This window comes from Stenotrophomonas sp. NPDC077461 (assembly GCF_049545475.1).
GTDB lineage: Bacteria > Pseudomonadota > Gammaproteobacteria > Xanthomonadales > Xanthomonadaceae > Stenotrophomonas > Stenotrophomonas nematodicola.
This window is the reverse complement of the sequence record NZ_JBMWDO010000004.1, coordinates 218082-275546: the sequence shown is the minus strand read 5'-3', so window position 1 is coordinate 275546 and position 57465 is coordinate 218082. Positions and strand designations below refer to the sequence as shown.

At 67.9% G+C, this 57465-nt stretch carries 45 protein-coding genes and 1 pseudogene (2 of these 46 running past the window's edge); 22 read left to right on the top strand and 24 right to left on the bottom strand.

Annotated elements, in window-relative coordinates:
- Positions 1-211, bottom strand: the start of a protein-coding gene (locus ACPEH8_RS09965) for a sensor histidine kinase (RefSeq protein WP_017356779.1). The gene continues 986 nt to the left of window position 1, outside the view; only the first 211 of its 1197 coding nucleotides appear in the window; its start codon is at positions 209-211; the stop codon falls past the left edge of the window.
- Positions 212-349: 138 nt separating this feature from the next.
- Between ACPEH8_RS09965 and ACPEH8_RS09960 the strand changes: the two genes are divergently transcribed.
- From ACPEH8_RS09960 to ACPEH8_RS09940, 5 genes are read left to right on the top strand one after another with little or no spacing between them, the layout of a single operon-like run.
- Positions 350-946, top strand: a complete 597-nt coding sequence (locus tag ACPEH8_RS09960) for a GNAT family N-acetyltransferase (protein WP_017356780.1) — start codon at positions 350-352, stop codon at positions 944-946.
- Positions 947-961: 15 nt separating this feature from the next.
- Positions 962-1732, top strand: coding sequence for a septum site-determining protein MinC (minC, locus tag ACPEH8_RS09955; protein ID WP_423666619.1), 771 nt, complete (start codon positions 962-964; stop codon positions 1730-1732).
- 36 nt (positions 1733-1768) lie between these two features.
- Complete coding sequence (minD, locus tag ACPEH8_RS09950; RefSeq protein ID WP_136006162.1) at positions 1769-2578, top strand: septum site-determining protein MinD; 810 nt, start codon at positions 1769-1771, stop codon at positions 2576-2578.
- Positions 2579-2580: 2 nt separating this feature from the next.
- Positions 2581-2841 carry a cell division topological specificity factor MinE gene (gene minE / locus ACPEH8_RS09945; RefSeq protein WP_017355894.1) on the top strand — a complete coding sequence of 87 codons (261 nt, stop codon included), beginning with the start codon at positions 2581-2583 and terminating at the stop codon, positions 2839-2841.
- A gap of 46 nt (positions 2842-2887) precedes the next feature.
- The gene (locus tag ACPEH8_RS09940) at positions 2888-3373 is read left to right on the top strand and encodes a hypothetical protein (RefSeq protein ID WP_423666617.1); all 486 of its coding nucleotides are present in this window, start codon (positions 2888-2890) and stop codon (positions 3371-3373) included.
- Between the two features lie 114 nt (positions 3374-3487).
- Here ACPEH8_RS09940 and ACPEH8_RS09935 read toward each other — a convergent pair whose 3' ends face one another.
- From ACPEH8_RS09935 to ACPEH8_RS09925, 3 genes are all read right to left on the bottom strand, one after another.
- Positions 3488-4720: a DUF819 domain-containing protein gene (locus tag ACPEH8_RS09935; protein ID WP_017355896.1), complete on the bottom strand. Its 1233-nt coding sequence runs from the start codon at positions 4718-4720 to the stop codon at positions 3488-3490.
- A gap of 117 nt (positions 4721-4837) precedes the next feature.
- On the bottom strand, positions 4838-6901 hold the full coding sequence (locus tag ACPEH8_RS09930; RefSeq protein ID WP_136006161.1) for an alpha/beta hydrolase family protein: 2064 nt from the start codon (positions 6899-6901) through the stop codon (positions 4838-4840).
- Between the two features lie 165 nt (positions 6902-7066).
- A complete protein-coding gene (locus ACPEH8_RS09925; RefSeq protein ID WP_017355898.1) occupies positions 7067-9037 on the bottom strand; it encodes an OPT family oligopeptide transporter in 1971 nt (656 codons plus the stop codon).
- Between the two features lie 183 nt (positions 9038-9220).
- On the opposite strand from ACPEH8_RS09925, the gene ACPEH8_RS09920 reads away from it, so the two are divergent.
- The 3 genes from ACPEH8_RS09920 to ACPEH8_RS09910 all read left to right on the top strand — a co-directional run bounded on the left by ACPEH8_RS09920 (position 9221) and on the right by ACPEH8_RS09910 (position 15210).
- Positions 9221-10408, top strand: a complete 1188-nt coding sequence (locus ACPEH8_RS09920; RefSeq protein WP_051008594.1) for a heparan-alpha-glucosaminide N-acetyltransferase domain-containing protein — start codon at positions 9221-9223, stop codon at positions 10406-10408.
- Positions 10409-10524: 116 nt separating this feature from the next.
- Complete coding sequence (locus tag ACPEH8_RS09915; RefSeq protein ID WP_017355900.1) at positions 10525-12282, top strand: oligopeptide:H+ symporter; 1758 nt, start codon at positions 10525-10527, stop codon at positions 12280-12282.
- 264 nt (positions 12283-12546) lie between these two features.
- A complete protein-coding gene (locus ACPEH8_RS09910; RefSeq protein ID WP_423666615.1) occupies positions 12547-15210 on the top strand; it encodes a hypothetical protein in 2664 nt (887 codons plus the stop codon).
- 46 nt (positions 15211-15256) lie between these two features.
- Here the strand turns inward: ACPEH8_RS09910 and ACPEH8_RS09905 are convergent, their stop codons facing one another.
- The 3 genes from ACPEH8_RS09905 to ACPEH8_RS09895 form a co-directional block, all read right to left on the bottom strand.
- Positions 15257-17230, bottom strand: coding sequence for an alpha/beta hydrolase family protein (locus ACPEH8_RS09905; protein ID WP_017355776.1), 1974 nt, complete (start codon positions 17228-17230; stop codon positions 15257-15259).
- Positions 17231-17340: 110 nt separating this feature from the next.
- Complete coding sequence (locus ACPEH8_RS09900; protein ID WP_026070734.1) at positions 17341-19320, bottom strand: alpha/beta hydrolase family protein; 1980 nt, start codon at positions 19318-19320, stop codon at positions 17341-17343.
- Between the two features lie 140 nt (positions 19321-19460).
- Positions 19461-20099, bottom strand: coding sequence for a LysE/ArgO family amino acid transporter (locus ACPEH8_RS09895; protein WP_423666613.1), 639 nt, complete (start codon positions 20097-20099; stop codon positions 19461-19463).
- Positions 20100-20230: 131 nt separating this feature from the next.
- Here ACPEH8_RS09895 and ACPEH8_RS09890 point away from each other — a divergent pair, with 131 nt between their 5' ends.
- Both ACPEH8_RS09890 and ACPEH8_RS09885 read left to right on the top strand, forming a co-directional pair.
- Positions 20231-21136: a LysR family transcriptional regulator ArgP gene (locus tag ACPEH8_RS09890; RefSeq protein ID WP_136006147.1), complete on the top strand. Its 906-nt coding sequence runs from the start codon at positions 20231-20233 to the stop codon at positions 21134-21136.
- Positions 21137-21220: 84 nt separating this feature from the next.
- Complete coding sequence (locus ACPEH8_RS09885; RefSeq protein ID WP_017355772.1) at positions 21221-21805, top strand: hypothetical protein; 585 nt, start codon at positions 21221-21223, stop codon at positions 21803-21805.
- A 21-nt stretch (positions 21806-21826) separates the two neighbouring features.
- Here the strand turns inward: ACPEH8_RS09885 and ACPEH8_RS09880 are convergent, their stop codons facing one another.
- Complete coding sequence (locus tag ACPEH8_RS09880) at positions 21827-22252, bottom strand: hypothetical protein (RefSeq protein ID WP_017355771.1); 426 nt, start codon at positions 22250-22252, stop codon at positions 21827-21829.
- A gap of 71 nt (positions 22253-22323) precedes the next feature.
- Positions 22324-23445 (bottom strand): PAAR domain-containing protein, encoded by a 1122-nt coding sequence (locus ACPEH8_RS09875; RefSeq protein ID WP_423666611.1) that lies wholly within the window; start codon positions 23443-23445, stop codon positions 22324-22326.
- Between the two features lie 207 nt (positions 23446-23652).
- Between ACPEH8_RS09875 and mqo the strand changes: the two genes are divergently transcribed.
- Entirely contained in the window at positions 23653-25341 is a 1689-nt protein-coding gene (gene mqo / locus ACPEH8_RS09870; RefSeq protein WP_423666609.1) for a malate dehydrogenase (quinone), read from the top strand.
- 373 nt (positions 25342-25714) lie between these two features.
- The gene (locus ACPEH8_RS09865) at positions 25715-27889 is read left to right on the top strand and encodes a TonB-dependent siderophore receptor (protein WP_166472726.1); all 2175 of its coding nucleotides are present in this window, start codon (positions 25715-25717) and stop codon (positions 27887-27889) included.
- On the opposite strand, the gene ACPEH8_RS09860 is transcribed toward ACPEH8_RS09865, so the two are convergent.
- The 4 genes from ACPEH8_RS09860 to ACPEH8_RS09845 form a co-directional block, all read right to left on the bottom strand.
- Positions 27841-29172: an MFS transporter gene (locus ACPEH8_RS09860; protein WP_243746322.1), complete on the bottom strand. Its 1332-nt coding sequence runs from the start codon at positions 29170-29172 to the stop codon at positions 27841-27843. The genes ACPEH8_RS09865 and ACPEH8_RS09860 overlap by 49 nt on opposite strands.
- 73 nt (positions 29173-29245) lie before the next feature.
- The gene (locus ACPEH8_RS09855) at positions 29246-29923 is read right to left on the bottom strand and encodes a class I SAM-dependent methyltransferase (RefSeq protein ID WP_166472725.1); all 678 of its coding nucleotides are present in this window, start codon (positions 29921-29923) and stop codon (positions 29246-29248) included.
- 151 nt (positions 29924-30074) lie between these two features.
- Positions 30075-30836, bottom strand: a complete 762-nt coding sequence (locus ACPEH8_RS09850; RefSeq protein ID WP_166472724.1) for a DUF72 domain-containing protein — start codon at positions 30834-30836, stop codon at positions 30075-30077.
- A gap of 12 nt (positions 30837-30848) precedes the next feature.
- Complete coding sequence (locus ACPEH8_RS09845; RefSeq protein ID WP_136006136.1) at positions 30849-31283, bottom strand: pyridoxamine 5'-phosphate oxidase family protein; 435 nt, start codon at positions 31281-31283, stop codon at positions 30849-30851.
- A gap of 251 nt (positions 31284-31534) precedes the next feature.
- On the opposite strand from ACPEH8_RS09845, the gene ACPEH8_RS09840 reads away from it, so the two are divergent.
- Together ACPEH8_RS09840 and ACPEH8_RS09835 are read left to right on the top strand one after the other, a co-directional pair.
- Entirely contained in the window at positions 31535-31852 is a 318-nt protein-coding gene (locus tag ACPEH8_RS09840) for an ArsR/SmtB family transcription factor (protein WP_082316379.1), read from the top strand.
- A 10-nt stretch (positions 31853-31862) separates the two neighbouring features.
- Positions 31863-33191, top strand: a complete 1329-nt coding sequence (locus ACPEH8_RS09835; protein ID WP_423666607.1) for a DUF2867 domain-containing protein — start codon at positions 31863-31865, stop codon at positions 33189-33191.
- 4 nt (positions 33192-33195) lie between these two features.
- On the opposite strand, the gene ACPEH8_RS09830 is transcribed toward ACPEH8_RS09835, so the two are convergent.
- From ACPEH8_RS09830 to ACPEH8_RS09810, 5 genes are all read right to left on the bottom strand, one after another.
- Positions 33196-33552 carry a hypothetical protein gene (locus tag ACPEH8_RS09830; RefSeq protein ID WP_017355761.1) on the bottom strand — a complete coding sequence of 119 codons (357 nt, stop codon included), beginning with the start codon at positions 33550-33552 and terminating at the stop codon, positions 33196-33198.
- A gap of 70 nt (positions 33553-33622) precedes the next feature.
- Positions 33623-34813 carry a metallophosphoesterase gene (locus tag ACPEH8_RS09825; protein ID WP_208020034.1) on the bottom strand — a complete coding sequence of 397 codons (1191 nt, stop codon included), beginning with the start codon at positions 34811-34813 and terminating at the stop codon, positions 33623-33625.
- Between the two features lie 72 nt (positions 34814-34885).
- Positions 34886-35353, bottom strand: a complete 468-nt coding sequence (locus ACPEH8_RS09820) for a DUF1801 domain-containing protein (protein ID WP_017355759.1) — start codon at positions 35351-35353, stop codon at positions 34886-34888.
- 48 nt (positions 35354-35401) lie between these two features.
- Positions 35402-35839, bottom strand: a complete 438-nt coding sequence (locus ACPEH8_RS09815) for a DUF1801 domain-containing protein (RefSeq protein ID WP_017355758.1) — start codon at positions 35837-35839, stop codon at positions 35402-35404.
- Positions 35840-35906: 67 nt separating this feature from the next.
- The gene (locus tag ACPEH8_RS09810) at positions 35907-36413 is read right to left on the bottom strand and encodes a GNAT family N-acetyltransferase (RefSeq protein WP_017355757.1); all 507 of its coding nucleotides are present in this window, start codon (positions 36411-36413) and stop codon (positions 35907-35909) included.
- 120 nt (positions 36414-36533) lie between these two features.
- Between ACPEH8_RS09810 and ACPEH8_RS09805 the strand changes: the two genes are divergently transcribed.
- From ACPEH8_RS09805 to ACPEH8_RS09795, 3 genes are all read left to right on the top strand, one after another.
- Positions 36534-37103 carry a TetR/AcrR family transcriptional regulator gene (locus ACPEH8_RS09805; protein ID WP_423666605.1) on the top strand — a complete coding sequence of 190 codons (570 nt, stop codon included), beginning with the start codon at positions 36534-36536 and terminating at the stop codon, positions 37101-37103.
- 54 nt (positions 37104-37157) lie between these two features.
- Positions 37158-38273 (top strand): MBL fold metallo-hydrolase, encoded by a 1116-nt coding sequence (locus ACPEH8_RS09800; RefSeq protein WP_017355755.1) that lies wholly within the window; start codon positions 37158-37160, stop codon positions 38271-38273.
- 83 nt (positions 38274-38356) lie between these two features.
- Positions 38357-39070, top strand: a complete 714-nt coding sequence (locus tag ACPEH8_RS09795) for a hypothetical protein (protein ID WP_423666603.1) — start codon at positions 38357-38359, stop codon at positions 39068-39070.
- A gap of 226 nt (positions 39071-39296) precedes the next feature.
- On the opposite strand, the gene ACPEH8_RS09790 is transcribed toward ACPEH8_RS09795, so the two are convergent.
- Complete coding sequence (locus ACPEH8_RS09790; protein ID WP_136006121.1) at positions 39297-39848, bottom strand: single-stranded DNA-binding protein; 552 nt, start codon at positions 39846-39848, stop codon at positions 39297-39299.
- A 329-nt stretch (positions 39849-40177) separates the two neighbouring features.
- Between ACPEH8_RS09790 and ACPEH8_RS09785 the strand changes: the two genes are divergently transcribed.
- From ACPEH8_RS09785 to ACPEH8_RS09775, 3 genes and pseudogenes are all read left to right on the top strand, one after another.
- On the top strand, positions 40178-41209 hold the full coding sequence (locus ACPEH8_RS09785; RefSeq protein WP_136006119.1) for a LacI family DNA-binding transcriptional regulator: 1032 nt from the start codon (positions 40178-40180) through the stop codon (positions 41207-41209).
- Between the two features lie 96 nt (positions 41210-41305).
- Positions 41306-42199 (top strand): ABC transporter ATP-binding protein, encoded by an 894-nt coding sequence (locus ACPEH8_RS09780; protein ID WP_136006117.1) that lies wholly within the window; start codon positions 41306-41308, stop codon positions 42197-42199.
- A gap of 13 nt (positions 42200-42212) precedes the next feature.
- Positions 42213-45731: pseudogene (locus ACPEH8_RS09775) on the top strand (ABC transporter permease/M1 family aminopeptidase); the annotation flags it as partial.
- A 151-nt stretch (positions 45732-45882) separates the two neighbouring features.
- Here the strand turns inward: ACPEH8_RS09775 and ACPEH8_RS09770 are convergent.
- Genes ACPEH8_RS09770 through ACPEH8_RS09755 form a run of 4 tightly spaced genes read right to left on the bottom strand, consistent with a single transcriptional unit; the run spans position 45883 to position 51746 of the window.
- Positions 45883-46263, bottom strand: a complete 381-nt coding sequence (locus tag ACPEH8_RS09770; RefSeq protein ID WP_017357541.1) for an SseB family protein — start codon at positions 46261-46263, stop codon at positions 45883-45885.
- A gap of 52 nt (positions 46264-46315) precedes the next feature.
- Entirely contained in the window at positions 46316-48037 is a 1722-nt protein-coding gene (locus tag ACPEH8_RS09765) for an alpha-amylase family glycosyl hydrolase (protein ID WP_423666601.1), read from the bottom strand.
- Positions 48037-49524 carry an MFS transporter gene (locus ACPEH8_RS09760; protein ID WP_423666599.1) on the bottom strand — a complete coding sequence of 496 codons (1488 nt, stop codon included), beginning with the start codon at positions 49522-49524 and terminating at the stop codon, positions 48037-48039. Before ACPEH8_RS09760 ends, ACPEH8_RS09765 begins: the two co-directional genes overlap by 1 nt.
- Complete coding sequence (locus tag ACPEH8_RS09755; RefSeq protein ID WP_423666598.1) at positions 49521-51746, bottom strand: Six-hairpin glycosidase-like protein; 2226 nt, start codon at positions 51744-51746, stop codon at positions 49521-49523. Before ACPEH8_RS09755 ends, ACPEH8_RS09760 begins: the two co-directional genes overlap by 4 nt.
- Before the next feature lie 249 nt (positions 51747-51995).
- Here ACPEH8_RS09755 and ACPEH8_RS09750 point away from each other — a divergent pair, with 249 nt between their 5' ends.
- Positions 51996-54062 carry a glycoside hydrolase family 97 protein gene (locus ACPEH8_RS09750; protein ID WP_166472713.1) on the top strand — a complete coding sequence of 689 codons (2067 nt, stop codon included), beginning with the start codon at positions 51996-51998 and terminating at the stop codon, positions 54060-54062.
- A 246-nt stretch (positions 54063-54308) separates the two neighbouring features.
- Positions 54309-57068, top strand: coding sequence for a TonB-dependent receptor (locus ACPEH8_RS09745; protein ID WP_423666596.1), 2760 nt, complete (start codon positions 54309-54311; stop codon positions 57066-57068).
- A 290-nt stretch (positions 57069-57358) separates the two neighbouring features.
- On the opposite strand, the gene ACPEH8_RS09740 is transcribed toward ACPEH8_RS09745, so the two are convergent.
- A protein-coding gene (locus tag ACPEH8_RS09740) for an alpha-glucosidase (RefSeq protein WP_136006106.1) crosses the window boundary here: on the bottom strand, positions 57359-57465 show its final stretch. The gene runs 1507 nt beyond the window's last position; 107 of the gene's 1614 nt are visible here — the last part of the coding sequence; its start codon lies off the right edge, out of view; its stop codon occupies positions 57359-57361.

Below are 57465 nucleotides of genomic sequence, written 5' to 3'. Positions count from 1 at the left end.
GGCCGCCGTGGCGCAGACCACGGGTCAGCCACAGGTAGCCCCCGCCGAACGCCAGGTAGGCCACGAACAGCAGCACGGCGAACAGGTCCACCCCACCGCTGTGGCGGATCAGGGCTTCGTACTGGGAGTACACCAGCGGCAGGCCGAGCATGACCCAGGTGAACAGGCCGGCCAGTCGCAGTACTCGGGTTTGGCTGAGGTATCCCAACATGGATGCATCTTAGGCTGAACCTGCGCCCCTGCACCCGGACATAAGTCATGGCCGCCGGGTCGCGGGGGGGCGCCACCCATGCAATAATCCGGCGCAGGGCCCCTTGATGGGCCAACCGCGTTACCCCACGGAGTCACAATGTCGATTGTCATCCGCGACGTGCGCGAGCACGAGCTCGATTCCGTCCTGGCCCTGAACAACAACGCCGGCCTGGCCATCCTGCCGCTGGATGCCGCGCGACTGCGTCTGTTCTACGAAACCGCTGAATATTTCCGCGTCGCCGAGCGCGACGGCAACCTGGCCGGTTTCCTGATCGGCTTCGGCAGCGAGAGCCAGCACGACAGCACCAACTTCGCCTGGTTCAAGCAGCACCTGGGCACCGGCTTCTTCTACATCGACCGCATCGTGGTCGCCAGCCGCCGTCGCGGCGGTGGCGTCGGCCGTGCGTTCTATGCCGATGCACAGAGCTACGCCGAGCTGCGCTACCCGCAGATGACCTGCGAGGTGTTCCTGGACCACGGCGCCGACGCCGCCCTGCTCTTCCACGGCAGCTTCGGCTTCCGCGAGGTCGGGCAGAATACGATGTCGCACGTGGACGTGCGCGCCAGCATGCTGCTCAAGGACCTGTGCAGTTACCAGTGGGTGCACGACACCTACGGCGACCAGCTGCCCGACGTGCCCTGGGTGGGCCACCGTCGCGAGCCGCTGCGCGTACAACGGCCGACGGGGACCTGATTGGTGGCAGCGAACATGGATTTTGAACAGGCCGGGGAACTGAAGATCGGCCAGGTCGGTATCGCCAACCTGCGCATCCGCACCCTCGACGTAGAACGCCTCACCCGTGAAATGCACGACCGCGTGGCACGCGCGCCCAAACTGTTCGGGCGCGCGGCGGTGATTCTGGATTTCGGCGGCCTGAGCCAGATGCCCGACGTGGCCACGGCCCGGGCACTGCTCGATGGCCTGCGTGGTGCCGGCGTGCTGCCGGTGGCGCTGGCCTATGGCACCACCGAGACCGAGCTGCTGTCCCAGCAGCTCGGCCTGCCCCTGCTGGCCAAGTTCCGCGCGCAGTACGAGCGCGCCGAGGCCGAACCCGTCGCCCCGCCACCGGCACCGGAACCGCCGCGCCGCACCCGCGCGGCGGCGGCCACGCCCGCACCGGTTGCAGCGCCCCCGGCCGCTGCGGCGTCGCAGCCCGGCCGCATGCAGACCAGCAACGTGCGGTCGGGCCAGCAGCTGTATGCCGAAAACTGCGACCTGACCGTGATGGCCACGGTGGGCGCCGGCGCGGAAGTGATCGCCGACGGCAGCATCCATATCTACGGTACGCTGCGGGGCCGCGCCCTGGCAGGTGCACAAGGCAATACCACGGCGCGTATTTTCTGCCGTGATTTCCATGCTGAACTGGTCGCCATTGCCGGCCATTACAAGGTACTGGACGATGTCCCGGACACGCTGCGCGGCAAGGCCGTGCAGGTGTGGCTGGAACAGGACCAGATCAAGATCGCTGCGCTGGACTGATGCAGCCCCCAAAATACAAGAATCAGGAGAAGTCCTTTGGCTGAAATCATCGTAGTCACCTCCGGCAAAGGCGGCGTCGGCAAGACCACCAGCAGCGCCAGCCTGGCCTGCGGGCTGGCACGTCGTGGCAAAAAGGTGGCGGTGATCGACTTCGACGTCGGCCTGCGCAACCTGGACCTGATCATGGGCTGCGAGCGCCGCGTGGTGTACGACTTCGTCAACGTGGTGCACGGCGAAGCCACGCTCAAGCAGGCGCTGATCAAGGACAAGCGGTTCGACAACCTGTACGTGCTGGCTGCCTCGCAGACCCGCGACAAGGATGCGCTGACCCAGGAAGGCGTGGGCAAGGTGCTCAAGGACCTGGCCGCCGACGGCTTCGACTACATCATCTGCGACTCGCCGGCCGGTATCGAGAAGGGTGCCTTCCTGGCGATGTACTACGCCGACCGCGCCGTGGTGGTGGTGAACCCGGAAGTTTCGTCGGTGCGCGACTCCGACCGCATCATCGGCCTGCTCGATTCGAAGACGCACAAGGCCGAGTCCGGGCAGAGTGTGCCGGCGTTCCTGCTTCTCACGCGCTACAGCCCGGCACGGGTGGAAAGTGGCGAGATGCTGAGCATCACCGACGTCGAGGAAGTGCTGGGCCTGAAGGCGATCGGCGTGGTGCCCGAATCGGGCGACGTGCTGAACGCGTCCAACAAGGGCGAGCCGGTGATCCTGGACCCCGAATCGGCGGCAGGCCAGGCCTACGAAGATGCGGTGGGCCGCATCCTCGGCGAAGAGCGTCCGATGCGCTTCACCACCGTGGAGAAGAAAGGCTTCTTCAGCAAGCTGTTCGGAGGGTAAGCATGGGACTGTTCGATTTCCTGAACCGGAAGAAGACCACTGCCGAAACGGCCAAGAACCGCCTGCAGATCATCATCGCGCAGGAACGCAGCCACCGTGGCGGCCCGGATTATCTGCCGCTGCTGCAGCGCGAGCTGCTGGAAGTGATCAAGAAGTACGTCAATATCGACGCCGACGCGGTCAAGGTGGACCTGGTCAAGGACGGCGAGCACGACGTGCTGGATATCTCCGTGGCGCTGCCGGAAGGTCCGCAGCAGCCCTGACCGACACCGCCCCTTCCCTCCGGAAGGGGCGCACTTTTCGTATTGCATGACCACCGTCGCCACCGACGCCCAGCCGCAGGTCACCTGCGTAGGCGATATTGATTTCGAGGATGCCGCCACACTGCTGGCGGCGCATGCGCTGCGCCTGCATCGGATCGAGGCGGGTGCGCCGATCCCGGGCAGCTACTGGGGCGAGCCGGAGGCGGGCATCATCGGCAGCGATGTGTACGTCCGCGACGACACGCCGGTGCATTCGATGCTGCACGAGGCCTGCCACCTGATCGTGCTGCCGCCGGAGCGGCGCGCACGGGTCCACACGGACGCGACCGATTCGGTCCCCGAGGAAGACGCCACCTGTTACCTGCAGATCGTGCTGGCCGCGCAGCTGCCGGGCGTGGGCAGCGATCGGCTGATGGCCGACATGGACGCGTGGGGGTATACGTATCGCCTGGGGTCGACCAGAGCGTGGTTCGAGCAGGATGCGGAAGACGCGAAAGCGTGGCTGATCGAACGCGGTCTTCTTCCTGCGTAAAGCATCGGTAGTGCCGGCCGTTGGCCGGCACGCGCTCTGTGTGCGTGCAAGTCCCCGGCGCTGCGCGCCGTCGCCCGACCGGCGGTCGGGCGCTACCCGGGTGTGGGCCGGGGGCTAGTGCCCTGCCAGCGAGCGCAGGGTGACGCCGACGATGTAGGCCAGATAGGTGCCGGTGGCGTAGCCCATCGTGCCGAGCAGCACGCCGACCGGGGCCAGCGACGGATGGAACGCGCTCGCCACGACCGGTGCCGAGGCCGGGCCACCGATGTTGGATTGCGAACCGATCGCAAAGTAGAAGAACGGCACCTTCAGCACCATCGCCAGCGTCGACAGCAGGACGATGTGCACGGCGATCCAGATCAAGCCGAGCAGGAACAGCCACGGGCGTTCCAGCAGCGCGAGCAGGTCCATCTGCATGCCGATGCACGCGATCAGGAAGTAGAGCAGCAACGAGCCGAGCTTGGAGGCACCGGCGCCTTCGAGATTGCGAGCCCGGGTGAAGCTCAGGGCCAGGCCGCAGGTGGTGGAGATGACCACGACCCAGACGAACGGCGCGTCGAGACTGAACTGCGGGGCCCAGCTGACGTGGCCCTTGAACCAGGCCGATACCGGCCCGGCGATGGCATGCGACAGGCCGACGGTGCCGAAGGCGACCGCGATGATCAGCATCAGGTCGGTCAGGCTGGCCACGCGTTCGTGTTCGGCCTGGAACTTCTCGATGCGCACCTTCAGCGCATCGATCGCCGAGGTATCGGCACCGGTGGCCGCGTCGATCTTCGATGCATGGCCGGCCATGAAGATCAGCACCGCCATCCACACGTAGCCCACGCCGACGTCGACCACGGCGAACTGGCCGAAGGTGGTGGCGTTGACGTCGAACACTTCGCGCATCGCCAGCATGTTGGCGCCGCCACCGATCCAGCTGCCGGCCAGCGCGGCCATGCCGGCCCAGGTATCGCCGGCAACGGTGGACGGATGCATCCACTTCATCACCAGAAAGGCCACCACTGCACCGAGCATGATGCTGAAGGACGCGCCCAGGTACATCGCGATGAGTTTCGGGCCGAGCCGCAGAATGCCCTTGATGTCCACCGCCAGGGTCAGCAGCACCAGCGCGGCGGGCAGCAGGACATCACGGGCGATCGGGTTGTACAGGCGCGTGTTCTGGCCGTCGATCAGCCCGACGGTGTTGTAGATGCCGGGGATCAGATAGCACAGCAGCAGAGCCGGCACGACGGCGTAGAAGTGTTTCCACAGCCCGCGCGGTCGCGAGGCGGTCCAGAACACGGCACCGAGGGTGGCGGCGATCAGGCCGAAGACGACGATGTCGTTCTGGATCAGGGGCATGAGAGCATCCTGGTAGTGCCGGCCGGGGCCGGCAACCTTGCAGAGTCGATGGGGGTGCCGGTCAGCCGCCGGCGCCAATGAAAAGCGCCGCCCCGGAGGGCGGCGCTGCAATCCGGCTTACTGGCCGATGTGCTGCTTCAACCAGCCGTTGACGGTGTCGTGCCACTGCACGCTGTTCTGCGGCTTGAGCACCCAGTGGTTTTCGTCCGGGAAGTACAGGAACTTGGACTCGATGCCCTGGCGCTGTGCAGCGGTGAACGCGGCCAGGCCCTGTTCAACCGGAATGCGGAAGTCGAGCTGGCCGTGGATCACCAGGATCGGCTTCTTCCACTCGGCAACATGGTTGACCGGGTTGAACTTCTCGTAGTTCGCGGCCTTCTGGTACGGCGTACCGCCCTGCTCCCACTCGGTGAACCACAGTTCCTCGGTGGCGTAGCCCATCATGCGCTGGTCGAACACGCCGTCATGGTTGACCAGGCACTTCCACGGCTCGTTCCAGTTGCCGGCGATCCAGTTGACCATGAAGCCGCCGTAGCTGGCGCCCAGCGCGCACGCCTTGTCGCCGTTGAGGAACGGGTACTGCTTCTGCGCGGCCGCCCAGCCCTTCTGCAGGTCTTCCAGCGGGCGGTCGCCCCAGTGCTGGCTGATCGCGTCGGTGAAGGCCTGGCCGTAGCCGGTGGACCCGTGGAAGTCGATCATCACCACGGCGTAGCCCTGGCCCGCGTAGGTCTGCGGGTTCCAGCGGTAGCTCCAGCCGTTGCCGAAGCTGCCCTGCGGGCCGCCGTGGATCAGGAACGCCACCGGGTAGGTCTTGCCTTCCTGGTAGTTGTACGGCTTGACCACGTAACCGTGCACGGTCTCGTTGTTCCAGCCCTTGAACTGGAACTGCTCGTAGTCGCCAAAAGCCACGTCGGGCAGCATCTGGCCGGCGCTCGGGGTGATCTCGCGCTCGTTGGCACCATCGAAGGCGGCCACCACGATCTGGTCGCCGCTCTTGAGGCTGTTGCGGGTGTAGGCCAGGGTCGTACCGCCACGGGTCGGCGACCCGATGCTGCCACCTTCGGCGATCACCGCCGCCTCGCCGCTGTCGATATCGACCAGGAACAGGCGGTGTTCGCCCATGTCGTCGGCCGAGGTGTAGATGCCCTTGCCGTCGCCGGACAGGACGATCTCGCCGGCCGAGCGGTCCCACTTCGGCGCGATCTCGCGGGTCTTGCCGGTGGCCACGTCCATCGCCATCAGGCCGAAGCGGTCGGCTTCGAAGCCCGGGCGCTTCATCGCGCGGTAGTACAGGGTCTTGCCGTCGTCGCTGAACACCGGACCGGCATCCCAGGCCGGGTTGGCGGCGGTGAGGTTCACCGGTGCCTGCTTGCCGTCTGCATCGAGACGGTACAGGTCGAAGTTGGTCGACCACGGCTCCTGCTTGCCGGCCACGCGGATCGCAGCGACCACGGACGTACCGTCCGGGGACCAGGTGAAGTCGTCATTGCCACCGAACGGCTTGGACGGCGCATCGCCATCGAGCGTGGCGCTGATCGCCGAGGCGCCCTTGACTGCGGCGCCCTTGGCTGCCGGCAGCGGCGCCACGAACAGCGTATTGCGGCGGCCATCGTTCCAGGTGTCCCAATGGCGCACGAACAGGCTGTCGAAGACTTCGCCGGTGTTCTTGCGCGCCTTGTGCGCGTCCAGCTTCCTGCTGGTGCAGGCCAGGTCCGAGCCGCAGGCCTGGAATACGCCGCTGCTGAAGGCCACGCGGTCGCCCTGCGGGGACACGTGGTAGCTGTCCACATCGACCGGGAAATCGGTGAGCTGGCGCGGCGTGCCGCCGGCGGTCGGCATGGCATACAGCTGCTGGCTGCCGCCCTTGGCGCTCAGGAAGTACACGGTCTGGCCGTCACCGGACAGCGCGGCGGAGTTGACGTTCCAGCCGGCCGGGGTCAGCGGCTTCGGCGGTGCGGCGTCACGGGTGCGCAGATCGCGGATGTACAGGCCGGTGCTGGCCTTGCTGTCCGTCCCGACCACGCGCTTGGCGAACACCACCTTGCCGCCGTCGGCGGTCAGCAGCGGGGCCGAAACCCGATCCAGCGCGATCATGTCGCGCACATCCAGGCCGCGCGTGGCCGCCAGCGACGGCATCGCGGTCAGCAGGCACAACGGCAGCAGGGCGTAACGAAGTTTCATCGGGGTCTCCGCGGGACGGCAAAACGCCGATGGTAGGGCGGCACCCGGTCCGAAGCAAAGGCCACAGGTCATGGGCTTGGCCAGATCCGGCAAACCCCGTGGGGGCACGCGTTGCGCGCGCCCCCTGGCGGTGGAGCCGGGCCCTGCCCGGCTCCCTGCGGCGGCTTACACGTTGCCGACGGCGCGCTTGCCGGTGCGGTAGATCAACCAGCCGACCAGGAACAGCACGACCAGGCCGATCCATTGGGCGCCCGGCAGGTGGAACGGCAGGGCCAGCACGTCGGCACGGCTGCTCAGCACGATCGGGACCGCGATGGCGATGCCCATCAGGGCCTCACCGGTGATCAGGCCGGCGGCGAACAGCACGCCCGGCTTGTGCACGCGGTCGCGGCCTTCTTCGTCGTCGGCGCGCACCTTGTGGAAGCGTTCCACCAGATAGGCGATCAAGCCGCCCAGGAAGATCGGCACCATCAGCTCCAGCGGCAGGTAGATACCGATCGCCGCCGCCAGCACCGGCACGCGGAAGCGGGCGTTGCGCGCCTTCAGCCAGCTGTCGAAGGCGATGATCGCCGCGCCGACCACGGCGCCGATGCCGATGAAGGTCCACGGCAGCTCGCCACCGAACAGGCCCTTGGCCACCGAGGCCATCAGGTTCGCCTGCGGCGCCGCCAGTGCATTGGGGTGCAGCTCGGACTTGACGCCGATGCCGTATGCGGTGGCCAGCAGGTTCAGCACCGGGGCCATGATCAGGGCGCAGGAGAACGCACCGATGCCCAGCATCAGCTGCTGCTTCCACGGCGTGGCGCCGACGATGTAACCGGCCTTGAGATCCTGCAGGTTGTCACCGCCGACCGCCGCCGCACAGCACACCACCGCGCCGATCATGATCGCGGCCACGGCACCCAGCGGGGCCCCGCCAACGCCGACCGGCTTGAGGCCGTCGGCCCCCAGCAGCACCACCAGCACCGCCGAGGCGAACAGGATGGTGGAAATGGTGATGCCCGAGACCGGGTTGTTGGACGAACCGATCAGGCCGGCCAGGTAGGCCGAGACCGACACGAACAGGAAGCCCGCAGCGATCATGATCAGGGTCATCGGGATCGACACGTGCCACTGGCCCACGATGGCCTGGTACAGCGCCAGCAGCGGCAGGGTGAACACCACCAGGGCCACCAGCATCCACTTCATCGGCAGGTCGCGCTCGGTGTGTGCCAGCGCCGGTCCGCCGCTCTTGCGCGCGGCGGCAAAGCCGCTCTTGACGCCGTTGAGCAGCGACTTGCGCAGCGAGATCAGGGTCCAGACGCCGCCGATCAGCATTGCGCCCACGCCCAGGTAACGCATTTTCGCGCCCCAGATGGCGAATGCCGCCTCGGTCGAGCTGGCCGTGGCGATCGATGCCGCCAGTGCCGGATCGGTGTTCATGAAGAACGCCTGGTACAGCGGAATGGCGATGTGCCAGGTCAGGATCGAGCCGGACACCACCACGATGCCGACATTCAGGCCGACGATGTACCCCACGCCGAGCAGCGCCGGGGACAGGTTGGTGCCGATGAAGGCGGTGATCTTCGAGCTGCCCACGTAGGCCGAGGTGGCCCAGGCATCCGGGATCAGGCGCAGGCCACTTTCGGCCGCCAGCTTCACGAAGGCGCCGATCACGGCCGACACCGCCAGGATCTTCAGGCCCGGGCCCGGGTTCTCACCGGCCTTGAGCACTTCGGCGGCCGCCTTGCCTTCCGGGAAGGGCAGTGGATCTTCGACGATCATCGACCGGCGCAGCGGCACCGAGAACAGCACGCCCAGCAGGCCGCCCAGACCGGCGATGCCCAGCACCCACCAGTACTTGAAGTCCGGCCAGTAGCCCATGATCACCAGCGCGGGGATGGTGAAGATCACACCGGCGGCGATCGACGAGCCGGCGGAGGCGCCGGTCTGGACGATGTTGTTCTCAAGGATGGTGCCGCCGCCGAGCAGGCGCAGCACGCCCATCGAGATGACGGCCGCGGGAATCGCGGTGGCGATGGTCAGGCCTGCGAACAGACCCAGGTAGGCGTTGGCCGCCGACAGGATCACCGCCAGCACGATGGCAAGCACCACCGCGCGGAAAGTGAGCTGTTTGGGCGCAGCGTCGTTGTTCATGTAAGCCCCTGCTGGCAAAAAATCTGGTCCACGCTAGCGTTCATGTCCGGGCAAGTCCAGTGTGAAACGTGCTGCAGCGCGCGTGACTCACGGTGGTCACGACGATAGGGCGGCAACGCCGCCGCCATGCCGCCCGGATCGGCAAGGCCTGGTCGCCCGGTCACCTGGTCGCGCCAATTAGTTATGTTATATCCTATCGCGCCACATCCTGGCGTTGCCGTGACCACTCCCCTCGCCTCCCGCCTGACCTCCATCGACCAGCTGCGTGGCACGGTGATCGTGCTGATGCTGCTGGACCATGTCCGCGAAACGTTCTACCTGCACCATCAGGTCCCGGACCCGATGGTGGTGGACCAGACCGAGCCGGCGCTGTTCGTCAGCCGCCTGCTCGCCCACCTGTGCGCCCCCGTGTTCGTGCTGCTCACCGGGCTGTCGGCCTGGCTGTATGGCAGCACGAAGGCCGATGGCCGGCGCGCCACCAGCGCGTTCCTGCTCAAGCGGGGCCTGTTCCTGGTGGCGCTGGAGCTGCTGGTGGTCAACTTCGCCTGGACCCTGCAGTTCCCGCCCAGCGTGATCTACCTGCAGGTGATCTGGGCGATCGGCCTGAGCATGATCGTCCTGGCCGGGCTGCTGTGGCTGCCGCGTGGCGCGCTGGCGGCACTGGCACTGGTGCTGATCGCCGGGCACAACCTGCTGGACGGTGTGCGGGTGACGGGCGACGGGCCGCTGGCGATCCTGTGGAAGGTGCTGCACCAGCGCGACTGGATCGCGCTGGGTGACCATCTGCGCCTGCGCACCTCCTACCCGGTGCTGCCGTGGATCGGCGTGATCGCCCTGGGCTACGCGATCGGGCCGTGGTTCGCGCGCGGCGGCGATGCCGCACAACGCCAGCAGCGGCTGGTGCTGGCCGGCGGGGGCGCCCTGCTCGGCTTCGTGCTGCTGCGCGCGGTCAACGTCTACGGCGACAGTCCGTGGCAGACGCTGGGCACCGCCGGTGCGACGCTGATGAGCATGTTCAACGTCACCAAGTACCCGCCTTCGCTGCTGTTCCTGCTGCTGACCCTGGGTGTGGGGTTGTTGCTGCTGCGCCTGTACGAGCGGCCGGCCGTCGCGCGTGTGCTGGCACCGCTGGCCGATATCGGTGCCGCGCCGATGTTCTTCTACCTGCTGCACCTGTACGTGCTGAAGCTGCTGTACGTGCTTGCCGAGGCGTACCGGGGGCCGACCCACGGGGCATACGTCGGGGTGGACCATGTGGCCACCCTGTGGGTCCTGACCGCCGTGCTGGTCCTCGCCCTGTACTGGCCGACCCGGGCGTTCGCGCGGTTGAAGGCACGGCGGCGGGATCTGGCGTGGTTGCGGTATCTGTGAGCAGGGCGTGCCGACCAACGGTCGGCCCCCACCCACCGTAGCAATGGCCCGAACGGGTGCCGGCACCTGCGCAGCACAGGGGGCATAATCGCCGCCTGTCTGTTGCCTGCCCGCCCATGACCGCCATTGCCCTGCCCGCCTCCGACGACTTCCTCGGCCATCCCAAAGGGGTCTACGTCTGCTTCTTCACCGAGATGTGGGAACGCTTTTCGTTCTACGGCATGAAGGCGCTGCTGCTGCTGTACCTCACCAAGTACCACCTGTTCGGCGACAAGGCCGGGCTCGACCTGCTCGGTGCGTACGGAGGCCTGGTGTATTGCATCCCGGTGTTCGGCGGCCTGCTCGCCGACCGCTGGCTGGGCATGCGCAAGGCGGTGGTGTTCGGCGGCGTGCTGCTCGTGCTCGGCCACCTGGGCATGGCCTTCGAAGGTCACGCGGCCACCCGCATCGACGGCCAGATCGTGCGCGACGAGGCGGCGCTGGGCATCACTTACCTGTCGCTGGCGCTGATCATCATGGGCGTGGGCTTCCTCAAGCCAAACATCTCCACCATCGTCGGCAAGCTCTATCCCGAGAACGACCCGCGCCGCGACTCGGGCTTCTCGCTGTTCTATGCCGGCATCAACCTCGGTGCATTGTTCGCCTCGCTGGTGTGTGGATTTCTCGGCGAAGCCTACGGCTGGAAGTACGGCTTCGGCGCCGCCGGCATCGGCATGGTGATCGGTCTGGTCATGTTCCTGTGGGGCCAGAAGTACCTGCAGGGCCATGCCGAACCGTCCGACGCACCGGCCCTGCGCCACCGCGTGCTCGGCATCCGCCGCGAATGGCTGATCTACGCGGTCGCGGTGCTCGGGGTGATCCCGGTGGCCGCGCTGATGTGGGCCGCCGCCAATGGCGCCTTCGCGCTGGGCGGCGAAATCAGCCTCGCGTTGATGCTGATGATCGTCGTGCTGGGCGGCGTGCTGGTGTGGTTCGCCTGGTTCACCGGCACCCGCTGCACGCCGGTGCAGCGCCAGCAGATGATCGCGTTGATGGCGCTGATCTTCATGGCCCTGGTGTTCTTCACCCTGTACGAGCAGACCTACGGCTCGTGGGTGACCTTTACCGACCGCCTGCTGACCAAGGACCTGGTGCCCGCGCTGGTGATCCAGGGCGGCACCCCGCTGCCGTGGTCGATCGCCTCGCTGCTGCTGGCGCCGCTGGGCTTCGTGGTGGCCGCGCGTCTGTCCGAACGCAACCCGGCCTCGGCCGCGCCGCGCACCCTGTTCATCGCCATCGTCGCGCTGATGCTGGTGATGCTGGTCCGCGACTGCCTGGTGATTCCGCAGACCGCCGGTTCACTGACCTACCTCGGCGGCCTGTTCCTGGTGGTGCTGGCGCCGTTGTTCGCGATGCTCTGGGCGTGGCTGGACCGTCGCCGCATGGACCCGTCCAAGCCGGTCAAATCCTCGTTCGGCCTGGTCTTCGCCGCGCTCTCGTTCGTGCCGCTGGCACTGGCCGCGCAGCACGTTGGTGCCACCGGCCAGATGGCCAGCGTGTGGTGGCTGGTACTGGCCTATCTGATCCTGGAGATCGGCGAAATGTGCCTGTCGCCGGTTGGCCTGTCGGCGGTCACCCAGCTGGCCGCGCCGCGCGTGGTCAGCCTGATGATGGGCACCTGGTTCCTGGCCACCGCGTTCTCCGAAACCCTGGCCGCGCTGTTCGGCAAGCTCGCCGCGATCGACGTGCCCGAAGGCGAAACGATGAACATCGCCGCTGCCGCAGCCAGCTACGAGCATCTGTTCTGGCTGCTGATGTGGATCGGCCTGGGCTGTGCGGCGGTGGCGCTGCTGTGCTCACCGCTGCTGAAAAGGATGATGCACGGGGTGAAGTAGCGCGGCATCGCAACGCACCTGCACAACGGCACCCATGTGGTGCCGTTGTGCGTTTCAGGCGCTGTGATTTAGCAGCAACACATAAACGTTTCCTAACACCATACGACCCGGTCACATTCTGGGATTTTCGTATTTGTTTCAAATACAGCCTCCGGCGTTGTCACGACCATGACGCTCCTTCACCGCCCTCGCGCGGTCGGAGCGGTGTCGCGACCCGCACACGCTCCGTCTTTCCTCGTCCTGTACCCATGACTGGAGCTGCCCATGCGCCGTACCGTTCTCTTCCACCACCCGCTCGCCGCGATGATTGCCCTGACCCTGTGCGGCGTGCCCGCACTGCCTGCCCACGCGGACACCGCGGCGCAGTGCGATCCGGTCGGCGACACCGACTGCGAAACGGCGCAGGGCAGCGGCCGAGGCGGCCTGTCGGCGTGGTGGATCGGCGGCATTGTCGCGGTGGCAGCAGGTGCGGCGGGCGCTGCCGGCGGCGGCGGTAGCAACGGCGGCGGCAATGGCGGTGGGAACGGCGGCGGCGGTCCCGTCCCCGGCCAGGAAGGCGGCCAGTTCGGCGATCGCCAGATCCTGGTCGCGGCTGGCGGCGAGTCCGCTTGGAATCAGCCGGTGGACACCCGCATCATCGGCAGCGCACGCAACGACGGCCACCTGGCGCTGAATGCCGGCAGCCTCACGGTGCGCGGCAACGGTCATCTGCACAACCACGGCACGCTGCGCGTCGGCGAGGCCGCGCGCCTGGTGATCGAGCGTGATGGCGACCTCGACAACCGTGGCCAGCTCGACCTGCGCGGCAGCCTGCATCTGCAGGCCGATGCCAGCCTGGAGAATTTCGGCCGCCTGTCGGCACAGGGGGCACGCATCACCCTGGACGGCGATGCGGAGATCGACAACCACGGCGACATGCAGCTGCGCGACACACTGGTGGTGCTGCAGGGCGACAGCGATTTCGACAACGGCGAGCGCCAGCGCCCCGCAAGGCTGGTCGTGGACGGCGGCGGGTTCGTGCTGGGCGGTGCCGCCGGGTTCGAGAATCACGGCACCCTCCACGCCAGTGGCGCGCTGAACCAGGGCAGCCTTATCCACGCCACCACCGCGCGCGTCGGCAATGACCGCGACACCATCGAAGCGTTCAACAACCACGGCAGCATCGTGCTCGATGCCGATGCCCGGGTGCTCACCCTGCTCGCCGATACCCACGCCAGCACGGGCATCAACCGGGTGGGCGGACAGATCACCAGCCATGCCCGCAACCACGCGGCCCTGCATGCCGAAGGCGCATCGGCGACGCTGCTCAACCAGGGTACCCTCACCGTGACCGGTGATCACGCCGTGGCCATGTCCGGCGCGCGCGGCGCCACCCTGATCAACGACGGCACGATCAACCTCGGTATCGCCGGTGCGGACAACGGCCAGCACCTGGTGGCGATGCGTTCGGATGGCTCGGCCACGCTCAACAACCGCCGTGGCGGCGTGATCAACATCCACGCCGACCACTCGCATGCCTTCCAGAGTGCGGGGGGCGGGAGCGGCCGGCTGATCAACAACGGCCAGGTCAATGTGTATGGCAGCGGCAGCGGCATCAACGCCGATGCCGCCACCGCTGCGGTCAATCGGCCCGGTGCCGACCTGGGTTGGCAGGCACCGCGCGGCATCAGCGGCTACACCGTGGGCACGAACGCCGATGGCAGCGCCGGGCGCATGGCGCTGCATCAGGGCGGTCACTTGGCCGATGTCGCGGTGGACACCGGCTTCACCCGCGGTACCGCCGCGTCGCAGGTCCACCTGCCGGGTGTGTTTACCGGGGCCGACAGCGGTGAAGACAACATCCGCAGCGCGACGGTGGTGTGGCGCGCGCAGGCCGAGCGCGATGCCAGCGGCAACGTCGATGTGGTGATGACACGCAATGACTACCGCGCGCTGGCCGATGCATCGGTCCAGGGCGTGGCGGCCGCGCTGGAAGCTGGTTATGGCAACTCGGCGCTGTTCCACAGCCTGGAAGTGGCCGACACCGCCGAGTTCAACCGTGCCCTGCACCAGCTGTCCGGTGGGCAGGTGATGGCGGCGAGCCAGCGCCTGGCCGCCAACGGCGAGGCGTTCTGGTCGAGCCTGGCACGCAGCGCGCCGACCGACGGCCACCACCTGCTGGCGTTCGGGCCGGGCGCTGACACCCGCTACGGCGTGCAGGGCGTGGGCAGCGGCCTGCAGTTGGCGGTACCGATGCAGGGCGGCCGCCATCTGCAGATGATGTCCGGCCTGCTCAGCACGGATGTCGCGCACGACGGCGGGCAGACGCGCAGCCAGTCGCGCTTCGCCGGCGTGGGCATCGGCCAGTCGTTGGGTGCGTTCCGCGTGCAGCACACCCTCGGCAACGAGTGGCACCGGATGGACGGTCAACGACAGCTCCAGTGGGGCGCTACGCACACGACGGCGCACAGCCGGCGCGCGCTCTCGCGCACCCGCATCGGCAGCATGCTGAGCCGCGATGTGGTGGCCGCCGCCGTGCACTGGCAACCGCGGCTGGGCGTCACCGCGTTCCACACCCGCGAGGCCGCCTTCCACGAACATGGCGCCGACGCATTCGGGCTCTCGGTGGGCGCGGGCACGCGCCGTGGCGTACAGTGGGAAGCCGGCACGGGCGCGCAGGCGCGGCTCGGGTCGGCGTGGACAGTGCGTGGCGACGCGGCATTGATCGGCTCCGTCAAGGAGCATGCCCGCGGTCGCCTGGCGTATCTGCACGGGGCGGCGGGCCACGCATTCGAGCTGCCGGGCCGCACGTCGGGCGTGGACTACCGGGTGATGATCGGCGCGGATTACCGTCGCCAGCGCCTGGCGCTGGGCGGGGCGGTGCTGGCGCAACGCCTGCTGGGCACTCCGGACACCCAGGCGCAGATGCACCTCAACTACGTGTTCTGATCCCGCCGGACGATGGCGCGCAGGCGCCATCGTCCGCCGTGCCGGCTCAGGGCTGGGCCGGTGCCGCCGGTGCCGTGGCGGTCGCGCCGCCCAGGCTGCGCGACAGGAAGGCGAGCAGCCTGGTGTAGTACTCGCGCCGGTGGTCGTCGGTGTAGAAGCCGTGGCCTTCGGTGGGGTAGTACAACGACTCCACCGGAACACCGGCCTTCTGCAACGCCGCTTCCATGCGCCTGGTGTGCTGGATGGGGGCGCGTTCGTCCTGGCCCCCGGCCGCCAGGAACACCGGCACCTTGATGCGGTCGGCCAGATTGACCGGCGACACCGCCGCGAGCTCGCTCCGCTCGCCGATCCATTCCTTCAGATAGGTTTCGCCCGAGCGCCGCCCCTGGATGTCGCCGGTGGTATGCATCATCGGCAGGTCGTAGACGCCCACATAGCCCGCCGCGCAACGGTACAGCGCCGGTTCCCTGGCCACGCCCATCAGCGCGGCGTAGCCGCCGTAGCTGGCACCGTAGATGCAGATCTTCGAGCCGTCGGCGATGCCCTGTTCCACCGCCCAGCGGGTGGCGTCAGTCACGTCGTCCTGCATCGTGCCGCCCCACTGGCGCGCGCCGGCCTGCTCGTGGGCACGGCCGTAGTTGCCCGAGCCACGGAAATTGACCTGCAGCACCGCATAACCGGCGGCGGCCAGCAGCTGGTTCTCGCTGTCGTAGCGGCCATCGTCATAGACATCGAACGGACCGCCGTGCGGCACCACCACCATCGGCAGGCGCTTGCCTTCGCTGCCCTTGGGCACGGTCACGTAGCCGTGCAGCGGCAGACCGTCGCGTGCCTTCAGCGCGATCGGGCGCACCACCGCCGCCGCCTCCGGATCGATCCAGTCGCTGCGGCTCAGCAGGTGTTCGGCATGTTTGGCCACAGTGTCGAACAGGAAGAAGTCGCCGGGGTTGCGGCCGGACCAGACTTCCAGCAGCAGGCGCTTGCCGTCGCGGGTGGACGAGGTGACATACACCGCCTCGCCGCCGAAGGCCGCTTCCAGGCTGCGATGCATGCGTGCGTCGGCGGATTTCTCGTCGAAGAAGCGCGTCCGCGGGGTATCGCCCATGAACAGCGCACCGACCGGGATCGAGGTGCCCTGCCGGTAGATCACCCGTGCCGGGTCCACGACGGGATCGGAGAGCACGGGCAGGCGTTCGCCGGTGGCCGGGTTCCACGAGACGAATGCCGCCGGCCCGCGCGGCTGCTCCACGATCAGGTAGGCCAGCGTGCCATCGGAGGAGAAGCCGACCGGCCGTTCGATGTGCCCACTGACGTTCTCATCGTTGACCAGCGTCCAGTCGTTGCCGGCCGCCGCGCGGTAGTACAGCTTGTTGATGTTGTCGCCGCCGGCCCCATAGGCAAAACGCACCTCGCCCTGCGGGTCGGTCGCAAAGCGCGCGCGCTGGACCGGTGCGCGCGCGGCCACCTGGCGATGACCGGTGACCACGTCCAGGCGCTCGGCGCGGGTGAAGGGATCGGCGGAGAACGGCCACGTGGTGACCAGCACGCCGCGCGGATCATTGGGCAGGTCGTCGGCCAGGAACGCAGCCACCGCGTCGCCCTTCTTCGGCTGGATGCGCGATCCCTGCCGCGCGGTCGCGCGGTAGCCGATCAGCAGCTCGCCCCGGCCGCCGTTGGCGTTCATGGCGAACAGCTCGCCGGTGGGGCGCGGCGCATCATGCGAGCCGAACTTCTCGGCCAGGCCGATCACCACACGGTCATCGCTGGCCCAGTGGAAGTCGGACGCATGGTTGTCGCGCGGCGGCACGAACGAGCCGGTCAGGCGACCTTCCACGCGGTGCATGATCGCCAGCGCGGTACGGTCCTCCATAGGCACGGTGGCGGCGAAGTAGTCGCCCGATGGCGAAATCTTGATGCTGGTGAATTTGTCCCGGCGGAGGTAGTGATCCAGATCCACCGCGGCGGCCTGCCCGGCCAGGGTCATGCAGACGGCCAGTGCCGCCAGAGTCAACGTGCGCATCCTTCCCCCTTGGCTGCCGGACGGCGTGTCCGGCAGATAACGATGGTCCGGGCCAGGCAGGCCCCGGTGTGGCGCGGCGGCGGGCGATGCCGCCACCGCACGCGGCGCGGTCAGGGCGCCTTGCCCTTGCCGGCAGGTGTGGTGGTGGCCGTGGCACCGCCGAGGCTGCGCGACAGGAACGCCAGCAACCGGGTGTAGTACACGGTGCGATGTTCCTCGGTGTAGAACCCGTGCCCTTCGGTGGGGTAGTACAGCGATTCCACCGGTACGCCGGCCTTCTTGAGGGCGGCTTCCATGCGCTTGGTATGCTCGATCGGCGCGCGCTCGTCCTTGCCGCCGGCAGCCAGGAACACCGGCACCTTGATGCTCTCGGCCAGGTTGACCGGCGAGCGGTCGGCCAGGTCCTTCGGACGGCCCATCCACTCGCGCAGGTAAGTCAGGCCGAATGCGGTCTTCTGCACATCGCCGCGCGCGTACATCAGCGGCAGGTCATACACGCCTACATACCCGGCCGCGCACTGGTACAGGCCGGGCTCGCGCACCGCCCCCATCATCGCCGCGTAGCCGCCATAGCTGGCGCCGTAGATGCAGATGCGCGCCTTGTCGGCCACGCCCTGCGCGATCGCCCAGCGCGTGGCATCGGTGACATCGTCCTGCATCGCCATGCCCCACTGCAGGCGGCCGGCCTCGGTATGTGCGCGCCCATAGTTGGACGAGCCGCGGAAGTTGATCTGCATGACGGCATAACCGGCGGCAGCCAGCAGTTGCGACTCGATGTCGTAATCACCGCGGTCGAACACGCCGATCGGCCCGCCGTGCGGCACCACCACCATCGGCAGGTTGCGCCCGTCGCTGCCGTACGGCAGCGTGAGGAACCCATGCAGCGGCAGACCGTCGCGGGCCTTGAAGGCAACCGGCCGTACCTCGGCACTCTTGGTCGCGTCGATCCAGTGGCTGCGGCTGGCCAGGTGCGCGGCGTTCTTGCGGGCGGTATCGAACAGGAAGAAGTCGCCGGGATTGCGCCCGGACCAGGTTTCCAGCAGCAGCTTGCTGCCATCGCGGGTGCTGGAGGTGATGTAGACCGGCCCACCCAGCGCGGCTTCCAGGCTGCGGTACTGCCGCGCCGTGGCCGAGGCGTCATCGAAGAACGCGGTACGGGGCGTATCGCCCAGGTACAGCGCACCAACCGGGATGCGGGTGCCGGGCTGGCGGATGATCCGATGCGGGTCCACGACCGCATCGCGCAACAGCGTCCGGCGCTCGTTGGTCTCCGGGTCCCAGCTGACGATCGCATCCGGCCCGCTGGCCTGTTCGACCTGCAGGTAGGCCAGACGGCCATCGGCCGAGAAGCCCAGCGGTACCTCGGTGCGCCCGCTCACGCTCTGGCTGTTGACCAGCGACCACTCGCCGCCAGGCGCGCGGTAGTACAGCTTGTTGACGCGGTCGTTCGCCGCGCCCAGTGCAAAGCGCACCTCGCCCTGGTTGTCGGTGGTGAAGCTGCCGCGCTGCACCGGCGACCGCACCACCATCGTGCGCCGGCCGCTGAGCACGTCCATGCGTTCGACCTGCGGATAGGGATCGTCGCTGAAGGGCCACACCTCGATCAGCGCATACCGGTCGTCGTCGGGCAGGTCGTCGGCCATGTAGGCGGCCACATCGCCCGCTTTCTTGACCTTGATATAGGTACCCTGACCTTCCTGCACCCGGTAGCCGACGAGCAGCTCGGCGCGCTTGCCATCGGCATTGATGCCGAACAGCTCGCCGGTGGGCTGCGGCGCATCGCGCGCGCCGAGCTTCTGGGCCAGGCCGACCACGATGCGCTCGTTGCTGACCCAGTTGACCGTATGGGCGTGGTTGTTCCTGGGCGGTTTGAAATTGCCCACCATCTGCATGTCCGGCAGACGCAGGATCGCTACCGCGGTTGCATCTTCCAGCGGTATCGTCGCGGCGATGTACTCGCCTCCCGGCGATATCTGGATGTCCTCGAAACTCTGCTGCCGCAGATAGCGGTCCAGATCCACCGTCCCGGCCTGCGCCGGAAGTGCCGCACACACCACCGCCAGCATGGCGGCCCATCTGATCCTGCTCATCCATTCCCCCGGCTATCGGACTTCATGTCCAAGCGCCCGATTCTAGGCGGAAGGCAGGGTCGGGAACCAGTGCGGAAAGCACACAGAAAAATGGCACCGCGAACGGTGCCATTCAAGGCATGCATCGATGGAGAGAGGTATCAATGCATACCGCGGAACGCGAGGGTCAGCGCCAGGATCGACAGGATCACCGCGATGGTGCCATCGAGGATGCGCCAGGTCTTCGGCTTGGTGAACAACGGTGCCAGCAGGCGCGCGCCGAGCCCCTGCGCGGTCAGCCACAGGCAGCTGGCGGTGACCACGCCGGCGGCGAAGGCCATGCGCGACGTACCGAAGTTCTCGGCAATCGAACCGATCACCATCATGTCCAGCCAGAAGTGCGGGTTGATCAGCGAAAAGCCGACGGCCGACATCAGCACCGCGCGGCGCGAGGTGTCGCCGCCGTCGTCCATGTCCATGCCGCCGCCACCGCCGGCCAGCGCGCGGCGCGCCGACTGCCATGCATACCAGGCCAGGAACGCCACGCCGCCCCACAGCACCGCCGTGGTCAGCCACGGCAGCGCATGCGTCAGGGTGCGCAGGCCGGCGACGCTGGCGAAAATGAAGGCGGCGTCGATCGCCGCGCAGGTCGCCACGACCGGCACGATGTGCTTGCGCAGGATGCCCTGGCGCAGGATGAAGGCGCTCTGCGCGCCGACGACGGCGAACAGACCAATGCCGGTGGCGGCGCCGCTGAACCATGCGGCGAGCCCGGCGCTGCCGGAAATGATGGAGAACATGGGAGACCACCTGTGTTGCGGGGGGCGGTGCCTCGCCAAGGCGTACAGCACCGGATGGCGCGTATTGTCGCGCCGCAGCATGGAAAAGTAGAGCTAAACTTACTTAACCTCCTTTAGCCATACTTAAGATCATGCGGATCGACCACGCCCAGCTCCGCGCCCTTGCCGCCGTCGTCCGCGAAGGCAGTTTCGAGCGCGCCGCCCAGTCGCTCAATGTCACCGCCTCGGCGGTGTCCCAACGGATCAAGGCGCTGGAGGACCGGGTCGGCCGGCTGCTGGTCAAGCGCTCGTCCCCGGCGGTGGCGACCCCGGAAGGCCAGGTGCTGGTGCAGCTGGCCGAGCAGACCGCGCTGCTCGAGCACGACGCCCTGCATCGCATGGGCATCGCCGACGAGGACCTCCCGCACGCCAGCATCCCGGTGGCGGTCAACCACGACAGTCTGGAAACCTGGTTTCCCGAGGCTGCGCGCAGCTTCGCCGCACAGACCGGCACCACCCTGGACCTGCGCCTGGAAGACCAGGACCACACAGTCGCGCTGCTCCGCCAGGGCGCGGTGCTGGGTGCCGTGACCACGCTGGACGAGCCGGTGCAGGGCTGCCAGATCCACGCGCTGGGCAGCATCCGCTACGCCGCCACGTGCACCCCGGCCTTCCATGCCCAGCACTTCGCCAAGGGCGTCAACGCGCAGTCGCTGGCGCAGGCCCCGGTGCTGGTGTTCAACCGCAAGGACGACCTGCAGGCACGCTTCGCCCGGCGCCTGGCCGGTGAGGACCTGCCGCTGACCGCCCCGACCTGGTGGATTCCGTCGACCCGCGCATTCGTGCAGGCCAACCTCGGCGGGCTGGGCTGGACCATGAATCCCCTGCCCCTGGTCAAGCGCCACCTGGAGGCCGGGCGGCTGGTGCTGATGAAGCAGCGCGCCTGGGAAGACGTGCCGCTGTACTGGCAGCACTGGAAGGGCGATGTGCAGACGATGTCGCTGCTGACCCGCGCGGTGCTGGGGGCCTCGGCGGCGCTGGTGCGGAAGAAGCGATAGCCCGCGAGCGCGGCGGTGACGGCGGTCACGCGCCGCTGACCTGCGCGCGGGCAGCATCAGCCCATTCCCGCCACGGGGTCGTCGATGGAAAGCGATCCGCTGTTCCTGCATATCCGGGTGGTGCTCGGCATCATCCTCGGCCTGAGCATCACCACACTGCTGCGCGGGCTGGCGTCGATCATCGAGCACCCCCAGCGCCGGGGACTGTCGTGGGTCCACCTGTGCTGGGTGGCGTGGGCGCTGGTCTCGGTGGTGACGTTCTGGTGGTGGGAGTTCCGGCTCACCGAGGTGCGGCACTGGACCTTCGGCACCTACGTGTTCGTGATCGGCTACTGCGCCGCCTGGTACATGCTGTGCGTGCTGCTGTTCCCCGACGACGTGCGCGAGTTCGGCAGCCTGGAGAACTACCTGCTGCAGCGTCGCAGCGGCTTTTTCGGGGTGCTGGCGCTGATCACCCTGCTGGACCTGGGGGATACGGCGATCAAGGGCCACAGCCGCTGGCAGGCACTGGGCGAGGCCTATCTGCTGCACACCGCGGCAATGCTGCTGATTGCCGGGCTGGGCGTCGCGCTGCGATCGCGGCGCGCCCATCTGCTGCTGGCCGCGACCGCGCTGGCGTACCAGGCGACCTACTTCCTGCTGGAGTACTTCACGCTGGGCGGGACCTGAGCCCCCCGGCCGCCAGCCGGCTCAGCGCGCGTCGAGCCCGGCGCGGCCGTCCACGATGTGCACCTTCGCGCGCACGATGGTGGCGTCGGCACCCTTGCGTTCGGGGGTGATGTTGAAGCTGAAGACCGCATCCAGATCGACCGGGCGCAGCGCGAAATCGTTGATTTCCTTCGGCACGATCGGCCAGCTGAAACGCACCGACTGGCCCGGTGCCAGGGTCTCCAGGTCCTTCAGCATCAGGCCGTCCACCGGGTTGCGGCGCAACTGCTTTTCCTTGCCCGAATGGCGGTCCACCAGCCGTACCGCCGGGCCGCGCTTGCGCAGGAAGGCGACCGGCAGCGCCACCGCGCTGCGGCCGCCGTTGCGCAGTTCCAGTTCCACCCGGACGTCGTCGCCGGTGAAGCGGCAGTGGGCGTCGTCGATGCAGCGGGCGTGGAGTTCGATCATGGGGGCAGGCTCTGGGTTCTGTGCAGACGAAGGTGAAACGGCAAACAGGGCAATCAGGGGAATCAGGGGAATCAGGAAACGGTGCATGTCAGCTCCCGGCCGAGCTCGCGACGGAGCAGTTCCTGCACCTCGCGACCAATGTTCCAGGCATGCCTGGGGTGGGTACCGGCGCTATGGTACGTGGACATGATGGTGGCCTGCGGGTCGGTGCTGTCGCGGTAGGCCATCGCCTCCACCCCCACGGGGTCGACGGTGCCGTCGGGGCGGATGTAGCGCACCGTGTCCGAGGCGTCGTCCTCGTTCTCGGAATACTCGTCGGGCAGGCCCAGGGTGTGGGCAAACTCGTGCGCGTAGGTCCAGGGGTCGGTGGTGGTGGCGACAAACACCAGCGGCGGATCGACCATTTCGCGGTCGTACTCCTTGTGCAGCTGCAGCGTGTAGTCCTGGCCACCGTCCACCCACTGGATCGCATAGCGGATCGGGAACGTGCGCGTGCCGCACTGCGGGTCGTTGACCGCCAGGGTGAACTTGCCGTTCCAGTAGGTATCCACGCCTTCCATCATGCGCAGCTTGGCCGTGGTGACGTCGCCGGCGGTGACGCCGGCCAGCGGCTGTACGCGGACCTTGATCGACACCACGACATCCCCGCCGGACCTGAGCGGCACGGCGATGCTGTAGGTCACCGGGAACGTCCAGTCGTAGCGGGTGCCCGCCGGGTCGAACGTTTCGGAATAACGCCCGTCGGCGTTCACCGCGATCTTCGCCTCATGGTCACTCACCCAGCATTGCGGGGCCTCCTCGGGCGCGGCCGGTGGCGCATCGGCAGGCTTGCTCGCCTTCAGCACTGCCGCCGCGATGGAGACTGCGGCGGCGAGCACCGCGGCGGCGTTGCCGGACCCACCGCTACCACCACCGCCACCGCCGCCGCCGGCCTCCACGCTCACCGTCGCCTGCTGGCCGGCCAGCAGCGTGCAGCCACAGCTGGCCTTGTCGCCATGCCGGGCGACCGGGTTGCCGTCGATGATCAGGGTGGCGTCGCCGCTGGCGATCACGCCGGGGCCGTGCTTGCTGCACAGCACCGCGTCGTTGACCCGGGCCACTGCGCGTCCGTCGATATCCGTGAAGGGCGAGCCGGCCAGTACCGTGCCGCCCAGATGGAGGTGGTCACCGACCACAACCAGCGTCCTTGCCATTGCGTACCTGTCTCTTTCGTAGCGATCCGTTGCGCATTCAGTTTACCTGCGGGAACCGGTGGGGTCACCCCATCGGATGCTGCGTTGCACCAAATCCGTACCGGAAAGGGCTAGAATCCGCGCCAAGGAACCGCTGTGACCCCTGTTTTCACGGGCGTCCCCGGCAGCGGCGGCATCCTGTTCACGTCTCCTTCCTCTGGGATCCCCATGAAAAAAATAGCGAAGGTCGCCCTCGGCCTGCTCGTGCTGTTGCTGCTGGCATCGGCCCTCTTCCTGTACTGGCCGCTGACGCAGCGCTCGGTCCCCGCCGCCGGCAACGACAAGCCGGTGGACGTGGTCCTGATCGGCGGCGGCATCATGAGCATCACCCTGGCCACGTTCCTGCAGGAACTGCAGCCGGACTGGAACATCCAGCTCTATGAGCGCCTCGACGGCGTCGCGCTGGAAAGCTCGGACGGCTGGAACAACGCCGGCACCGGGCATTCGGCGTTCGCCGAACTCAACTACACCCCGGAACTGCCCGATGGCAGCATCGAGACCAAGCGTGCGGTGGGCATCGCCGAGCAGTTCGAGATCTCGCGCCAGTTCTGGTCGCACCAGGTCAAGGCCGGCCGCCTGAGCCAGCCGTCGGACTTCATCAACCCCACCCCGCACATGAGCTTTGTGTGGGGCGACGACAACATCGCCTATCTGCACAAGCGCCAGCAGGCGCTGGTGAAGAACCCGCTGTTCTACGGCATGCAGTACTCCGAAGATCCCGCGCAGATCCGGCAGTGGGCACCGCTGTTGATGGAAGGCCGCGATCCGAAGCAGAAGGTGGCGGCCACCTGGATGCCGCTGGGCACCGACGTGAACTTCGGCGTGATCACCCGCCAGCTCACCGCCGGCCTGCAGCGCAGCCCGAACTTCCAGCTGCATCTGAAGCATGAAGTCGGCGCGCTGCGCCAGAACGATGACAAGAGCTGGAACGTCACCGTGAAGGACCTCACCTCGGGCACCGAGTCGACGATCAAGTCACGCTTTGTGTTCATTGGTGCCGGTGGTGCCGCGTTGAAGCTGCTGCAGCTGTCGGGCGTCCCGGAGTCGAAGAACTACGCCGGCTTCCCGGTGGGCGGCCAGTTCCTGGCGTTCCAGTCGCCGGCCATCGCCGGGCGTCACGGGGTGAAGGCATACGGCATGGCCGAGACCGGCTCGCCGCCGATGTCGGTGCCGCACCTGGATGCGCGCAGGCTGGATGGCAAGCCGGTGGTGCTGTTCGGGCCCTTCGCGCTGTACAGCACCAAGTTCCTCAAGCACGGGTCATGGTTCGATCTGTATTCGTCGGTGAACCACAACAACGTGGCCGGCATGCTCGACGTGGGCGCCGAGAACCTGGACCTGGTGAAGTATCTGATGGGCCAGGCGCGCCTGAACGACGACGACCGCCAGGCCGAACTGGTCAAGTACTTTCCCAGCGCCAAGCGCGAGGACTGGACACTGGTCACCGCCGGGCAGCGGGTGCAGATCATCAAGCGTGATCCGGACAAGGGCGCGATCCTGCAGTTCGGCACCGAGATCGTGACCGACAAGGACCACACCCTCGCGGCCCTGCTGGGTGCGTCTCCGGGCGCCTCGACCTCGCCGCCGATCATGCTGGAGCTGCTCAGGAAAGCCTTCCCCGAGCAGATGGCGGCCGGGTGGGAAACGCGGCTGAAGCAGATCGTGCCGTCGTACGGGCGAAAGCTCAACGACAGCGCGGCGCTGACCAACGAAGTGCGCCGCCAGACCAGCGAAACCCTGAAGCTGCCCTACCTGGACGTGCCGGTGGACACGTCGCCGGCGGTGATGCTGACCCCGCCGGCCAACGCACCGGCCGAGAAGAAGCGCAACGCCAACGAAGAACTCCAGGCACTGTAAGGCCTGCGGCGCCCGCCACCGGGCGCCTTTGCCGGAGCGGCCCCCGCCGGGGGCCGGCCGGATGCGGCGGCCCGTCGCGGCACCCGTCGACGCGGATACCGGCCGCCAATGTCGTCCCGCACGACCCTCCGCGCCCTTTGGCGTCGCAGGGAGTATTTGTAAAGCGAATGAGAACGCTTTACATTTGCACCCCGCTGCATCGCCGGTGCGGGTGCTGGACGGTCTCAACGGACTGCCGTCTGCCCCGCTGAACGCTCCACGGCACCCCTGGCGGACGCTTGCCCGCGCCGCCTTCAGAAGGACCTGTCGCCTGGCGCTGTCGCGTCGGGCCGCGGTGCTGCCCCCTCTCCCGAGACCGATTCGAGACCCCTGCATGTCTTTCCGTGACCGTCCGCTCCGCTCCCCCCGCCGTGCGCCGCTGGGCCTGGCCCTGCTCTCCGTGCTGTCGCTGACCCCGTCGCTGGCGCTGGCCGATGCCGCCACCGATGCAGCCGGCACCACCGACGCCAGGACCCTGGACAAGGTCCGCGTAGTCGCCGCCCAGGCCACGCCGTCGAGCAGTACGCGCCTGCCCATCACGCTGCAGGAGACCCCGCAGTCGACCAGCGTGATCGGCCTGGAACGCCTGCAGAGCGAATCGCTGTACAGCATCAACGACGTGATGCGCAACGTCACCGGCGTCAACGTGTCCTTCTACGATACCCAGCGCCCGCTCTACTACGCGCGTGGCTTCACCATCACCGACTTCCAGGTGGATGGCCTGCCCACCTACAGCGGGTCCACCAACCAGGAATATGACACCGCGTTCTACGACCGCATCGAGGTGATCCGCGGCGCCAACGGCCTGCTCAGCGGTGCCGGTATTCCCTCGGCCACGGTCAACCTGCTGCGCAAGCGGCCCGGTCGCGAGTTCGATGCGTCCTTCGCGATCAGCGCCGGCAGCTGGGATTTCCGCCGCATGGAAGCGGACGTCAACGCGCCGCTGACCGCCGATGGCCGTTTCCGCAGCCGCGTGGTCGCCGCCTACCAGGACCGCGACTACTACTACGACCGCTACACCGAAGACAAAATGTCCGGGATGGCGGTGCTGGAAGGCGACCTCACCGACAGCACCACCGTCACCGTGGGCTACCAGCGCCAGGACAACAACCCGGTCGGCTCGACCTGGGGTACCGTGCCGTTCTTCAACAGCGATGGCAGCTTTGCGCACCTCCCGCGCGAAACCAACATGGCCCCGAAGTGGACACGCTGGCAGCGCGAGACCAGCACCGCGTTCGCCAATCTGGAGCAGACATTCGGTGAGAACTGGATGCTGAGGGTCAATGCGGCTCACACCGAAGGCAATGTGCAGAACGTGCGCGTTTACGGCAGCGGCTATCCCGATCCCACCACGGGCAGCGGCGTGACCCTGATGGCCGGTGCCGGTGACGCCGAGGACACCCGCAACGGCGTGGACGTGTTTCTGTCGGGCAGTTTCGCGCTGTTCGGCCGCGAGCACGATGTGGTGGTGGGTGGCAGCTGGTCGGACCTGGAATCGACCACCTGGACGCTCACCCCGGTCAACACCTGGCGCTACGACATCCCGAACCTGTACACCTGGGACGGCGACATCCCCGAGCTGACCGCCAGCCGCACCGGCGCCCGCCGCGTCCAACGCACCACGCAGAGCGGCGTGTACGCCTCCACCCGCCTGCGTCTGGCCGATCCGCTGTCGCTGATCGCCGGCGCGCGCCTGAGCCGCTGGGAAACCCTGACCCGCGCCTACAACACGCGCGGTGCGTATACCGCCACCAGCGGCCAGTACAAGGTCACCGACGAGGTCACGCCGTATGTGGGCCTGGTGTACGAGATCCTGCCGGCGCTGTCGGTCTATGCCAGCTACACCGAGATCTTCAACCCGCAGAATTTCAAGGACAGGAATGAGAACCTGCTCGCGCCGGTGCAGGGCTCCAACCTGGAAGCGGGCATCAAGTCGCAGTGGTTCGATGGCCGCCTGACCGCCAACGCGGCGATCTTCGAGGCCAAGCAGGACAACTACGCGGTGCGCGACATGACCCAGCCGGACGGGTCGCTGAGCGATGGCAGCTCGGCGTACGTGGGCGTGAACGGCACGAAGTCACGTGGCTGGGAAGTGGACGTCAACGGCCAGATTCTGCCGGGCTGGACGGTCAATGCCGGCTACACGCACGTCAAGGTGACCCGTGCGGCGACCGACCTGATCTACGCCAACCTGCCCGAAGACTTCCTGCAGCTCAACACCACCGTGCAGCTGTCCGGCGCGCTGGAGCGGCTGAGCCTGGGCGGCGGGTTCTCATGGCAGAGCAGGGTCCGCGGCTACAACATCCCCTACCCGCTGGGTGGCACCGTCACCGTCAACCAGCCGGCGTACATGCTGGTGAACCTCAACGCCAACTACCGCATCAGCGACAACTGGATGGCCACCCTCAGCGTGCGCAACGCGCTGGACAAGACCTACTGGGCCAACCTGGACTACAACAACTACGGTGAGCCGCGCTTCGTCTCGGCCAGCCTGCGCTGGAAGTTCTGAGGACGCGTCTCGCGCAGCGTCCACATCACCGGCAGCACCAGCACGGCCACCAGCGCGATCATCGCGCCCGGCGCAGCGGACCACCCGCTGTGCCGGACCAGCAGTTCGGCGACCAGCGGCGTGGCGCCGCCGAAGAACGCCGTCGCCATCGTCACGCCCAGCGCCAGCCCGCTGAGGCGGCCTTCGCCCGGGAACTGTTCAGCGGTCGCCGGGGCGGCGACCGCACTGACGCCTCCGGCCAGGCAGGCCAGCACCACGGCGGCAACAGCGATCTGCACGGTGCTGCCCGCGGCCATCACCGCGAACATGCCCAACGGCAGCAGCGCCGACAGCAGCGCCAGCGCGATCAGCACCGGGCGTCGACCGATCCGGTCCGACAGCGCGCCGGCCAGCGGCGTCACCCCGATCACGGCCACTGCCGCCACGGTGGACAACCACAACGCCGTCGACTCCCCGACCTTGCCCACCGAGCCGAGAAACGCCGGAACGTAGGTGATGCCCACGTAGTAGGTGATCGAACCGAGCGCGGAAATCGCGAAGGTGCGCGCCACCGCGCTGCGATGATGCCGCCAGGTGTCGCGGATGGGTGACACCGGCACGGTGCCAGCCGCCTGTTGCCGTTCGAACTCCGGCGATTCCTGCATCCGCGAGCGTGCCAGCAGGATCGCACCAGCGAGGGCAGCCCCGACAAAGAACGGAATGCGCCAGCCCCACGCATCCAGCTGCGCCGTGCTCAACAACGCAACGGTCAATGCCGACAGCCCCACCGCCAGCAGCGCGCCCACCTCACTGGCAGCCGACGCCAGCGAAGTGATCAACCCCCGCCGCCGCGGCGGCGCGGATTCCAGCAGGTAGGCGACCACGCCGGTGTACTCGCCACCGACCGAGAACGCCATCAGGCAGCGCAGCAGCAGCAACAGCACCCCGGCAGTGGTGCCCAGCGTGGCGAACGTGGGCAACAGCGCGGTGGCCAGCATGGCCACGGTCATCAGCAGCATCGAGGCCAGCATCATCACGCGCCGCCCGAAGCGGTCGCCGAGATGGCCAAAGCACAGCGCCCCCAGCGGGCGCATCAGATAGGACACGGCGAACCCGGCCAGGGTGGCCAGCAACGCATGCTCGCCGCCCCCGAAGAACACCCGCGACACCACCGTGGCCAGGTACAGGTACAGCGTGAAGTCGTACCACTCCACCACCGTGGACAGGCCGGCGATCAGCATCGAGCGCGAGCGTCCGGCAGGCGCTGCGGGCACTCCACTGATCATCGGTTCGGCATCACGCATGCGGTCGGGCTCCACGACAGGGACATGGCTGGCGAGCCTACGGCATCGGGCCTCCACGCCATGTCATCCCGGCTCAGACCACGGCGGTCACACTGCCAGCCTGGCGGGTGTAGCGCAGCAGACGGCCACGCCCCGGGGCATTGCCCTCGTCCTCGAACAGGCCGTACTCCTCGCTGACCGCATACCCCTGCAACGCCATCGCGCGCGAGAAGCCTCCGACATTGCCGCGCCCGGGGTCGGTGAGCAGGAGCTCGGCATCCGGTCGCGCATGGCGCTCCATCATCGCGGCGATCTGCACGCCGTGCCCGCGTTCGTACAGCACATCGCTGCCGATGATCAGGTCGAACCGGCCCAGTGTCGTATCCGGCAGTTCCCAGGGCAGGTCGCGGTAGTGGATCGCCGGAAGATCGTTGAGGCCGGCGTTGTAGGCCAGGAACGACTCGGCCAACGGATGGTGGTCACTGGCCACCACATCGGCCCCGCGATGCGCCAGCACCAGACTGGACAGGCCCAGACCGCACCCCAGCTCGAGGATGCGCTTGCCGGCGATATCGACGCGGCTCATGGTCTCGGCCAGCACCCGCCCGGCTGGCCATATCTGGCCGAACAGGCTCCACAGCGAGGAGTGGATGCCGGCGCGCTGGGCGCGGCCGGTGGGGTCGGCAAACTGCTGCAGATCGCTGAGTGCGCGGATGCGGAAGTCGTGGCCTGCAACCGGAATGGTGAGAATGCGGGTGGTATAGCCCGGCATGTGCGCTCCGTAGGGGTACGGCGACGGCGGCCTCCACGCGGAAAGCGGCAGTCAGGAAGTGGAGCGAAGCGGGCGGTCGGGAACGGACCGCGCAGGACGCGCGTAACGGCGTGGGACCCGCGCATCGTACAGCAGCCGCGCCGCGTACCCTTCACCCCGCGCTGCCCATGCCGGCCAGCAGCACCTGCAGCCGTGCCGCATTGGGCACGGCGAAGCCCTGCGCGGTGTTGTCGAAGATGACCCACGCCGGTGCATGCGCAGGCAGATGGCGTTGCACCGCGGCGGCCAGCGCCGCGAGTGCGGCGTCGGGGTAGTCGCTGTAGTACATGCGGGGTGAACCGTGCCAGCGCCAGTAGGCTGGCGTGGGCGCGCCACCGGGAACGGCCGACTGCGGATGCACGACCGGATCAACCGCCGCGCGTGCCACCCCATGTCGCTGCAGCAACGCATCGGCCCGCGGATCGAACCAGCTGGCATGACGCGGCTCGCAGACCACCGGCGCACGCGTACGCCGGCGCAGCGCACGCAGGAAGGCCGATACGCGGCGCGCATCGAAGGTCAGTGACGGCGGCAACTGCAGCAGCAACGCGCCCAGATGCGGCCCCAGACCGGCCACTTCACCCAGGAAGCGATCCAGCAACGGGCCTGCGCCGACCAGGCCCGCCTCATGCGACACCGCGCGGGGCATCTTCACCGAGAAGCGGAAGTGCGCCGGCACCGTGGCTGCCCAACGCTCGTACGTACGACGCTGATGGGCCCGGTAGAACGAGGAGTTGATCTCGACCACGCTGAATCGCGTGGCGTATCGCGCAAGCAGGCTGTCGCCCGCCCCGAACAGCGCGGCGTCACGGGTCGGGATGGACCAGCCGGCGCATCCGACCTGGACCGGCGGCGCCGGCGGTTGGCGGGACATCGCGGCCGGTCCTCAGCGCAGGATCTCGCCCTCGTCTTCACCGTCCCAATAATGGATGCGCGTGGCGGCGACATGGATGAGCAGCAGGCCGGGCGTATCCACGCCCTGGTCGAACCAGCGCTCCAGATCCTTCACCCAATGCTGCTGCATCGTCGCCTTGTCGCGCACCAGCGCCGCCCGGCCCTGCACCGCAACGAACAGCGGCGGCTTGCCGAGCAGTGACTTCTTCCCGGTGAAGCTCAGCGCCACCTTGGGGTTGCGCTGGATCTGACGCACCGCATCAGTGTCTTCCAGCGAGAAGAACCAGCTGTCGCCGTCGTAGTCGACGTCGCCGTTGTTGCTCATCGGACGGCCGGCGATGTCGCCGCTGTCGGTATGGGTCTGCAGCAGGGTGAAGTCGATGCCGGCCATCTTCTTGGCCAGGTCGTGCAGGGTCAGGGTGGTCATGGCGGTTCCACTCGGGAAGGGACGGACAGCGTCCGTGCCGGCCGGTGACCCCGCCGTGCACGGACGCTGCCTTGCCCTTCACATCACCGGGCCTGGTGGACCACCCGGTTGGCGTCCACACGCCACGTGCCAATGGCGCGTGAAGTGCGTCGCAGGGCAACGGCTGCAGGTGACCGAGTGGTGCCGACGGGCGCTTGACATCGGCGCGCGGGCGGAACACCATTAGTTAACGAATTAGTTAACTGATCGTCATGGACCGCATCTTCGACGCCCTCGCCTCCACTGCCCGCCGCCAGATCCTCGCCTACCTCAATGGCGGCGAGCTGAGTGCCGGCGAACTGGGCGAACGCTTCGATTTCAGCAAGCCGGCCCTGTCCAGCCATCTGCGCATCCTCGAAGACGCCGGCCTGATCGAGCGCGAGAAGCGGGGCCAGTTCGTGTACTTCCGCCAGGTGCCTGACCGGCTGGCCAACACCCTGTTCGCCTGGGCCGCCGAAGTGTGCCCGGTCGGCGGGCCGCTGCAGCGCGAAAGCCGCGCCCGCGCGCGGCGCAGGACCCCCACCGGATAAGGAGCCCGGCATGCTGGACGTGACCCTTCCCAGTCGTTCGTTTCCCAGCATCCACCTGCCCTCCGTCGGCGACGGCAGCCCCGTCGAAGTCACCGTGATCACCCGGCTCGGCATCGGTGCCGGCGACCAGGCCGTGAACGATGCCGGCGCGCGACAGGCCGCCCATCCGCAGTTCGTCGACGCCCTGGATGAGCCCTCCGCCCGCCTCGGCGACATGCATCTGGCGCACGGCGATGCATCGTCGTTGTACTCCTTCGCGGTTGGCCCGCAGGGGCACCCGTTCCACCGCCACGCCGGGCCACGCATGTTCACCGCCATTGCCGGCAGCGGCGGCGCACAGCTGCGCTTCTCGACCGTCACGGACGCACAGTTGGACCACGCGCCTGCGGCGTTCGTGCAGGCATTGCGCTGCGTGGACATTCCGCCGGACTGCCTGTTCACCGTGCGCTTCGGCGGCGGCACCTGGCACCAGTTCGTCAGCCGGCGACCGCCGCACCCGGCATTGTTCGCCCTGTCCTGCCATCCTGACGACCGCGCCGGCGCGCTGTCCGACGCGCAGCGCGCGCGCGTGGCCGATGGCAGCGCCGACCTTCCCACGCTGACCGATACCCTGCCGCCGGTCGTGCAGCGCCTGCTGGACGAACTCGACATGGACAGTGTGCCGCGCGTGACCCTGTCGCTGCAGGCCCCGTCGCGCGGGCACGTGCGCCGCCCGGCAGCACCGATGCCGGTGACGCGCCATCCGGCGCCGCCGGCCGACTCCCTGCTACGGCACGCGTTTCCCGACGGCTGCCACCATCAGGATCATGCCTTCCTCACCCTGCCACCGCGCGCGTCCGGCACGCCCTCTGCACGCCGCCTGCTGGAGGCGGTGCTCGACGGGTTCGTGCGCAATCCGCCGGCGTCGGTGCGTCGCCTGATGGCCCTGCGCAATGTGCTGGTGGCACCGTTGCGGTTGCGTACCTCACCGCTCGGCTGCCCGGTGTCCTCACTGCTGTCGGAGGATCGACGCGAACTGTTCGCTGGCCGCTTCCCCGTGCTGGCCCAGGCGCTGGCAGCCGACGATCGCCGGGCCGAGGTCATGCTCGGTGCCGACGACCGCCATCTGCAGTTCCGCTCCTGCGTGAGCGTGCAGTACCTGGAGGACGGCAGCGCGCGGGTGTCGCTCGGCACACGGGTGCGTACCCTCAACCGGTTCGGCCGGATCTACATGCTGCTGATCGATCATGTGCACCGCCACTACATCGGCCCCACCCTGCTGCGAAGGGCGGTCGAACATGCGCTGGCACCAGCGTCGAGCGGGACCGCGCGGGACACCGCAGTGCAACCGTCGGTCTAGCGGCTCAGTCGCCCCCACCGCCACCGTCACAGCCACCCCCACCATCGCTGCCGCCACCGCTGTCGCCACTGTCACAGCCGCCACTCCAGCCCGTGCCAGCCGCATCGCTGCTGGTGTAGGAATACGGATAGGCACCATCCGCCGGGTCCTGCGTGGTGCTGCCACTGCTGCGCGAGGGCTGGCCCGGCGTGCGGTCCATGAAGGTGATCAGCACGCCGAGCAGCGCACCGAACACCGGCAGCAGCCAGACAATGGCCAGCATGCCCACGCGCCGGCGTGCAGACCCTTTCAGCCGGCGCCACGCGTACAGCGACACGACCAGATTGAATACCACCAGCCCGATGGCCACCTGACTCAGCATGCAGTGGATCTCCGCCACGCGGCACCTCGCCGCCGGGGTGGACTATAGCGCGCGTGCCGACCGCGCTGATCTACGGCTGCCGGGCGCTGCGCAGCGTGATCAGGGTGATCTCCGACGGCACGCCGATGCGGGCCGCGAAGCCCGGCCACAAGCCCGCACCGTTGCTGACATACAGCGTCATGCCGTCGACCGCGTAGCGGCCCGACACGAAGCCACCGTTGGCGCGCTTGACCAGCTGGTCCATGCCCACGATATGGCCGCCGTGCGTATGCCCGGACAACTGCAGCGCCACACCGCGGGCGGCATGGGCATGCGCTTGGCGCGGGCGATGATCGAGCAGGATCACTGGCGCCGCCGGATCGGCGCCCGCCAGCGCCGCGTCGAGGTCAGGCATCGGCAGGTCGTAGCGCGTGGCGACCGGGTCGGTCACGCCCGCCACGGTCAAAGTCGCCCCGTTGCGCCGGATCTGCGCATGGCTGTTCTCCAGTACCTGCATGCCCATGCCGCGGAAGGTGTGCATCCAGCCTGCGTAGTCGGCGTAGTACTCATGATTGCCGGTAATGGCGATCACGCCATCGCGTGCGTGCAGCTGGCCGAGCGGACGGATGTCATCGGCGCGCGCCGCGACGGTGCCATCGACCAGATCGCCGGTGATCACCACCAGGTCCGGCGCCACCGCGTTGCTGCGCGCCACCACCTCGGCCACCCAGTCCCCGGTGAGCAGGCGGCTGGCGTGGAGATCGGTCAACTGCAGCACGCGGTAGCCGTCGAACTGTGCCGGGAGACCGACAATGGCGACCTCGATCTGGCGCGTCTTCGGTACGGCGATGCCCTGCTGGATGCCGTAGGCCGACACCAGCAGTGCCACAGCGGCGGCGGCCGGACGCAGCCAGGGACGGCGCAGCGCGGCCACCGCCTGCGGACGCCGCAGGAGCCGGGCACCAAGCAGCAGGCCATCGAGCGCAAGCAGTGCGAGCGCGGACAGCAGCACTGCGATGAAGCCGGTGGCCAGCACGACGATGAGTGGGCCTGGAATCTCCGGGGATGCCATAGTCCCGGCGAAGGTTGCCACGATGCGATGGTGCAGCCCCATCGCCACCACCAGCAGCGCCAGCACACCGCGCGCCCCGCGTGGCACACGCAAGGGCCATACCAACCGCCAGACGACATACAACGACAGCACCAACGCAACCAAACTCAGCACAGGCAATTCCTGGAAAACCGTGGGGACAGGCGCACGGCCGCCGTCGGCGACGCGCATGCAGTCGGACATGGTGGCTGATCCGCCCGACCGGCTCCAGTGCGTTGCGCGCTGCCCTGCCCTCGCCGGGTGTCAGACCTTCCTGGCGACCTTCCGCGCCGGCCGCGCAGCCGCCTTCTTCGCCGGCGCGCGCATCTTCGACGCGTTCAACGCCACCGCCGCGCGGATCAGTGCTTTCAACGCCGTGGCGTTGAGCGTGTCGCCCTCATGCACATCGATGGCGCGGCGCGTGTTGCCGTCCAGGCTGGCATTGAACAGGCCGGCCGGATCCGGCAACGACGCGCCCTTGGCGAAGGTCATCTTCACCGCCGACGTGTAGGTTTCGCCGGTGCACAGGATGCCGTCGTGCTCCCACACCGGCACGCCCCGCCACTTCACGGTTTCCACGACCTGCGGATCGGCCGCGTGGATGATCGTGCGGATGCGGGCCAGCACCTCGCCGCGCCAGTCGTCGAGGGCGGCGATCTTCGCGTCGATCTGCCGGGCAGCGGAGGGGCCGGGGTCGGTGGCAGGCAGGGCGGGGGCGGTACGCGGGGTCATGGTCGGCTCCTGGCAAGCGGTCAACGGGGCAAGGGAACAACGATGGCGTTACATGCGTTCGCCGGGCAGGCTGCTGGCCTGTTCCACCCAGCGCGTGAACTGCGCTTCATCCAGCGGTACATGTTCCTCGATGTGCAGGTAGCGCGTGTCCTGGCTGCGCGACGCCACCGGGGGCACCGGCTGCAGCGACAGGCCGCGGAAGAAGGCCACCTTGATGTAGCCGGTGAAGCAATGCAGGCTGAGGAACCAGCCGTCGCCCGGCTGGCCATACAGCGGCGAATTCCACTTCACTGCCTTGTGCACGCCGGGAACGGCGGCCACGATCAGCGCATCCAGCCGCGCGCCAACGGCGCGTTTCCAACCAGGCATGGCCGCGATGTACGCCTGCACGGGCGCATCGCCGTCGCCTTTGGCGATCTGCGGATTGCCGCCGGACAGCAGGCGGGGTGCTTCAGATGCGGGGCGCGCAGGCGGTCTGGTCGACATGGCAGGTCTCTGCGGCGGGGTCCCTCCGCCTTATAGACCCGTGCGCGGCGCATGACAATGCACGCACTCAGCGCCGGTGTCGGTAGACCAGGTCCGTGGGGTCCGCACGCGGCGCCGCATCATCGCGCACAGCGCCCATGCGCTGCGCGACCCGCGCGGAAGCCACATTGCCGGGACTCATGTAGCTGACCAGCGTGTCCAGCGCCAACGTCGTGTACGCCCAATCACGCAGCGCGGTGGCGGCTTCGGTGGCATAGCCCTGGCCCTCCTGCCCGGCATACAGCAGCCAGCCCAGCTCCTTCTCCGGGAACAGCGGACCGTGGTTGATGCCGACCTGGCCGATGCAGGCGCCGGTGTCGCGGTGCTCGATCATCAACGCGCCGTGGCCGAAAAAGTGCCAGTTCGCCAGGTCGTGGCAGAACAGGCCCCACGCGCCGCGTTGGTCATAGGGCCCGCCCACCCCGCCCGACCGCGCCGAGGCGAGAAACGCCGCGTAGGCCGGGAAGTCGTCCAGGGTCTGGGCACGCAGGCGCAGGCGCGGCGTCAGCAGGGTGATGATCGAAGCGGCGTCCATCCAACAGCGTTCCGTACGGGTCACCGCTCAGTATGAACCGCTCCGCAGCGCGGCGTAACGTGTGCTTGCTCGGGGCGGCGAAACACCGTTAAATGAGCACTCACTCACTTAATGATCCTCATGGCCCGTCCCCTCAGCGAAGCGAAACGAGACGCCATCCTGGCTGCCGCCGGTGCGCTGGTGGCGGCGCAGGGCGTGGGCGCGTCGACCGCGCAGATCGCGCGCGCGGCCAAGGTCGCCGAAGGCACGGTGTTCACCTATTTCGAGACCAAGGATGCGCTGCTCAACGCGCTGTTCGTGCGCCTGGAGATGCGCCTGGCAGCCGCCATCGGTGACGACTTCCCTGCCGATGCCGACGCCCACGACCAGTTGCAGCATGTCTGGAACGCGCTGGTTGCGTGGGGCGCGGCGCACCCGGTGGACCGCATGGCGCTGCGCCAGCTCAAGGTCTCCGAGCGCATCAGCGCGCCGACGCGGGCCCACTGCGAAGGCCTGTTCGGCGGCATGCTGCAGTCGCTGGAAACCAACCTGGCCCCGCACATCGACGCCGACCGGCTGCCGTTCTACCTCGGCCGGGTGCTGGTCAGCCTGCTGGAAACCACGCTGGAAGCGATGGCCGCCCAGCCCGACCAGCGCCAGGCCCTGCAGCAGGCCGCGTTTGACCTGTTCTGGAAAGGCATCCAGCGCTGACCTGTTTTTTCACCATTTAAATGAGTGCCTACACACTCATATATCGAGACCCGCATGCGATTCCTGCCCGTCCTCGCCGTTGTGCTTGCCACCACTTCCCTCCTCATCTGGACCCTGCACGTGCCTATCGCCGCCCATGACCGCTCGCCGCAGATGACCGCCGGCCAGTTCACCAATCCCGCCCCGAAGCCAAAGGAAACCCTGGGCGGCACGCTCAAGCTGCTGTGGGAATTCCTGTTCGACCGCCCGGCCGGCACCACGCCGCCGCAGGCGCCTCCGGTGCGTGCGGTAAGCGCGCGGGAACTGGCCACGGCCCCCGACCACAGCCTGTACCGGCTTGGTCATTCGACGCTGCTGATCAAGCTGCGCGGTGGCTGGTGGCTGACCGACCCGGTGTTCTCAAGGCGCGCCTCGCCGGTGCAGTGGATGGGACCCAAGCGCTTCCATGCGCCGCCGATCGCGTTGAAGGACCTGCCACCGATCCGCGGCGTGGTGCTCTCGCACGATCACTACGACCACCTCGACCGCGCCACGATCAAGCATCTGGCCACCCGCGCGGACGTGTTCCTGACCCCGCTTGGCGTCGGCGACCGCCTGATCGCCTGGGGCGTTCCGCGCGAGCGCGTGCACCAGCTCGACTGGTGGGAGCAGATCGATATCGACGGCGTGCGTTTTGTCGCCACCCCGGCGCAGCACTTCTCCGGGCGCGGCCTCCGCGATGCCAACCGAACGCTGTGGGCGTCCTGGGTGATTCTGGACGCAGACCTGCGCGTGTTCTTCAGTGGTGACACCGGCTATTTCGACGGCTTCAAGCGCATCGGCGAACGCTACGGTCCCTTCGATGTCACCTTCATCGAAACCGGTGCCTACGATGCCAAGTGGCCGTTCGTGCACATGCAGCCCGAGCAGACCGTGCAGGCCCACCAGGACCTGCGCGGGCGTTGGCTGCTGCCGATCCACAACGGCACCTTCGACCTGGCGCTGCACCAATGGGACGAGCCGTTCGAGCGGGTCAGCACGCTGGCCGCCGAGCGGGCGATTCCGCTGGCCACCCCGGGCATGGGCGAACGCATGGATCTGGATGCGCCGCAGTCGTTCAGCCCGTGGTGGCGCACGGTCAAGGCCGCGCAGGATGCACGCCGCGACGTGCCGGTGGGATCACCGATGTAACCCCGTACAGCGGAACCGCAAGGGCGCCACGCTATCATCGACACCCCGCGCAGCAACGCACTGCCGCCCCCCCAGGACCCTCCATGCAGATCGACCTCCGCGCGATACCCACCGCGGGATGGGACGCCACCGGCGTCCCGGAGTTTCCCTGCTGCCCGGACCCGCAGCTGGGCAGTCTGGCCAAGGCCGGACGTGATGCAGCCGACATCGACGCGCTCATCGCGTTCCTGCAGGACAGTTTCACCAGCACGCTGTATGCGTTCGGCCACATCCTGCGCGCGCATCTGCCGCCCCGCCACCTGCGCCTGCAGGCGGCAGCCATCGGCACCCTGCACCAGGGCGGCACCGACGCCATCGTCCACCACGGCAACCTGATCGTCGACGGCGACCTGCAGCCGCCCTCGCTGCTGCTGGTCACCGGCAACCTCACCGTCAACGGCGTCCTGCGCGACACCGGCAATGTAGCGGTGCTCGGTGACCTGCACTGCCGACACGTGGGCTCGGAAGCCTGGTTCATCGTTGGCGGCGACTGCGTGGCCGAGGGCTTCGTCTACGGTTCCTGCAACGACACCGTGTTCGAAGTGCTGGGTACGCTGCGCGCCCGCGCGGTGGTGACCGACGACCATGCGATGTACGCCGAAGACGGCATGATCGTCACGCACGCGCCCACCTTGCCGGGGGTCAACTGGGAGGTTCAGGTGTTCGATCTGTGGGACCCGGTGCACCGCCAGGAGCTGCTTGCCGCCGTGGGAACCGATATCCATGCGGTGGTGCCGGTGAAGGCGTTCGAGGACTAGGACCTGGGGTGAGCGCGGTCACGGCGTGCTGGACTGCACAGCAGTCCTGCTTCCCAGCGTCCTGGCTTTCTGGAACCGACTTTCTGGTATCGCGAAACGCATCGAACACGAACGCCGCGCGCGCGGAGGCAAGTTCCGGACGCTGGCCTCATCCACGTCAACATGAAAAAACCCCGGATGGCACCAGGCCACCGGGGTTTGATTCATGCGCCAAGTCAATGAAGACTCAGAACGGAATATCGTCATCCGCGAAGTCGTCCATCGGCGGTGCCGACTGCTGCGGCTGCTGCTGCGGACGCTGCTGCTGGCCGTAACCACCGCCACCGCCGCGCTGACCGCCGCCACCACCACCACCGCCGTACTCCTGGCGCGGGGCCTGCTGGCGCTGCGGACGCTCGCCGCCGGCGTAGTTGCCACCGCCGCCACCGCCACCGCCGCCTTCACCACGGCCGCCCAGCATCTGCATTTCATCGGCGATGATGTCGGTGGAGTACTTCTCCACGCCGTCCTGGCCGGTGTACTTGTCGTAACGCAGGCTGCCTTCGACGTAGACCGAGCTGCCCTTGCGCAGGTATTCACCGGCGATTTCGCCGAGCTTGCCGAAGAACACCACGCGGTGCCATTCGGTACGCTCCTGCTGGTTGCCGTCCTTGTCCTTGCGGACGCTGGTGGTCGCCAGGCTGATGCGGGTGATCGCCATGCCGCCTTGGGTGTACTTCACGTCCGGGTCGTTGCCGAGGTTGCCGACCAGGATGACTTTGTTGATGCCGCGCGCCATAGGGTTGCTCTTCCGTTGTCCGAGGGCAGACCGCAGTCATACCACAGCCCGGACGGGGTGCGGATGCGCGGGGCCGCCCAAGGGAAATTTGGGGGGTGACAGAATGCCCCATCTTACCATTGCCACCACGCCCGACCCTGTGGGAATTCCGGTGGGAAGCGGCCAGAAACCTCCCAATGGCCTGTGCGGCAAGGGCCACGGCGGTTCAGGCTGGCGCCGCCGGCCCCTGCCCTGCCGGCCTGTCCGGCCAGGGCTGGCGGGCGGCCGGGGCAGGCCAGGACCGGTCGCACATGGCATCATGCAGGTCGTCGTTCCCGCCGTACCCCGCAATGACCATCCGAGGCAAAGCCACTTCCCTGGACATCGCCCACCTGGCCGGGGTGTCGCAGCCGACCGTGTCGCGCGCCCTGCGCGGCAGCCCGATGGTCAACCCGGAAACCCGCGAGCGTATCCTGCGCATCGCCCGGGAGCTGAACTACAAGGTCGACAAGAACGCCTCCAGCCTGCGCCTGCGCAATGCCGGCACGCTGGCGCTGCTGTTCTTCGAGGACCCCACCAACGACGACTCGCTGATCAACCCGTTCTTCCACGCCATGCTCGGCTCGATCACCCGCGCCTGCGCGCTGCGTGGCTACGACCTGCTGGTGTCGTTCCAGCAGCTGTCCACCGACTGGCAGGCCGATTACGAAGACAGCAACAAGGCCGACGGCATCATCCTGCTCGGCTACGGCGACTACCACGAGTCGCGCGAGCGCCTGCAGCGGCTGGTCGAGCAAGGCACCCACTTCGTGCGCTGGGGTGCCGCCCTGCCCGACCAGCCCGGGCTGTCGATCGGCAGCGACAACTTCCAGGGCGGCTTCGACATCACCGCCCACCTGCTCGACCAGGGCTGCCGGCGCATCGCCTTCATCGGCCATGCCTCCAGCCACTACCCGGAGTTCGAGGAACGTTATCGCGGCCACGTGGCGGCGATGGCCGCGCGCGGGGTGGCTGCCGAGCCGGCGCTGCAGCATGACGCGATCACCACCGAGCAGGACGGCTTCGATGCGTGCCAGGCACTGCTGGCGCGCGGCGAGGCGCTGGACGGGATCTTCGCCGCCAGCGACCTGATCGCCATCGGAGCGATGCGCGCCCTGCGCGAGCACGGCCTGCGCGTGCCGCAGGACGTGGCGCTGGCCGGGTTCGACGATATTCCGCTGGCCGCATCGGTCTCGCCCACGCTCACCACCGTGCAGCAGGACACCAAGCAGGCCGGCCAGCTGCTGGTGGAGAAGCTGCTGGCGCTGATCAACGGCGAGGCGGTGGACGGCCAGACCATCGCGGTGAAGCAGGTGCTGCGGGAGTCCTCGCGGCGCGGCTGAGGCGGGCCCGGCGGCGGCCATGACTTACGGCGGATGCAGCGCCGCCCGTTTCCCCGGATAAGTCGATCTTCAACACAGGGAAAGGTGTCCGCCCCCATGCTGCAGATCCGCTCGCTGTCCAAGACCTACGCCAATGGCGTGCACGCGCTCGACGCGGTCACCCTGGATATTCCCCGTGGCATGTTCGGGCTGCTCGGCCCCAACGGCGCCGGCAAGTCCTCGCTGATGCGGACCCTGTCCACCCTGCAGGAAGCCGACAGCGGCAGCGTAACGCTGGAAATCCCCGGCGAGGCCCCCATCGACGTGCTGCGCGACAAGGATGCCGTGCGCCGCCGGCTGGGCTATCTGCCGCAGGATTTCGGCGTATACCCCAAGGTCAGCGCGCTGGATCTGCTGGAGCACTTCGCCGTGCTCAAGGGCATCACCCACAAGGGCCAGCGCCGCGAGGTGGTGGACGGCCTGCTGCAGCAGGTGAACCTGTGGGACGCACGCAAGCGCAAGCTGGGCACCTACTCCGGCGGCATGCGCCAGCGCTTCGGTATCGCCCAAGCGCTGCTCGGCGACCCGCGCCTGGTGATCGTCGATGAGCCTACCGCCGGCCTGGACCCGGAAGAGCGCAACCGCTTCCTCAACCTGCTGGCGGCCATCGGCGAGAACGTAGCGGTGATCCTGTCCACCCACATCGTGGAGGACGTGACCGACCTGTGCCCGACGATGGCGATCATGAACAAGGGCCAGGTGCTGCTGACCGGCAAACCCAGCGATGCGATCGATGCCCTGCAGCACCAGGTGTGGCGCAAGCAGGTCGATCCGTCCGCGCTGGCCGGTTACGAGGCCAACCATGTGGTGCTGTCCACGCGCCTGGTCGGGGGCCGGCCGGTGATCCATGTGCACAGTGCCAGCGATCCGGGCGATGGATTCCAGGCGGTCGCGCCCGATCTCGAGGATGTGTATTTCCAGCGACTGCGCCTGCAGTCGCGGGCCGCCTGACCGGAGCGCGCCCATGATCACAGCCTTCTTCCGCTTCGAGCTGCGCGAGCAGCTCCGTTCCCCCCTGCTGTGGCTGCTCTCGGCGCTGTTCGCGGCGCTGGCCTTTGCCGCGGCGTCCTCCGATGCGGTGCAGATCGGCGGGGGCATCGGCAATGTCCACAGCAACGCCCCGACGGTGATCGCCACCTTCATGGGCGGGTTCACCATGCTGGGAATGCTGGTGTCCACCCTGTTCGTGAGCAACGCGCTGCTGCGCGATTTCGACCTGGGCACCGCCGAACTGATCTTCGCCAGCCCGATCAAGCGCCGCGACTACCTCACCGGCCGCATCCTGGCGGCGCTGTTCGCCGGACTGCTGTTCTACCTGGTCATCGCGCTGGGCATGTTCCTGGCCCCCTTCATGCCCTGGGTGGACCCGGAGCGGATGGGCGCAGTCTCGCTGCGCGCGTATGCGTGGACCTTCGCCGTCGTCGTCATTCCCAACCTGATCTTCACCACGGCGCTGCTGTCGCTGCTGGCTGCACTGACCCGCTCGATCCTGTGGGTCTACATCGGCCTGATCGGCTACTTCGTGCTGTATGGAGTGAGCGCCTCGCTGCTGCGCGACATCGACAACACCTGGGTCGCCACCCTGTCCGAGCCGCTGGGCATGCGTGCGCTGTCGCGGACGATCCGCTACTGGGCCGCGGAACAACGCAACACCCAGCTGCCTGAACTGGCGGGCTATCTGCTGGCCAACCGCGCCGTATGGCTGGCGGCCGCACTGGCGATGTTCGCCGCGACCTTCGCCCTGTTCCGCACCGAGCGCAGCGGCAGCGGCCGCCGTCGCTGGGGCCGCAAGGTGGCGCCGCCGGTTGCGTCGGGCGTGCGCCCGGCCGATGTGGTGGTGCCGCGCATCCACCCGACCTTCGGCGCGGCCACCGGCTGGCGCCAGTTCCTGCGCCAGGTCCGTTTCGATACCGCCGGGGTGCTGCGCAGCGTGCCGTTCCTGGTGCTGCTGGTGCTGGGCATGGCCAACTTCATCCCCAACGCGATGTCCCAGCAGTCGCTGTATGGCACGCCGATCTACCCGGTCACCGCCGAGATGCTCGGGTCACTGCAGGGCGCCTACAGCTGGCTGCTGGTGATCATCGTGCTGTTCTACGCCGGGGAACTGGTGTGGAAGGAGCGCGGCGCGCGCCTCAACGAGGTCAACGACGCCATGCCGGTGCCCAACTGGGTACCGCTGCTGGCCAAGTTCACCGTGCTGGTGGCTGTGATCGCCTGCTTCCAGGCCATCGGCGCGGTGGTCTCGATGCTGATCCAGCTGGCGCAGGGCTATACGCGGCTGGAACCGCTGCTGTACCTGCAGACCCTGGCGCTGGACGCGGTGTTCTACGTGCTGATGGGCGGCATGGCGCTGGTGCTGCAGGTACTGACCAACAACAAGTTCATCGGCTATGCGCTGCTGATCGTGGTGATGATCGGCCAGATCGCGCTGGGCCTGCTGGACTACACCCAGAACCTGTACAACTTCGGCGCCTGGCCGAACGCGCCCTATTCGGACATGAACGGCTTCGGCCACTTCCTGCCCGGGCAACTGGCCTTCCAGGGCTATTGGGCGCTGCTGCTGGCGGCGCTGCTGTGCCTGGCCTCGGCCTTCTGGGTGCGTGGCGTCGGCATGGGCCTGCGCCAGCGGCTGGCACTGGCCGGCCGCCGTCTGCGCGGCCCCGCCGGTGCGGGGATGGCAACGGCCCTGCTCGCCTTCGTGGCGGTCGGTGGGTGGCTGTATTGGAGCACCAACATCCGCAACCCGTTCATGTCGCCCGACCAGGAACGCGACCTGCAGGTACGCTACGAACGCGAACTGTCCAAATACCGCAACCTGCCGCAGCCCCGCATCGTCGCGGTGGACAACCGGGTCGACCTGCATCCGGAAACCCAGACCCTCACCATCGACGCGGACTGGACGGTGCGCAACACCCACGCCACACCGATCACCGATGTGCACGTGGGCATGAGCGATGACCGCCAGCTGGTCGCGGTGGACCTGGGCGGGCAGACCCTGGGCTTCCACGATGTGGATCTGGGCTACCGCATCTACCGGCTGAGCACGCCCCTGCAGCCAGGCGAGGAACGACGCTTCCGGTTCCGCGTGGAGCAGCGCCCCAAGGGCATCACCGCCGGGCAGGCACCGACCAACGTGGTGGACAACGGCAGCTTCTTCAACAGCGAGATGCTGCCTCAGTTCGGCTACAACGAGCGCGTGCAGCTCACCGACCGCAACGAACGCCGCAAGCGCGGGCTGGGCGAACCGACCCGCATGCCCAAGCTGGAAGACGAGGCCGCGCGCGCGAACACGTACATCACCGACGACGCCGACTGGCTGCAGTTCCGCACGACCATCTGCACCGCGCCGGACCAGATCGCACTGGCGCCCGGCTATCTGCAGGAGGAGACCACGGTGGATGGGCGGCGTTGCTTCCGCTACGCAATGGACCGGCCGATGCTCAACTTCTACGCGTACCTGTCGGCACGCTGGGAGGTCAAGCGGGGCCGCTACAGGGACATTCCGATCGAGGTCTATTACGACCCGCGCCATGCCTACAACGTGGACCGCATGATCGAGGCGGTACAGAAGTCGATGGCCTACTACGAGGCCAACTTCACTCCGTACCAGCACCGCCAGGTACGCATCATCGAGTTCCCCGGTTACCAGAGTTTTGCGCAGTCCTTTGCCAACACCATCCCCTATTCCGAGTCGATCGGCTTCATTGCCGACCTGCGCGACCCGGACGATGTGGACTACGTGTTCTACGTGACCGCCCATGAGATCGCACATCAATGGTGGGCGCACCAGGTGATCGGCGCCAACGTGCAGGGTGCCACGGTGCTGTCCGAGTCGCTGTCGCAGTACTCGGCATTGATGGTGATGGAGAAGGAGTACGGTCGCCAGCACATGCGCCAGTTCCTGAAGACCGAGCTGGACCGCTACCTGTCCGGCCGCGGCGGTGAACGCATCGAGGAGCTGCCGCTGGAGCGGGTGGAAAACCAGCAGTACATCCACTACCAGAAGGGCTCGCTGGTGTTCTACCGCCTGCGCGAGGAGATCGGCGAGGAGGCCTTGAACCGTGCGCTCAAGCGTTTCCTGCAGGACAAGGGCTTCCAGCAGCCGCCGTACACCACCTCGCGCGAGCTGCTGGGCTACATCCGTGCCGAAACCCCGGCCGATCGCCAGCAGCTGGTCACCGACCTGTTCGAGAAGATCAGCTTCTACGACAACCGGTTGCTGTCGGCCACCGCGCGCAAGCGTCCGGATGGACGCTACGACGTCACCCTGGCGCTGCACGCCGAGAAGCGGTACGCCGACGGCAGGGGCAAGGAGACGGCCGGGAACATGGACGACTGGATCGAGGTCGGTGTGTTCGCCAGCGCCCCGTCGGGCAAGGAACGCGACCAGAAGGTACTGTACCTGCAGCGGCACCACATCACCGACGCTACGCCGACCCTGACCGTCACCGTGGACCAGAAACCCGACGAAGCCGGCTTCGACCGACAACCGTCGCAACGTCACCCCGTAGCGCCGGGCTCTGCCCGGCAACCACGCACACCGGCAACACCCGTAGTGCCGGGCTCTGCCCGGCAACCACGTACAGCACGAACGGAACGGGGACGGCCGACCCACGGTCGGCGTTCCCTGTGCGTCAGCCGAAATCCTTCAGGATTTCGCCGATGCCCTGCGGCGACAGTTCGAAGCCCAGCGCGGTGCCCGGGTTGACGACCACGCCGTAGCCACCGGGCACGCGGCGCAGGACCTCGATCATCAGCATGCGGATCGTGTGCGGCGCCTGCTGGTTGTGGACCCCCACGCGCGACAGATCGGTGAACACCGCCACGTGCAGGACGCCCTGCTTGTCGAACAGCAGGGGATCGAAGCCGCTGCCGTCCGGGGTAACCAGGCTGCCGGTCTGCAGCACCACCTCGGCGGCCACGAAGGCCTTCATGAACAGACCGATCGGGAGCTGACCGTCCATTGCGGATCTGAGCAGGGTTTCGATCGGGGTCTGCGGGGGAAGATCGGTCATGGCGGGGCGGGCGGTGCGGGGGCACCCATTGTACCTGCGGGCGCCGCGCGGCTTAACGGGCCAGCCGGCGGGTTCTGGCCTGCTGGTCATCGACCGCCCGCTGCAGCTCGACCTCCAGCGCCTTCTGGGCAACCGGCGCATCGAGCACGAACACCCGTACACCATGCGCGGGAACCTCGGCCTTCAACGTCGCCCCCACCTCGATGGTGCCCTGCCCCAGCGCATCGCGCCACGTGCCGGGCTGCAGGTAGCGGCGCACCTCGATGCGGCACGCGGCATCGCCCTTGTTGAGCAGTACCAGCGCCGTCTGGGCAACATCGCCGTGCTGCAGCACACGGTAGAACACGGCTTCGTCGCCCTGCAGACGTTCGTTGACCTGCAGGCCACGCTGCAGCGCCGGGGTTGTCTGGCGCAGGCGGGCGATACGCTGCAGCGGCCCGAAAATCGGACTCTGCGGCGCGGCGTCCACCCGTGCCTGGCCGAAGTACGCACGGTTGCCGGCGTGTTCGGCGCGGCTGCGCATGAAGCCGGTTTCCGAGCCGTAGTACAGCACCGGGATGCCGCGCGCGGTGAACAGCCAGTTGTGCGCGTCGATGAAGCCGTTGTCGGTGGCATCCAGCCGCGCCATGTCGTGGTTGTCGTAGAAGCTCATCAGCGCGTACGGGTTCGCGTACGGGCCGCCGAGCAGGTGCAGCGGTTCGGCCAGCGCCTGGAAGCCCTTCTGCTCCTTGCCGAATACCGACGACATCGCCCCGCGCAGCGGGAAGTCCAGCACGCTGACATTGGCGTTGGCAGGCCAGGTGTGCTCGGCAATCCTGCCGGCGTCGTAGTCGAAGGCCTCGCCGAACATGAACATGCCCGGGTGCTCAGCGCGGATGCGGTTGACGAACGCATGCCACCAGGGGTGCGGCAGCCAGCCGATGGTGTCGATGCGCAGCGCGTCCACGCCCTGCGCGGCCCACTGCAGGTAGGCACCCACCAGATAGTCCATCACGGCCGGATTGTGCTGGTTGAAGTCGCCCAGCTCGGCCAGGTTGCCGTCGAAGATCGAGCCGTCCTTGCCGTCGACGGGGCCAACGGTGTTGTAGAACCTGTGCAGCGGAACGTGCGCCGGATCGAGCTGCGGCGGCGGCAGGTTCTGGTGGTCGGCGATGAGGGTGCCGTCCTTGTCGAAGATCTGGCCGAACTGCGGCTGCTTCACCGGCATCGTCCAGGCCGGGGAGCCGTGGTTGGCGACGATGTCCAGCACGACCTTCAGGTCGGTGTCGTGCAGGCCGCGGGTGAGCCCGGCGAAGTCCAGGTCCTTGCTGGGCAGGTGCTCATCGACTCTGTAGAAGTTGACACCCCAGTACCCGTGGTAGCCGGTCTTGCCGCGGTCGGTGAGCGTGCTGGTGCAGCTGATCGGCTTGCTGCCGGTGAAGGCCTCGTCCGGGTTGTCGACGATGGGGGTGATCCACACCGCGCCGAAGCCGAGGTTGCGGATGTACGCCGCGTTGTCGAGCACGCCCTTGAAATCACCGCCCAGGTAGCCGATGTTGCCGTCCACCTTGTCCGCGCACGGCACGGGAATGTCGAAGGTGCGGTGCTTGCCCCCCTGGTCGCGGTGGTCATTGGACGGGTCGCCGTTGACAAACCGGTCGGTGACCACGAAATACACCGCGTCGCTGGCGAAGGGCTCCAGCGTGCCCACGTACTCCGGGCGGCTGCCCGCCCACGCGGCGTTGCTCAGCAGCGCCAGCGTCAGGCCCAGCGACAAGGGGGAATACGCACGCATCAGACAACCTCCTGGTGGGCCGGCACCCGCAGTACGCACAGCCCGGCAATGAACAGACTCACCCCGCCCAGCACCAGCACGTGCATCGGCTCGCCGCCGAGCCACACGCGCAGGGTGAAGCCGAGCGCGGCAGCCGCGACCAGCTGGGGAATGACGATGAAGAAATTGAACAGGCCCATGTAGATGCCCATCTTGGCGGCCGGTACGCTGTCGGACAGCAATGCATAGGGCAATGACAGGATCGACGCCCAGGCAAAGCCGACGCCGACCATCGACAGCAGCAGCCAGCGCGGATCATCGATCAGCATCAGCGAGATGAGCCCCAGCCCGCCCAGCCACAGGTTGACCAGGTGGCTCCAGCGCAGGCCCATCCAGCGGACCATCACCGGAATCAACAGGGCGGCCAGTGCCGCAAAGCCGTTGTAGGCGCCGAACAGCACGCCCACCCAGTTGGCGCCTTCGTTGTAGGCGGCCGTGGCCGGATCGCTGGAGCCGAAGTGGGTACCGGCCACGGCGGCGGTGGTGTAGATCCACATCGCGAACAGCGCGAACCAGGAGAAGAACTGCACCCACGCCAGCCGCCGCATGGTGCGCGGCATGGCGCGCAGGTCGTCGACGATGACCGCCAGCATGTGCCGTCCGGGAACCACCCGCGCCACGCCCAGCAGCAGGCCGTAGGCCGCGCACAACCCGGCCAGCACGTAGAGCATCTTGTCGCCGTCACGCCACGCGATGGCCATCGCCAGCGCGACGCCGAGTGCGATCCACGCGCCGATCCGGCTCCACGCCGGCGGACCGGTCAACGGCGCGCTCTGCTGCGCGGCAGGCGGTTCGGCGTCGTCGAAGCCGGCCAGTTCCTGCGGCGAATACTCGCGGGTGCTGAACACCGTCCACGCGATGGACGCCAGCAGCACCGCGGCGCCGAAGTAGAACGCGTAGCGCACGGTCGGCGGCACCTCGCCGGCAGCGGCGGTGTTGGCCACGCCGAAGTGGGCCAGGATGAACGGCATGAAGCTGGCGATGATGGCACCGACGCCGATGAAGAAGCTCTGCATCGCATAGCCGGTGGGGCGCTGTCGCGGCGAGAGCTTGTCACCGACGAAGGCGCGGAACGGCTCCATCGAGATGTTGATGGAGGCATCCAGCACCCACAGCGTACCGGCCGCGATCCACAAGGTGGGCGAGTTCGGCATCACCAGCAGCGCCAGCGTGGTGAACACCGCGCCGATCATGAAGTACGGGCGGCGGCGGCCCCAGCGCGTCCAGGTGCGGTCGGACAGGTAGCCGATGATCGGCTGCACCAGCAGGCCGGTCAGCGGCGCGGCGATCCACAGCCCGGGCACGGCATCCATCGGTGCGCCCAGCGTTTCAAAGATGCGGCTGGCGTTGGCGTTCTGCAGCGCGAAACCGAACTGGATGCCGAGGAAGCCGAAGCACATGTTCCAGATCTGCCAGAACGACAGCGTTGGCTTGGCGGTGCGGCTCATCGCACGACCTCCGCGTCGCCCGCAATCGGCGCGATCAGCAGTGCGCTGACGGTGGCCGCGTTGAGCATGCCATCGCGCCCGCCCTTGCCGCCGTTGTACTGGGCGAAGTGCTCCAGCGCGCTCATGTTGAAGCCCTGCGCCAGGCTGAACCGGCATCGCCCCCTGGGGAGGTCGAACTCGGCGGCGGTGGACTCCTGCGCGCCAACGCTGTGCGGCATCGCCAGCGTGGCGCGCTGCGCCGGCTGGCCCGCGCACTGCACCTCGAGCTGCTTCACTGCCGCGGTGACGCCGGTGTTGATCGGGCCGTTGGGGTTGTCGTAGCGCAGCCGTACCCGCACGCGCGTCGGCGCGGGGGCGGTCCAGGTCCATGCGGCCGCACCGGCCAGACGCTGCTGCGGACCCACGCAGGTGGTCGGGCTGTGCAGCGATTCCAGGGCACCTTCGCGCCGGGTGAGGCTGAGGCAGTGCTGATGGCCGTTGTCGGTGAGGGTATGCGTGGTGCCGCCCACCGGCATGCCGTCCTGCCATAGCTGGTGATGCGCAGGAACCACGACCGTCCAGGTCTTGCCCCGCTTCTGCGGCCGGGGGGCGGCCGGCGTGGCGGGGGCGAAGGCGCTGGGGTCTGCCTGGTCGGGGCGGAACGCGGACGCGCGCGGCGTGTCTCCTGCCGATGCTGCCGCCGGCGGGTCGGCGAGCGGTTCGAGCTGTACGGTCACGGTGTTGCCCTTGCGCACGATTTTCTTCGCCACCAGCAGCGCGCCGTCCAGTGTGCGCGGACGCTTGAGAACATAGCGGGTGGTGCCGTCGTCGAGTTCGATGCTGCTACGCGCGCCGAACAGTTGGGGCACCAGGGCGACGGGCAGCTTGGGGGCCACCGTGCCGTCGGCCTCCACGCCGAACACGCCTTCCAGCACCATCGAGAGGTAGCCGGCCACCGACCACAGCTGGCGCGGCGAGTTGACCACCGGGCCGCTCAGCGCGCCTTCGTCCACATGCACGGCCAGGCGGCGCATCTCGTAGTTTTCCATGTTCGATCCGGCCAGCGCGCTGCCACGCATCAGCGACTCGATCTCCAGCCGGATGCGCGCGGCATCGTCGACGCGGCGTGCGGCGCGCAGCGAATAGGCGCTCACGAACGGCCACACAGCGCGGTTGTGATAGATCGGCTGCTGCGCTTCCTGCGGCCAGACCACCGGGCTGCCGCCCTCCACCACCGGGTAGTTGGCCAGCGCCCGGCGTGCACGGTCGGCCGGGAACACATCGGCCAGTACGCCCAGCGACATCCCCAGCAGGTCGTACTTGGCGTAGGGCACCGGGTGCGCGGCCTCGCCGATGTAGCTCATGTACATCCCGGCGTCCTCGCGCCAGAAGCGCGCGTCGATCTGCCGGGCCAGCGCGTCGGCCCAGGCGGCGTACGTCACGGCGCGTTCGTCGCCCACCTCGCGCGCCATTTTCTCGGCCAGGCGCAACGCCTGATAGTGCAGCACGTTGGTGGACAGCGCGAAGGAATCCCCGATGAAACGGACGTCCTCGCGGGTCCAGTCCGGGTAGGTCTGTTCGCGCCAGTCCAGGAATGAGGTCTCACCGCGGTACAGCCCCACGCGCGCATCGAACACCATCGCGCGGTCCTGCGCCAGCGTGGCCTGCAGTGCCTCCCAGGTCTGGCTGGCGAACGGGGTACTGTCGAGCAGCCCGCGCGCGGCCAGGAACCAGACCACCCGGTCGCTGCTGATCGGCCAACTGCCGCCGGAGCCGGTGTCCTGGGCCACGAACAGACCCGGGGTATGCCCGTCGCGGGCGGCGGAGAGTTTGAACTGCAGGGACTGCCGGGTGCGCACCGGATCCAGCCGCGACAGCGCCAGGTCGGCGGCGAAGCTCACATCACGCGTCCATACGTAGGGCCAGCGCTCGCCGGTCTGGAAGCAGGCGCAGGGCACCGGGTTGCCCTGGTTGAAGGCGGGGTCGCGGATCGCCTCGACGCGGTCGGCCGCAAGCTCCTGCTGCGCCAGCGCGAACAGCGCATCGAACATCACGCTGCCGGTCTGGCTGCGCATCGGCTGGGCACCAATGGCCACCACGCTCTGCCCGCTGGACAGGCGGAATCCGCCGTCGGCAGCCACATCCGCGCGCGCCGTGCGGCCATCAAACGTCAGGTCGGCCGCCGCAGCGGTCGACATCATCGCCGCCCCAAGGGCCGCGGTCAGGCAGATCATCTTCAGCATCGAAGCGGCGGACCGGCTTGCGCCCGTCGGCCTCCCTCCCTCTTTGCACGCGTTGTGGTTCCCCTGCACCGACTGCCCGGCCCGGGGGTCGCGGCCCCCTCCCAGGGTGCCTGTCCTCATGGTAGACGGCACGCCACGGCGCGCGCCTGCCTGCATACGTATTCATGCCGATGCAGCGCACCGGCCGGCCGGGACGCGGGAATCGCGTGGCTATAGTCCAGCCTGGTTCCGGCCACCTTGGGAGGGGAAATGCCGACGAAACTGCTTTCACCGCGCGGCATGAACGCGCACGTCTACCGGCTGGGTGCGATGCTGGCGCTGCTGGTGGCCAGCGCGGCCGCCTGGGCTGCGCCGGTCACTGTGGCCAGCGTGGAATCACCCGGGAAGGTGCTGCGCGTGTCGCTGCAGCTCGATGGCGGCATGCCGACCTACCGGGTGGAGCGCCTCGGCGAGACGGTGGTGGCCGAGTCCCGGCTCGGTTTCCAACTGCGTGACGGACGCCTGGACCGCGACCTGTCCCTGCTCGGCCAGAGCACGCGCAGTGCCGACGGGCAATGGGAACAGCCGTGGGGCGAACGTCGCTTCGTGCGCGACCACTACAACGAAGTGACCGTGCAGCTGGGCGAACGCAGCGGCGCCCGGCGTCGCATCGATCTGGTGTTCCGCGTCTACGACGACGGTCTTGGCTTCCGCTACCGCTTCCCGGAGCAGGCAGGCATGCGCGAGGCGATCATCGACGAGGAACTGACCGAGTTCGTCATCGCCCCCGAATCAACCGCGTGGTGGATCCCGGCCGGTGAGCCGATCCACTATGAGTACCTGTACCAGCGCACGCCGCTGGAGCAGGTGCCGGTGGTGCATACGCCGATCACCCTGCGCAGCCGCGACGGCCTGCACGTGGCGATCCACGAAGCGGCGCTGGTGGATTACGCCGGCATGTGGCTGCGCCGTACCGAAGGCCAACGCCTGCGCGCGCAGCTGTCGCCGTCGGCCGAGGGATGGAAGGTGCGCCGCACCCTGCCCTTCGATACGCCGTGGCGCACCCTGCAGATCAGCGACCGGGCCGGCGGGCTGGTCGAGTCCGACCTGATCCTCAACCTCAACGAACCCAATGTGCTGGGCGATGTGAGCTGGGTGAAGCCGTCCAAGTACCTGGGCGTGTGGTGGTCGATGCACCTGGACAACGAAAGCTGGGCCACCGGCCCGAAGCACGCGGCCACCACCGCCAAGACCCGCAAGGTGATCGACTTCGCCGCCGCACACGGATTCCGCGGCGTGCTCGTGGAGGGCTGGAATCCCGGCTGGGACGGCAACTGGGTGGGCAACGGCTACGACTTCGACTTCACCCGCCCCACCGCCGATTTCGACATCGAGGCGCTGGCCGCCTATGGCGCGAAGAAGGGCGTGCACCTGATCGGCCACCACGAGACCGGCTGCGCGATCGAGCATTATGAAGACCAGCTCGGTGCCGCGCTGGACCTGTATGCGCGGCTCGGCGTGGATGCGTTCAAGAGTGGCTACGTCTGCGATGACGGCCAGGTGGACCGGCGCAATCCGGCCGGCGGCCCGCTCTGGCGTGAGTGGCACGACGGCCAGTTCATGGCCCGCCACCACTTGAAGGTGGTGCAGGAAGCGGCAAAACGACACATCGCGGTGAACCCGCACGAGCCGATCAAGGACACCGGCCTGCGCCGCACCTATCCCAACTGGGTGTCCCGCGAGGGCGCGCGTGGCATGGAGTACAACGCCTGGGGCCAGCCTCCCAATCCGCCCGAACACGAAGTCAACCTGGTGTTCACCCGGATGCTGTCCGGGCCGATGGATTACACCCCCGGCATCCTCAGCCTGAAGGGGCGCGGCGGCCAGGCCATCCCCAGCACGCTCGCACGGCAGCTCGCGCTGTACGTGGCGATCTACAGCCCGATCCAGATGGCGGCCGACCTGCCCGAGCACTACGAACAGCATCGCGAGGCGTTCCGCTTCATCGAAGATGTGGCCGTGGACTGGGACGACAGCCGTGTGCTGAACGGCGAGGTTGGGGACTACGTCACCCTGGTGCGCAAGGACCGTCACAGCCGCGACTGGTACCTGGGCAGCATCACCGACGAGCACGGCCGCGTGCTGCCGGTGTCGCTGGGGTTCCTGGAACCGGACGTGCGCTACCGCGCCGAGATCTACCGCGATGGCGAGCGCGCCGATTACCGCAGCAATCCGTTCGCGTTCGAGCGCGAAACACGCGAAGTGACCAGCGCCGATACGTTGAGCATCGTTCTCGCGCCGGGCGGTGGCCAGGCCATTCGTTTCACGCCGTTGTGAACGACAACCGCGGCAGCGCGCACCACGCCTGACCGGGCGTGCCGGCCGCTTGCCCGGCACGCCCCTTCATGACGCATCTGTAATCGCTTACAGCCGCTGAAATTCCATTGAATACGTATGCAGGGTGATTCCCGCAGCGGATGCCCTGCCTACCATAGCCACGCAGTCAACGGCCACCGCGCCGCGACGCTCCCGGGTCCTCCGGGCAAACACAAATCGATTGGCAACATTGCCTGGGAGGGGAAAATGTTGAACCGCAAGCGCAGCGCGCTGAGTCTCGCGCTGGCCGTCGCCCTGACGCCGTTGATGGCGTCGGCGCAGACCGCCGAAACGAACACCACCACACCGAAGACCGCGACCTCGGCCACCAACCTGGACACCGTGCAGGTCACCGGCATCCGCCGCGGCATCGAGAACGCGATCGCGATCAAGCAGGACGCCACCTCGGTGGTCGAAGCGATCTCGGCCGAGGACATCGGCAAGCTGCCCGACGTGAGCATCGCCGAATCGCTTGGCCGCCTGCCCGGCCTGGCGGCCCAGCGTGTGGCCGGTCGCGCCCAGGTGATCAGCGTGCGCGGCCTGTCCCCGGACTTCGCCACCACCCTGCTCAACGGACGTGAGGTAGTCAGCACTGGCGACAACCGCAGCGTCGAGTTCGATCAGTACCCCTCGGAACTGGTCAATGGCGTGGTGGTCTACAAGACCCCCGATGCGGCGCTGGTCGGCCAGGGTCTGTCGGGCACCATCGATATGCAGACCGTGCGCCCGCTGAGCTTTGCCGACCGCGTGATCGCCATCAGCGGCCGCTACCAGAAGAGCTCGCTCGGCAAGGCCGCCAACGTGGATGCGTTCGGCAACCGCTTCAGCGCCAGCTACATCGACCAGTTCATGGACAACACCCTGGGCCTGTCGATCGGCTATGCGCACAGCGACAATCCGATCCAGGAAAACCAGGTCGGCCTGTACGAGCCGTGGACCACCGAGCATACCGACAACGGCAACCGCCCCGGCCTGGCCCCGGGCACCGCGTTCTCCGACGGCATCAAGGCGCTGCGCCGTACCGGCAACAACAAGCGTGACGGCTACATGGCCACCGTGCAGTTCCGTCCGTCCAACACCTGGACCAGCACGCTCGACGCCTTCCACACCGAAGCCGAGCAGATCGATACCGCCAACCAGTTCGAGCTCAACCTCAGCAACTACAACGGCGGCTACACCCCGGGCCTGCTGATCACCAACCCGCAGGTGAACGCCGACGGCACCTTCACCGGTGGCACTGCCACCGGCGTGTACCCGCTGGTGCGCGGTATGTACAACCAGCGCAAGGACAAGATCGACGCGTTCGGCTGGAACAACGAGTTGAACTTCGACGGCATCAAGGTGGTTGCCGACGTCAACTACTCCAAGGCCACGCGCGACGAGCTGAATCTGGAAAACAACCTGCAGCTCACCCCGATGCCGCAGCTGGATTCGGTGGGCGTGGTGGTGAACCCGAACGGCTTCTCGCAGATCCGCCCGGGCCTGGACTATTCCAACCCCGACGCGTTGTTCCTGACCAACACCATCTACGGCTCCGGCTACGGCAAGGTGCCGCAGGTGGAAGACCGGCTGAAGGGCGCGCGCCTGCAGGCCACCTTCGCCATGCCCGAGGCGCTGGACTGGTTCTCCGACCTGGACGTTGGCGTGAACTACGCCGACCGCCGCAAGGAAAAGACCCAGGCCGAAGGCAACATCCTGCTCGGCGCACAGGGTGATGCGAACATCGAACGCGACCTGCAGTACGCGCCGGTCAACCTGGGCTTTGCCGGGCTGGGCTATATTCCGGCCTGGAACGTACCGGGCGCCGTCTCGCGCTACATGACGTTCAATCCGGTCACCAATCTGGACTACCTGATTCCCAAGTCGTGGGTGGTGCAGGAGAAGACCACCACGGCGTGGCTGCGCGCCAACCTCAACACCGACATCGGCGAGGTGGGCGTGCGCGGCAACATCGGTGTGCAGATGATCCGCACCGACCAGAGCTCGCAGTCCAACTACTTCGACCGCTCGCGCCCGGCCGGCCAGGAAGTGCTGCCGATCGACGCCGGCAAGACCTACACCGACTGGCTGCCGAGCTTGAACCTGGTCTTCATGTTCCCGCACCAGCAGACGCTGCGCTTCGCCGCCGCCAAGCAGGTCGCGCGCCCGCGTGTGGACCAGATGCGCGCCGGCCTGGAGTTCGGTGTGGATACCGCCACCGGCAAGCCCGGCGGCAGCGGCGGCAACCCTCTGCTCGACCCGTGGCGCGCCAACGCGATCGACCTGTCCTACGAGAAGTACTTTGGCGAGAAGGCCTACGTGGCCGCGGCTGTCTTCTTCAAGGATCTGAAGAGCTACGTCTACACCCAGTCGGTGGATGACTACGACTTCAGCGACCTGCTGGCCAGCTATGTGATTCCGCCGGGCATGAGCGCCCCGCTGCTGACCACCGGCACCTTCTCCGCACCGCAGAACGGCCAGGGCGGCAAGCTGAAGGGCCTGGAGCTGACCGCCTCGTTCCCGCTCGAGATGCTCTCCGACAGCCTGCGCGGCTTCGGCATCCAGGCCGCTGCCACCTTCAACGACAGCGACATCAAGATCCTCGACCCGGAAAGCGCGTCCAGCGTCGGCAGCGATCCGATCAGCCTGCCGGGCCTGTCCGAACGCGTGTACAACTTCACCGCGTACTTCGAGCGCAATGGGTTCGAGGCCCGCATCAGCCAGCGGCGGCGCTCGGACTTCATCGGCGAGATCGGCAACTTCAACGGCAACCGCACCCTGCGTTACGTGGTGGGCGAGAACGTGACCGATGCGCAGGTGAGCTATACCTTCGCCGACAGCAGCAGCCTGCACGGGCTGACCCTGCTCCTGCAGGGAAGCAACCTGACCAACGAGCCGTACCGCACCTATGCCGGCACCAAGGACAAACCGCTGGAGTACGTCGAGTGGGGCCGGACGTACATGCTGGGTGTGAACTACAGGTTCTGATTCCCGCGCAGCAACGTTGACGAGAACCCGCTGCCTGGCAGCGGGTTTTCTGTTTTCGGCGAACGCGGAATCTTCGCACCCCCGCCAGACAGCGCCGAGCCCTCGGCTGTCGCACCGTAGAGCCGGGCTCTGCCCGGCTGCCGCGCCACGCGCGGGATTTTTGGCGCCGGCACGAAGGGCAGCCGAGCAGAGCCCGGCGCTACGGGGATGTCGGGGTTGTCGCTGCCTGCCGGGCCAAAAAAAGGGCGGGGCACGTGGCCCCGCCCTCTCAATACCACCGGAAAAACGTGTCAGTCCCTGCGCGCGCAATACATCGACTGTGCCGGCAATGTCAGCTCGCCCGCCGCTGCGGTTCCCACGTCCGGCCCCGGCACGTGCAGCGGCTGCCACTGGCCCG

What these genes read in the sequence shown, in the direction of transcription:
- minE (WP_017355894.1), top strand. Translation starts at nt 2,581, where the DNA reads ATGGGACTGTTCGATTTCCTGAACCGGAAGAAGACCACTGCCGAAACG.
- ACPEH8_RS09900 (WP_026070734.1), bottom strand. Translation starts at nt 19,320, where the DNA reads ATGAGCAGGATCAGATGGGCCGCCATGCTGGCGGTGGTGTGTGCGGCA.
- ACPEH8_RS09910 (WP_423666615.1), top strand. Translation starts at nt 12,547, where the DNA reads ATGCGCCGTACCGTTCTCTTCCACCACCCGCTCGCCGCGATGATTGCC.
- ACPEH8_RS09830 (WP_017355761.1), bottom strand. Translation starts at nt 33,552, where the DNA reads ATGCTGAGTCAGGTGGCCATCGGGCTGGTGGTATTCAATCTGGTCGTG.
- ACPEH8_RS09930 (WP_136006161.1), bottom strand. Translation starts at nt 6,901, where the DNA reads ATGAAACTTCGTTACGCCCTGCTGCCGTTGTGCCTGCTGACCGCGATG.
- ACPEH8_RS09875 (WP_423666611.1), bottom strand. Translation starts at nt 23,445, where the DNA reads ATGGCAAGGACGCTGGTTGTGGTCGGTGACCACCTCCATCTGGGCGGC.
- ACPEH8_RS09860 (WP_243746322.1), bottom strand. Translation starts at nt 29,172, where the DNA reads ATGCGTGATGCCGAACCGATGATCAGTGGAGTGCCCGCAGCGCCTGCC.
- mqo (WP_423666609.1), top strand. Translation starts at nt 23,653, where the DNA reads ATGAAAAAAATAGCGAAGGTCGCCCTCGGCCTGCTCGTGCTGTTGCTG.
- ACPEH8_RS09960 (WP_017356780.1), top strand. Translation starts at nt 350, where the DNA reads ATGTCGATTGTCATCCGCGACGTGCGCGAGCACGAGCTCGATTCCGTC.
- ACPEH8_RS09940 (WP_423666617.1), top strand. Translation starts at nt 2,888, where the DNA reads ATGACCACCGTCGCCACCGACGCCCAGCCGCAGGTCACCTGCGTAGGC.
- ACPEH8_RS09805 (WP_423666605.1), top strand. Translation starts at nt 36,534, where the DNA reads ATGGCCCGTCCCCTCAGCGAAGCGAAACGAGACGCCATCCTGGCTGCC.
- minC (WP_423666619.1), top strand. Translation starts at nt 962, where the DNA reads ATGGATTTTGAACAGGCCGGGGAACTGAAGATCGGCCAGGTCGGTATC.
- ACPEH8_RS09815 (WP_017355758.1), bottom strand. Translation starts at nt 35,839, where the DNA reads ATGTCGACCAGACCGCCTGCGCGCCCCGCATCTGAAGCACCCCGCCTG.
- ACPEH8_RS09765 (WP_423666601.1), bottom strand. Translation starts at nt 48,037, where the DNA reads ATGCGTGCGTATTCCCCCTTGTCGCTGGGCCTGACGCTGGCGCTGCTG.
- ACPEH8_RS09905 (WP_017355776.1), bottom strand. Translation starts at nt 17,230, where the DNA reads ATGCGCACGTTGACTCTGGCGGCACTGGCCGTCTGCATGACCCTGGCC.
- ACPEH8_RS09800 (WP_017355755.1), top strand. Translation starts at nt 37,158, where the DNA reads ATGCGATTCCTGCCCGTCCTCGCCGTTGTGCTTGCCACCACTTCCCTC.
- ACPEH8_RS09865 (WP_166472726.1), top strand. Translation starts at nt 25,715, where the DNA reads ATGTCTTTCCGTGACCGTCCGCTCCGCTCCCCCCGCCGTGCGCCGCTG.
- ACPEH8_RS09890 (WP_136006147.1), top strand. Translation starts at nt 20,231, where the DNA reads ATGCGGATCGACCACGCCCAGCTCCGCGCCCTTGCCGCCGTCGTCCGC.
- ACPEH8_RS09855 (WP_166472725.1), bottom strand. Translation starts at nt 29,923, where the DNA reads ATGCCGGGCTATACCACCCGCATTCTCACCATTCCGGTTGCAGGCCAC.
- ACPEH8_RS09835 (WP_423666607.1), top strand. Translation starts at nt 31,863, where the DNA reads ATGCTGGACGTGACCCTTCCCAGTCGTTCGTTTCCCAGCATCCACCTG.
- ACPEH8_RS09750 (WP_166472713.1), top strand. Translation starts at nt 51,996, where the DNA reads ATGCCGACGAAACTGCTTTCACCGCGCGGCATGAACGCGCACGTCTAC.
- ACPEH8_RS09850 (WP_166472724.1), bottom strand. Translation starts at nt 30,836, where the DNA reads ATGTCCCGCCAACCGCCGGCGCCGCCGGTCCAGGTCGGATGCGCCGGC.
- ACPEH8_RS09810 (WP_017355757.1), bottom strand. Translation starts at nt 36,413, where the DNA reads ATGGACGCCGCTTCGATCATCACCCTGCTGACGCCGCGCCTGCGCCTG.
- ACPEH8_RS09770 (WP_017357541.1), bottom strand. Translation starts at nt 46,263, where the DNA reads ATGACCGATCTTCCCCCGCAGACCCCGATCGAAACCCTGCTCAGATCC.
- ACPEH8_RS09885 (WP_017355772.1), top strand. Translation starts at nt 21,221, where the DNA reads ATGGAAAGCGATCCGCTGTTCCTGCATATCCGGGTGGTGCTCGGCATC.
- ACPEH8_RS09795 (WP_423666603.1), top strand. Translation starts at nt 38,357, where the DNA reads ATGCAGATCGACCTCCGCGCGATACCCACCGCGGGATGGGACGCCACC.
- ACPEH8_RS09785 (WP_136006119.1), top strand. Translation starts at nt 40,178, where the DNA reads ATGACCATCCGAGGCAAAGCCACTTCCCTGGACATCGCCCACCTGGCC.
- ACPEH8_RS09755 (WP_423666598.1), bottom strand. Translation starts at nt 51,746, where the DNA reads ATGCTGAAGATGATCTGCCTGACCGCGGCCCTTGGGGCGGCGATGATG.
- ACPEH8_RS09820 (WP_017355759.1), bottom strand. Translation starts at nt 35,353, where the DNA reads ATGACCCCGCGTACCGCCCCCGCCCTGCCTGCCACCGACCCCGGCCCC.
- ACPEH8_RS09825 (WP_208020034.1), bottom strand. Translation starts at nt 34,813, where the DNA reads ATGCGCGTCGCCGACGGCGGCCGTGCGCCTGTCCCCACGGTTTTCCAG.
- ACPEH8_RS09920 (WP_051008594.1), top strand. Translation starts at nt 9,221, where the DNA reads ATGTTATATCCTATCGCGCCACATCCTGGCGTTGCCGTGACCACTCCC.
- ACPEH8_RS09780 (WP_136006117.1), top strand. Translation starts at nt 41,306, where the DNA reads ATGCTGCAGATCCGCTCGCTGTCCAAGACCTACGCCAATGGCGTGCAC.
- ACPEH8_RS09880 (WP_017355771.1), bottom strand. Translation starts at nt 22,252, where the DNA reads ATGATCGAACTCCACGCCCGCTGCATCGACGACGCCCACTGCCGCTTC.
- ACPEH8_RS09745 (WP_423666596.1), top strand. Translation starts at nt 54,309, where the DNA reads ATGTTGAACCGCAAGCGCAGCGCGCTGAGTCTCGCGCTGGCCGTCGCC.
- ACPEH8_RS09840 (WP_082316379.1), top strand. Translation starts at nt 31,535, where the DNA reads ATGGACCGCATCTTCGACGCCCTCGCCTCCACTGCCCGCCGCCAGATC.
- ACPEH8_RS09935 (WP_017355896.1), bottom strand. Translation starts at nt 4,720, where the DNA reads ATGCCCCTGATCCAGAACGACATCGTCGTCTTCGGCCTGATCGCCGCC.
- ACPEH8_RS09925 (WP_017355898.1), bottom strand. Translation starts at nt 9,037, where the DNA reads ATGAACAACGACGCTGCGCCCAAACAGCTCACTTTCCGCGCGGTGGTG.
- ACPEH8_RS09760 (WP_423666599.1), bottom strand. Translation starts at nt 49,524, where the DNA reads ATGAGCCGCACCGCCAAGCCAACGCTGTCGTTCTGGCAGATCTGGAAC.
- ACPEH8_RS09845 (WP_136006136.1), bottom strand. Translation starts at nt 31,283, where the DNA reads ATGACCACCCTGACCCTGCACGACCTGGCCAAGAAGATGGCCGGCATC.
- ACPEH8_RS09790 (WP_136006121.1), bottom strand. Translation starts at nt 39,848, where the DNA reads ATGGCGCGCGGCATCAACAAAGTCATCCTGGTCGGCAACCTCGGCAAC.
- ACPEH8_RS09915 (WP_017355900.1), top strand. Translation starts at nt 10,525, where the DNA reads ATGACCGCCATTGCCCTGCCCGCCTCCGACGACTTCCTCGGCCATCCC.
- ACPEH8_RS09895 (WP_423666613.1), bottom strand. Translation starts at nt 20,099, where the DNA reads ATGTTCTCCATCATTTCCGGCAGCGCCGGGCTCGCCGCATGGTTCAGC.